This window comes from Actinoplanes sp. NPDC051513, assembly GCF_044454685.1.
In the GTDB taxonomy this organism is placed as follows: domain Bacteria; phylum Actinomycetota; class Actinomycetes; order Mycobacteriales; family Micromonosporaceae; genus Actinoplanes.
This window is the reverse complement of record NZ_JBITDW010000026.1, coordinates 56,546-114,216: the sequence shown is the minus strand read 5'-3', so window position 1 is coordinate 114,216 and position 57,671 is coordinate 56,546. Positions and strand designations below refer to the sequence as shown.

General features: G+C 70.2%; 43 protein-coding genes and 2 pseudogenes (1 of these 45 cut by a window edge). 19 read left to right on the top strand and 26 right to left on the bottom strand.

Annotation, left to right across the window (positions count from 1 at the left end; translation table 11 throughout):
- Positions 1–129 carry the beginning of an MBL fold metallo-hydrolase gene (locus ACIA5D_RS43260; protein ID WP_396036472.1) on the bottom strand. 642 nt of this gene lie to the left of the window's left edge, so the window shows 129 of its 771 coding nt (coding positions 1–129); it begins with the start codon at positions 127–129; its stop codon lies beyond the left edge, outside the window.
- Positions 130–402: 273 nt separating this feature from the next.
- Between ACIA5D_RS43260 and ACIA5D_RS43255 the strand changes: the two genes are divergently transcribed.
- Positions 403–807, top strand: coding sequence for a nuclear transport factor 2 family protein (locus tag ACIA5D_RS43255; protein WP_396036471.1), 405 nt, complete (start codon positions 403–405; stop codon positions 805–807).
- Between the two features lie 83 nt (positions 808–890).
- Here the strand turns inward: ACIA5D_RS43255 and ACIA5D_RS43250 are convergent, their stop codons facing one another.
- Together ACIA5D_RS43250 and ACIA5D_RS43245 are read right to left on the bottom strand one after the other, a co-directional pair.
- On the bottom strand, positions 891–1,364 hold the full coding sequence (locus ACIA5D_RS43250) for a hypothetical protein (protein ID WP_396036470.1): 474 nt from the start codon (positions 1,362–1,364) through the stop codon (positions 891–893).
- A gap of 120 nt (positions 1,365–1,484) precedes the next feature.
- Complete coding sequence (locus tag ACIA5D_RS43245; protein WP_396036469.1) at positions 1,485–1,817, bottom strand: methyltransferase family protein; 333 nt, start codon at positions 1,815–1,817, stop codon at positions 1,485–1,487.
- Here ACIA5D_RS43245 and ACIA5D_RS43240 point away from each other — a divergent pair.
- Positions 1,810–2,292, top strand: a complete 483-nt coding sequence (locus ACIA5D_RS43240) for a TetR/AcrR family transcriptional regulator (protein WP_396036468.1) — start codon at positions 1,810–1,812, stop codon at positions 2,290–2,292. The genes ACIA5D_RS43245 and ACIA5D_RS43240 overlap by 8 nt on opposite strands.
- An 83-nt stretch (positions 2,293–2,375) precedes the next feature.
- Entirely contained in the window at positions 2,376–2,834 is a 459-nt protein-coding gene (locus ACIA5D_RS43235; RefSeq protein WP_396036467.1) for a GNAT family N-acetyltransferase, read from the top strand.
- A gap of 73 nt (positions 2,835–2,907) precedes the next feature.
- Here the strand turns inward: ACIA5D_RS43235 and ACIA5D_RS43230 are convergent, their stop codons facing one another.
- Positions 2,908–3,756, bottom strand: coding sequence for an NAD(P)-binding domain-containing protein (locus ACIA5D_RS43230; RefSeq protein WP_396036466.1), 849 nt, complete (start codon positions 3,754–3,756; stop codon positions 2,908–2,910).
- Between the two features lie 37 nt (positions 3,757–3,793).
- On the opposite strand from ACIA5D_RS43230, the gene ACIA5D_RS43225 reads away from it, so the two are divergent.
- Positions 3,794–4,537, top strand: a complete 744-nt coding sequence (locus tag ACIA5D_RS43225; protein WP_396036465.1) for an NUDIX hydrolase — start codon at positions 3,794–3,796, stop codon at positions 4,535–4,537.
- 103 nt (positions 4,538–4,640) lie between these two features.
- Here the strand turns inward: ACIA5D_RS43225 and ACIA5D_RS43220 are convergent, their stop codons facing one another.
- Entirely contained in the window at positions 4,641–7,742 is a 3,102-nt protein-coding gene (locus ACIA5D_RS43220; RefSeq protein WP_396036464.1) for a discoidin domain-containing protein, read from the bottom strand.
- 87 nt (positions 7,743–7,829) lie between these two features.
- Here ACIA5D_RS43220 and ACIA5D_RS43215 point away from each other — a divergent pair, with 87 nt between their 5' ends.
- Together ACIA5D_RS43215 and ACIA5D_RS43210 are read left to right on the top strand one after the other, a co-directional pair.
- The gene (locus ACIA5D_RS43215; protein ID WP_396036463.1) at positions 7,830–8,798 is read left to right on the top strand and encodes an RNA polymerase subunit sigma-70; all 969 of its coding nucleotides are present in this window, start codon (positions 7,830–7,832) and stop codon (positions 8,796–8,798) included.
- A gap of 20 nt (positions 8,799–8,818) precedes the next feature.
- Complete coding sequence (locus ACIA5D_RS43210; protein ID WP_396036462.1) at positions 8,819–9,517, top strand: SDR family NAD(P)-dependent oxidoreductase; 699 nt, start codon at positions 8,819–8,821, stop codon at positions 9,515–9,517.
- A gap of 37 nt (positions 9,518–9,554) precedes the next feature.
- On the opposite strand, the gene ACIA5D_RS43205 is transcribed toward ACIA5D_RS43210, so the two are convergent.
- The 3 genes from ACIA5D_RS43205 to ACIA5D_RS43195 all read right to left on the bottom strand — a co-directional run bounded on the left by ACIA5D_RS43205 (position 9,555) and on the right by ACIA5D_RS43195 (position 12,857).
- The gene (locus ACIA5D_RS43205) at positions 9,555–10,157 is read right to left on the bottom strand and encodes a TetR/AcrR family transcriptional regulator (protein ID WP_396036461.1); all 603 of its coding nucleotides are present in this window, start codon (positions 10,155–10,157) and stop codon (positions 9,555–9,557) included.
- Positions 10,158–10,217: 60 nt separating this feature from the next.
- The gene (gene def, locus ACIA5D_RS43200) at positions 10,218–10,763 is read right to left on the bottom strand and encodes a peptide deformylase (RefSeq protein ID WP_396036460.1); all 546 of its coding nucleotides are present in this window, start codon (positions 10,761–10,763) and stop codon (positions 10,218–10,220) included.
- Positions 10,764–10,898: 135 nt separating this feature from the next.
- Complete coding sequence (locus ACIA5D_RS43195; RefSeq protein ID WP_396036459.1) at positions 10,899–12,857, bottom strand: GAF domain-containing protein; 1,959 nt, start codon at positions 12,855–12,857, stop codon at positions 10,899–10,901.
- Between the two features lie 72 nt (positions 12,858–12,929).
- Here ACIA5D_RS43195 and ACIA5D_RS43190 point away from each other — a divergent pair, with 72 nt between their 5' ends.
- Complete coding sequence (locus tag ACIA5D_RS43190) at positions 12,930–13,166, top strand: hypothetical protein (protein WP_396036458.1); 237 nt, start codon at positions 12,930–12,932, stop codon at positions 13,164–13,166.
- A 194-nt stretch (positions 13,167–13,360) separates the two neighbouring features.
- Here ACIA5D_RS43190 and ACIA5D_RS43185 read toward each other — a convergent pair whose 3' ends face one another.
- From ACIA5D_RS43185 to tkt, 4 genes are all read right to left on the bottom strand, one after another.
- Positions 13,361–13,909 (bottom strand): aldo/keto reductase, encoded by a 549-nt coding sequence (locus ACIA5D_RS43185; RefSeq protein WP_396036457.1) that lies wholly within the window; start codon positions 13,907–13,909, stop codon positions 13,361–13,363.
- A gap of 470 nt (positions 13,910–14,379) precedes the next feature.
- Positions 14,380–15,642, bottom strand: a complete 1,263-nt coding sequence (locus tag ACIA5D_RS43180) for a PP2C family protein-serine/threonine phosphatase (protein WP_396036456.1) — start codon at positions 15,640–15,642, stop codon at positions 14,380–14,382.
- Between the two features lie 185 nt (positions 15,643–15,827).
- The gene (tal, locus tag ACIA5D_RS43175) at positions 15,828–16,928 is read right to left on the bottom strand and encodes a transaldolase (protein WP_396036455.1); all 1,101 of its coding nucleotides are present in this window, start codon (positions 16,926–16,928) and stop codon (positions 15,828–15,830) included.
- A gap of 49 nt (positions 16,929–16,977) precedes the next feature.
- Positions 16,978–19,089: a transketolase gene (tkt, locus tag ACIA5D_RS43170; protein ID WP_396036454.1), complete on the bottom strand. Its 2,112-nt coding sequence runs from the start codon at positions 19,087–19,089 to the stop codon at positions 16,978–16,980.
- Between the two features lie 263 nt (positions 19,090–19,352).
- Between tkt and ACIA5D_RS43165 the strand changes: the two genes are divergently transcribed.
- The 3 genes from ACIA5D_RS43165 (at position 19,353) to ACIA5D_RS43155 (ending at position 22,223) form a co-directional block, all read left to right on the top strand.
- Positions 19,353–20,015 (top strand): HAD family hydrolase, encoded by a 663-nt coding sequence (locus tag ACIA5D_RS43165; RefSeq protein ID WP_396036453.1) that lies wholly within the window; start codon positions 19,353–19,355, stop codon positions 20,013–20,015.
- A 676-nt stretch (positions 20,016–20,691) separates the two neighbouring features.
- Complete coding sequence (locus tag ACIA5D_RS43160; protein WP_396036486.1) at positions 20,692–20,988, top strand: MerR family transcriptional regulator; 297 nt, start codon at positions 20,692–20,694, stop codon at positions 20,986–20,988.
- A gap of 401 nt (positions 20,989–21,389) precedes the next feature.
- Entirely contained in the window at positions 21,390–22,223 is an 834-nt protein-coding gene (locus tag ACIA5D_RS43155) for a helix-turn-helix transcriptional regulator (RefSeq protein WP_396036452.1), read from the top strand.
- On the opposite strand, the gene ACIA5D_RS43150 is transcribed toward ACIA5D_RS43155, so the two are convergent.
- Entirely contained in the window at positions 22,205–23,503 is a 1,299-nt protein-coding gene (locus ACIA5D_RS43150) for an integrin alpha (RefSeq protein ID WP_396036451.1), read from the bottom strand. The genes ACIA5D_RS43155 and ACIA5D_RS43150 overlap by 19 nt on opposite strands.
- 425 nt (positions 23,504–23,928) lie before the next feature.
- Here ACIA5D_RS43150 and ACIA5D_RS43145 point away from each other — a divergent pair, with 425 nt between their 5' ends.
- Together ACIA5D_RS43145 and ACIA5D_RS43140 are read left to right on the top strand one after the other, a co-directional pair.
- The gene (locus tag ACIA5D_RS43145) at positions 23,929–24,057 is read left to right on the top strand and encodes a hypothetical protein (protein ID WP_396036450.1); all 129 of its coding nucleotides are present in this window, start codon (positions 23,929–23,931) and stop codon (positions 24,055–24,057) included.
- Positions 24,058–24,486: 429 nt separating this feature from the next.
- Entirely contained in the window at positions 24,487–27,255 is a 2,769-nt protein-coding gene (locus ACIA5D_RS43140) for a LamG-like jellyroll fold domain-containing protein (protein ID WP_396036449.1), read from the top strand.
- Here the strand turns inward: ACIA5D_RS43140 and ACIA5D_RS43135 are convergent.
- From ACIA5D_RS43135 to ACIA5D_RS43115, 5 genes are all read right to left on the bottom strand, one after another.
- Positions 27,244–28,332 (bottom strand): FAD-dependent oxidoreductase, encoded by a 1,089-nt coding sequence (locus tag ACIA5D_RS43135; protein WP_396036448.1) that lies wholly within the window; start codon positions 28,330–28,332, stop codon positions 27,244–27,246. The genes ACIA5D_RS43140 and ACIA5D_RS43135 overlap by 12 nt on opposite strands.
- 14 nt (positions 28,333–28,346) lie before the next feature.
- Positions 28,347–29,561: an MFS transporter gene (locus ACIA5D_RS43130; RefSeq protein WP_396036447.1), complete on the bottom strand. Its 1,215-nt coding sequence runs from the start codon at positions 29,559–29,561 to the stop codon at positions 28,347–28,349.
- Between the two features lie 95 nt (positions 29,562–29,656).
- Positions 29,657–30,670, bottom strand: a complete 1,014-nt coding sequence (locus ACIA5D_RS43125; protein WP_396036446.1) for a glycoside hydrolase family 11 protein — start codon at positions 30,668–30,670, stop codon at positions 29,657–29,659.
- A 412-nt stretch (positions 30,671–31,082) separates the two neighbouring features.
- A complete protein-coding gene (locus tag ACIA5D_RS43120; RefSeq protein ID WP_396036445.1) occupies positions 31,083–32,453 on the bottom strand; it encodes an aldehyde dehydrogenase family protein in 1,371 nt (456 codons plus the stop codon).
- Complete coding sequence (locus ACIA5D_RS43115; RefSeq protein ID WP_396036444.1) at positions 32,450–33,319, bottom strand: fumarylacetoacetate hydrolase family protein; 870 nt, start codon at positions 33,317–33,319, stop codon at positions 32,450–32,452. Before ACIA5D_RS43115 ends, ACIA5D_RS43120 begins: the two co-directional genes overlap by 4 nt.
- Before the next feature lie 127 nt (positions 33,320–33,446).
- On the opposite strand from ACIA5D_RS43115, the gene ACIA5D_RS43110 reads away from it, so the two are divergent.
- From ACIA5D_RS43110 to ACIA5D_RS43095, 4 genes are all read left to right on the top strand, one after another.
- Positions 33,447–34,217 carry an IclR family transcriptional regulator gene (locus ACIA5D_RS43110; protein WP_396036443.1) on the top strand — a complete coding sequence of 257 codons (771 nt, stop codon included), beginning with the start codon at positions 33,447–33,449 and terminating at the stop codon, positions 34,215–34,217.
- Positions 34,218–34,521: 304 nt separating this feature from the next.
- Positions 34,522–35,952: an extracellular solute-binding protein gene (locus ACIA5D_RS43105; RefSeq protein WP_396036442.1), complete on the top strand. Its 1,431-nt coding sequence runs from the start codon at positions 34,522–34,524 to the stop codon at positions 35,950–35,952.
- Positions 35,953–35,978: 26 nt separating this feature from the next.
- A complete protein-coding gene (locus ACIA5D_RS43100; protein WP_396036441.1) occupies positions 35,979–37,949 on the top strand; it encodes an ABC transporter permease subunit in 1,971 nt (656 codons plus the stop codon).
- Between the two features lie 42 nt (positions 37,950–37,991).
- Positions 37,992–39,278, top strand: a complete 1,287-nt coding sequence (locus ACIA5D_RS43095) for a DUF222 domain-containing protein (RefSeq protein WP_396036440.1) — start codon at positions 37,992–37,994, stop codon at positions 39,276–39,278.
- A gap of 238 nt (positions 39,279–39,516) precedes the next feature.
- Here the strand turns inward: ACIA5D_RS43095 and ACIA5D_RS43090 are convergent, their stop codons facing one another.
- Entirely contained in the window at positions 39,517–41,145 is a 1,629-nt protein-coding gene (locus ACIA5D_RS43090) for a cellulase family glycosylhydrolase (protein ID WP_396036439.1), read from the bottom strand.
- A gap of 318 nt (positions 41,146–41,463) precedes the next feature.
- Positions 41,464–44,268: a LuxR C-terminal-related transcriptional regulator gene (locus tag ACIA5D_RS43085; protein WP_396036438.1), complete on the bottom strand. Its 2,805-nt coding sequence runs from the start codon at positions 44,266–44,268 to the stop codon at positions 41,464–41,466.
- A gap of 131 nt (positions 44,269–44,399) precedes the next feature.
- Here ACIA5D_RS43085 and ACIA5D_RS43080 point away from each other — a divergent pair, with 131 nt between their 5' ends.
- Together ACIA5D_RS43080 and ACIA5D_RS43075 are read left to right on the top strand one after the other, a co-directional pair.
- Complete coding sequence (locus tag ACIA5D_RS43080; protein ID WP_396036437.1) at positions 44,400–45,902, top strand: hypothetical protein; 1,503 nt, start codon at positions 44,400–44,402, stop codon at positions 45,900–45,902.
- Between the two features lie 16 nt (positions 45,903–45,918).
- Entirely contained in the window at positions 45,919–46,407 is a 489-nt protein-coding gene (locus ACIA5D_RS43075) for a pyridoxamine 5'-phosphate oxidase family protein (protein WP_396036436.1), read from the top strand.
- A 7-nt stretch (positions 46,408–46,414) separates the two neighbouring features.
- On the opposite strand, the pseudogene ACIA5D_RS43070 reads toward ACIA5D_RS43075, so the two are convergent.
- The 4 genes and pseudogenes from ACIA5D_RS43070 to ACIA5D_RS43055 all read right to left on the bottom strand — a co-directional run.
- Positions 46,415–47,116: pseudogene (locus tag ACIA5D_RS43070) on the bottom strand (Stf0 family sulfotransferase); the annotation flags it as partial.
- A 63-nt stretch (positions 47,117–47,179) separates the two neighbouring features.
- Positions 47,180–48,427: pseudogene (locus tag ACIA5D_RS43065) on the bottom strand (RNA polymerase sigma factor); the annotation flags it as partial.
- Between the two features lie 15 nt (positions 48,428–48,442).
- Positions 48,443–48,790 carry a YciI family protein gene (locus ACIA5D_RS43060; protein WP_396036435.1) on the bottom strand — a complete coding sequence of 116 codons (348 nt, stop codon included), beginning with the start codon at positions 48,788–48,790 and terminating at the stop codon, positions 48,443–48,445.
- Between the two features lie 171 nt (positions 48,791–48,961).
- The gene (locus ACIA5D_RS43055; protein WP_396036434.1) at positions 48,962–53,734 is read right to left on the bottom strand and encodes a diguanylate cyclase; all 4,773 of its coding nucleotides are present in this window, start codon (positions 53,732–53,734) and stop codon (positions 48,962–48,964) included.
- Between the two features lie 149 nt (positions 53,735–53,883).
- Here ACIA5D_RS43055 and ACIA5D_RS43050 point away from each other — a divergent pair, with 149 nt between their 5' ends.
- Positions 53,884–55,098, top strand: coding sequence for an EAL and HDOD domain-containing protein (locus ACIA5D_RS43050; RefSeq protein WP_396036433.1), 1,215 nt, complete (start codon positions 53,884–53,886; stop codon positions 55,096–55,098).
- A gap of 6 nt (positions 55,099–55,104) precedes the next feature.
- On the opposite strand, the gene ACIA5D_RS43045 is transcribed toward ACIA5D_RS43050, so the two are convergent.
- A complete protein-coding gene (locus ACIA5D_RS43045) occupies positions 55,105–56,685 on the bottom strand; it encodes an AMP-binding protein (RefSeq protein WP_396036432.1) in 1,581 nt (526 codons plus the stop codon).
- 92 nt (positions 56,686–56,777) lie between these two features.
- A complete protein-coding gene (locus tag ACIA5D_RS43040) occupies positions 56,778–57,380 on the bottom strand; it encodes a nitroreductase family protein (RefSeq protein WP_396036431.1) in 603 nt (200 codons plus the stop codon).
- Between the last annotated feature and the right edge of the window lie 291 nt (positions 57,381–57,671).

Genomic DNA, 57,671 nt, shown 5'->3' with positions numbered 1-57,671 from the left:
CGAAGAGCCGGACGGGTTGTTGGACGAGTTATCGGCGCAGCCCGCCACGGTGTTCAGCACGGCCACGCCAAGCACACCGGCGCCGGCCGTGAAGAACAGACCGCGTCGGGTCAGTCTGGCATCGATCATGCCGCATTCTCTCTCGCGGCGGCGGCGAGCGCTTTCCCGCACCTGCTGCGGCACCACCACGTTTCTCGGCACCCAGAGCGTCAGTCGGCCGCACGGTTTGAGCAACCATCGTGACCGCTCGACGTGCCAGCGCCCTGTCTGCGGCAGAACAATGCACCGGACTCAGGCGCTGCTGACCGCCGATGCCAGTCATCGAAACTGGAGCTCCCTGATAGCGGGCTCCCCAGCCGAGCCGACACCAAAGCAGCGCGACCAGGTCGATACGATCGCGCGATGGGCTCGGAAGATGAGGTTCGCGCGCTGTCGGCGGCGTGGGATCAGGCGCTTGTCGCCAACGACCCGGAACGGGTGGCGTCGTTCATGATCGACGACTGGGTCTACGTCGGCCCGGATGGCGTGACCCCCAAGTCGGACATCATCGGCTGGATTGCGTCCGGTCGTCTGCGGCACGACCGCATGACATCGGCAGGCCCGGAGCATGTGGTGCATGCCGGCGGCACCATCGCTCTGACGGCGCGCAAGACCAGCGCCGGCGCCTGGGACGGCAACCCCTACACCGCGGACGAATGGATCACCGAGGTCTACGTCCAGACAGGCAACGGTTGGCGTTGCGCGCTGAGCCAGAAGACCCCGGCCCCCTCCGGCCCTGGCCCAAGCGGACGACCAACCACGACGTAACCTGCACCGCTTTCACGACCTGCCGAGCGATGTGCGCTGCTTGGCTCAGCGTCGTCGACGATCCCGCTACCCTCAGCGTCTTGTCACCCCCGGCGAAGCCGGCGGCGCCGCAAGGCCATCACCAGGCCGATGAGGGAGATCAGCGCGGCTGCTGCCTCGGCGATCGCCGACGGTACCTTGCCGGCTGGCTGCCAGGTGTTCTCGTAGAGGTTCGGCAGCGGGCCCAATTGACCCACGTTCACGTACGTGTAGAGCGTGACCGCTACCGCCGCGCTGCCCGCCACCAGCAGGGACAGCAGCCAGGTGATGACTCTCGGCCAGATCAGCAGGAGCACCGCAACCACGATCGCGACCACCGCCTGGATCCGGAACAACGTACCCTCGGTCATCACCGAGGACTTGAAGCCGTCGTAATTGGCGGCGTAGCGCAGGTGTACAAAAGCGTCGACGCCCAGCAGCGCAGCAGCGATCAGCGCGAGCAACCGCTCGCCGACCGGGACGCCGGTGCGGGCAGTGGTGGCATGGACGGCGGGTGAGCGGGAAGCGTGATCGGTCATCGGTCCGGACTCCTTCGTGCGATCGTCCCCTCCTACTCTTAACCTCGTCCGTCCGACTCCGGTTCACAAGGCACGCCCTCGATGTTCATGATCGCTCCTGGTCGACGGGGCGCCGTGTTACTAGAGCCACCGGCGTACGCGGGACCGGTAGTCGGTGTAGGTCCGGCCGAATCGCTGGGTGAGGTACTGCTCTTCGGGGCGGATGACCAGTTGGCGCACGGCGACGATCACGAGCGGCCACAGCGCCAGAGGCCACCAGGAACTGAACAGCAGCGCCAAGCCGAGGTAGACGAGGGCCAGACCGGTGTACATCGGGTTACGGGACAGCAGGTAGGCGCCGCCGGTGAGCAGGGTGGCGACCGGGTGGTGGGGCACGATCGTGGTGCGGTGCCGGATCACGGCGGCGACACCGGCGAAGGCCGAGGCGGGGGTCGCGATCCAAACGGTGTACAAGGTCTTCGGCAGCAAGCAGGCGCTGCTCTCTGCACTGGTCGACGTCACGGTGGCCGGCGACGACGAGCCCGTGGCGCTGCCCGACCGTCAGTTCGTCGCGGAGATCCGGGCGCTGACCGACGCCCGGGCGAAGCTTGACCGCTACGCCCGGCACCTCCTTCACACACATGCCCGGCAGGCCCAGGTGATCCTCGCCCTCGCCGCCGCCGCGACCGCCGATCCCGAGGCCGCGGCAATCTGGCGCAAGAACCTCGACGATCGCCGCAACGGCATGACCAGGTTCGCCGCCGACCTGGCCTCGACCGGCCAACTGCGGCCCGACCACACCGTCGACACCGCGGCCGACGTGCTGTGGCTGGCCATGGACGTGCGCAACTACGACTGGCTCGTGCGCCAACGCGGCTGGCCGCCCGAACGCTTCCAACGCTGGTACGTCGACACCGTCGCCGCGGCGCTCCTCACCGCGCCGGGATGATGGCTGAAATCGTTGTTAATCCTTTGCCCTCGTTCTGCGGCTGAAGGAGGATACGGCGCGTGGTCCCCTCGCATACCGAACAGATGGATTTCGCAGCGTCTCGTCGCGCGGGTCCTGAGGATGCCCTAGCGGTCGCGGACGTTCTCATCCGCTCCCGCCGGGCCGCGGTCGGCGCCGTCCCTCCCGCGGTCCATTCGGATGCCGAGGTTCGGGAATGGATCAGCGCCGTCGTCATTCCCGAGCGTGAGGTGTGGCTGATGGAGGACGCCGACGGCCGGCCGCTGGCGGTGCTGGTTCTCGACGATGGCTGGGTCGACCAGCTCTATGTCGACCCAGCCGTTACCGGCAGGGGATTGGGTTCCCGCCTCATCGATCTCGCGAAGTCGCGCCGGCCCGCGGGCCTTCAGCTATGGACGTTCGCGTCGAACACCGGGGCGCAGAGGTTCTACCTTCGCCACGGCTTCAGCGTGGCCGAGACAACCGACGGGTCCGGCAACGAGGAGAAGGCGCCCGACATCCGCTTCGTCTGGCCGGCGCCGTAGTCGGCGGCCAGGGCGAGGGTGACGTCCTCGAACGACGAGTACGGCCAGAACCCGGTCGGCGCGGCCGGACCGCTCATCGCCGCAGGCCGTCGGCGATCTGGCGGGCGGTGACGTCGCGCTCGATCGTCTCGGGCTGACCGTCGGCGAGAGGCTGGTCCGCGACGTCGGCCCAGACGGCGGCGAACGCCTCGAACAGCGACGGTGTGAGCCCGGCCGCCGCTTGCGACTGGGCGATCTCACCCATCTCGGCGACGTAGCGGTGCGCCTTGGTCGCGGCCATCGCCACCTCGTACGGGGTTCCGAAGCCCTCCCCCAGGTCGGCCATGACCGGCTCGAGGACGCCGTGGGCCGACGCGGCCCGGATCGCCTGTGTCATCAGGCCCATCAATCCCTTGTAGACCGAGGCGGTCGACATCTTCACCGCGCTCGCGGCGCCGATGCCATCGCCCACGACGATGGGAGTGGCGTGTGTCCAGCTCAGGTCCGCCACCTCGATGGCGCGCGGGCCGGAAAGGTAGATCCGGGCGCCGGGCCGGACCGTAGGTGGTGGTCCCGAGATGGAGCCGTCCACGAAATCGAAGCCCGCCGCCCTGACCACCTCGGCGGCCGCGCGGGCGGTCGTCGGCGAGGTGGCGTTCAGGTCGGCGACAAGCGGGCGCGCGGCGACGCCGGGCGCCATAGCGGCCAACTCGGTGGCGGCGTCGAACGCGGCCCCGGGCGGCGTGACCACGAGGATCACGTCCGCCTCGGCCACCACGTCGGCCGGGCGCGCGGCGATGCGCAGGCCGGCCTCTTCCGCCAGGCGGGCGGTTCGGGCCGACCGGCCCGCCAGCGAGGTGACGACGTCGTGGCCGCCTTCGCGCAATGCCCACCCGAGCCCCGAACCCATGTGTCCGGCGCCAACCAAGCCGATGGTCTTCATCCGAGCAATCTAGCCGGGGTGGATTAGAGTCGTGGCGATGAGTGAGGACGTGGCGGCCGAGCGACGGGCCCGCATATATGTGCAGGTCACCGTGGACCTCGCGATTCTCACCGTGCGCGACGGCAGCCTGCAGATCCTGCTGATCCGGCGCGGCAACGAGCCCTACCAGAATCACCTCGCGCTGCCGGGCGGGTTCATCCGGGAGGGCGAAGGGTTGCGCGAGGCCGCCCACCGCGAGCTCGGTGAGGAGACCGGGCTCGACAGCGCGCTGTTGCATCTGACGGAATTGGGCGCGTACGGCGCGCCGGATCGGGATCCGCGCGGGCGGATCATCAGCGTGGCGTTTCTGGCGATCGCGCCCAACCTGCCGTCGCCCGTGGCGGGAACGGACGCCGTCGGGGCGCGGTGGATGCCCGTCGAGTCGGCGCTGGCCGATCGGACCTTTCTCGCTTTCGACCACTTCGACATAGCCACGGACGCGGTGGAGCGGGCGCGGACCATGCTGGAGCAGACGATGCTCGCGCCGGTCTTCTGCGCGCCGGAGTTCACCATGGGTGAGCTGCGCGAGGTCTACGAGGTGGTGTGGGGCATCCCGCTGGATCCCCGCAACTTCAGCCGCAAGGTGAAGAACACGCCGGACTTCGTGAAGGAGACCGGCAACAAGCGCAGCCCCGCCATCGGCCGCCCGGCGATCCTCTACACGGCCGCCTCCCCCAGCGACGCCACGCTCTACCCGGCGATGCTCCGCCACGCCCTGAAGGACGACGCGGCGGAAGGCTAGGGCTCAACGACGACGCGGCGGAAGGCCAGGGCTCAACGACGACGCGGCGGAAGGCCAGGGCTCAGGGCGCTGCCCGGAGGATGGCTCCGGGCAGCGCCCCACCTCACCCCGCGACCCGGTCGGCGTTGTAGGCCTTCGCGGTCACGTGCACGCCCCGGCAGCCGTTCAGCCGGGACGGCCAGGACACAGCCACCCGGCGTGACTCGCCGGGCAGCAACCAGAAGTAGTTGTTCTCGTATTGCGCCGGCAGAACGCGATCGCCGTTCTGGTCACGCAGCGCGAGGCGCACCAGGGCAGCGACCGACGAGCCGCGGTTGGTGACGGTTGCGGTGATCGCGTTGCCGCGGGCTTTGTCCGACGACAAACCCAATCGCGTACGGGTCATCGCGGTCAGCGCCCGCATGTCGGTGTCCTTCTCGTACCGCCAGTAGGTGTTCTCCGAGATGACACGTCCCCCTGCGTCGCGCAGCTCCAGCCGTACGAGATGAAGCGGGTGACCCGCGGGCGGCGTGAGCGAGAAGGCGGGCTTGGTCGCCGAAGGCGCGACCTCGACGCGCTGCCGCAGCGTGGTTCCCAGTTGACGGCCGGCGAGGTCGTAGTGGCGGGCTACGACCTCGCCGACCAGAGGGGAGGTGGTGTGGTTGACCGCTCGCACCCGCCAGGTCGCGGGATCGGCCTGCACGTGGCGGGGTTCACATGCCGAGCGCGAGCCGTAGTACGCGCCGTTCACGTCGAGGTCGTAGTCGTAGGTCTGCCACACCGTGCTGTACCAGGCCGGATGCGACATCCACAGCAGCAGCGCGGTGGCGTCGTCCCAGAGGTTCGCGTTCCAGGCCTCGAACATCGCCCGGTGCGACTCGTAGTTAACAAACTGGGCGCGTGCAGCGAACTGCTCCAGCGACGCCGACGCACCGAGGCGGGCGTCGATCGCCGCCTGGTAGGTATCGGTGCGCTGATTGCCGCGCGTGGACCAGTCGTGGTAGTTCCAGACCGTCGAGATCGGCCAGCCGGGCTCGTCGCCGACCAGGTTGCGCATCGTCTCCACATGCGGGATCACCGGCATGCCGATCTCGGTATGGAAGCCGAACGCCTGCGTGTCGTACGTGTTCCGGTCGTTGTAGGCGGCCGGGTCGATCCACCGGTAGGGGCCGTGCCCGCTGACGATCCAGCCCGCCGAGTTCTGGATGTAGAGGATCTCGGGGTCCTCGGTCTCGACCGCCCGCTGGAGGCCCGCGTCGACGATCGGCGGCGGGAAGGCCTCGTTCGCGCCGCACCACACGACGATGCTGGGGTGGCTGCGGAAGCGGCGGATGACCTCGCCGGCGATGTCGACGTAGCCGGGCGGGTTCGCCTGGAAGCCGCCGGCCTGCCAGAAGTCGTTCCAGACGAGGATGCCGCTCTCATCGCAGGCCGCGTAGAGCTCGTCGCGGTTGCTGCTGCCGAGCCAGTTGCGGATCATCGTGAAGTTCATGTCGCGGTGCATCGCGACGGTCTCGGCGGTGCGGTGCGCGGGGACGCGGCGCAGCAGCTCGTCCCAGCCCCAGTTGCCGCCCCGCACGAAGACGGGCACGCCGTTGACGCTGATTCGCAGCTGCCGGATCGTGTTGTCCACCGACTTCACATCGGTCCAGTCGTCACCGTTGTCCGACACCTGGATCCGGTACGCCCGCGCGTAGGCCTGCTCCCAGGCGATGGCGACCCGATCGAAAGTCGTACCGTCCCCGAGATCGACCCGCAGCCATTCCCCGTCCTGATAACGAGAAGACCAACGCGTACGGGGATTGCCGTCGACGGCGTTCGACGCGGGGTTGCCGTCGTCGCCGGACGCCGTGGCCGGCTTGTGCACGGCCAGGTCCGCCGCATCGGCGCCATGAAAAACGCTCAGGGTCCACAGCGAGATGCCCCACTCGGTCGCGCGCCGGTCGCCGACGATGCGCACGTACCGTGAGGTCTGCGGAGCGAAAGTTTCCACCTGCAGGCCGGTGTCACCGATCGGGGTTTCGTTGCTGACCGCCTTGACATCGGTGAACGGGCCGTCCGGCGCCGAAGCGATCTGGATGCGGAAATCCAGGGCGTAGGCCGTCTCCCAGGCGATCGTGACCTGGTCGAACTCCTTGTCGGCGCCGAGGTCGACCTGAATCCATTCGTTGTCCTGGTAGCGGGACGCCCACCGGGAGCCCGGGTTGCCGTCGACCGCCTGCGCGGCGGGACTGCCGTCGTCGCCCGAAGCGGTCACCGGCTGGTGCAGGGCCAGGTCGGCGCTGGTCGCGCCGTCGGCGATCGACAGCGTCCACATCGAGATGCCCCAGCTGGTCGCGCGCTGCCCGCCCTGGATCCGGACGTAGCGGGCTTTCTGCCGGTCGACGGAAACTTTCTGGATCGCGACGTTGCCGTCGAAGACCAGCGGTGGCTGCGGCGGCGGGGAGATCACGACGGGGGCATCCCAGTCGTACGAGAACTCGCGGATCCCGAATCTCGTGGCGCGCTCGTCGCTGCGCTTGCCGGCCACGCTCGCGGTCAGCGTCAGGTCGTACAGGCTGGGCTCGCCGTAGCCGTTGGGCCACCAGAGCCGGGGCTTGCGCACGGTGACCGGGTCGAAGGTGACGATCACGGATTGTCCGGGCGCGACGGTAGCCGTACGCGAAAGCCTGGTTTTCTCGAAAGTCGCCTGGACGGTGACCGTGGCCGGGGTGGCGCCGGCGTTGCGGACGGGCACGGCGATGGTGACCGTGGCGGTGTCGCGGGCCGGGACCTTGGTGGTGATGTGCGGGTCGCCGATGACCGCGACGCCGGTGCCGCGCAGGCGGACGTGATCCCAGAGGCCGGCGACGCGGTCGCGGACGGCCGGCATCCAGTCCCAGCCGGACGCGGCGAGGTAAGTGGGCGAGTCCAGGTGGAGGTGGCCGCTCTGGACGAACGTGTTGCCGTCGGGGCCCTTGTCGCCGGGGGTGCCGGGATGCGGCATGGGCGTGACCTTGACGGCGATGGTCTGAACGCCCTTGCGGAGCGCGTCCGTGATGTCGAAGGCGGCGCGGGCGAACGGGTGGGTGACGGTGCCGACCTCGATGCCGTTGACCCAAGCCGTCGCCGAGTGGTTGACGCCGTCGAACTCGAGCCAGACCTTCTGCGAGACGTCGAAGCCCTTGGGGATGCGGAGCTCGCGGCGGTACCACCAGGCGTGGCGGGAGAGGGCCTCGGCGTACATCTGAAGCCGCCGAGCCGGTGAGTCCGGGCGAGCGCGCGGATCCGTACGGGTCGAGGGGGTGCGCGCATGGTGCGTAGTGTCGGGAGCGTGGCGGACGGGACTGGATTCGCGGCGGCCGCCGGGCCGTTACGGCGGGAGATTCTTGCGCATTGCTATCGGATGCTCGGGTCGGCGGCGGATGCCGAGGCCGCCGTTCAGGAGGCGTTCCTGCGGGCGTGGCGGGGATTCGACCGCTTCGAGGGGCGGTCCTCGATGCGTACCTGGCTGCACCAGATCGCCACCAACGTATGCCTTCGCTTCCTGGAGCAGCGGGGACGCCGCTTCCTGCCCGCGACGCTGGGCGATCCCGAGCCGGACTGGCTGCCGGGGGCCCGGAGCGCGCCGGCGGAGACGCCCTGGGTGGGTCCGCTGCCGATGGATCCGGCGGAGGCGGCGGGGGCTCGGCAGCGCGTGCGGCTGGCGTTCGTCGCGGCGCTTCAGCATCTGCCGGCGCGGCAGCGGGCCGTGCTGATCCTGCGCGACGTGGCGGAGCTGCCGGCCGACGAGGTGGCGGGCATTCTCGGCACGACGACCGTGGCGGTGAACAGCGCCCTGCTGCGCGCCCGCGAGCGGATGTCGCGGGAGGCGCCGGACCCCGACGAGATGAGCGAGCCGGGCGGTCCCGAGATTCAAAAGCAGCTGCTCCGGTACGTGGAAGCGTTCGAGCAAGCCGACATCGCCGCCCTCGCCGCGGTGCTCCGCGAGGACGTCACCCTGGAGATGCCGCCGCACGCCACGTGGTTTGCCGGGCGCACGCCCGTTCTCGGGTTCCTCGGCCGGCACGTGCTGCGGGAGCCGGGGCGTTTCGTGATGCGTACGGTGACGCCGCCGGCCAACGGGCAGCCGACGTTCGCCATGTACCTGCGCGCGCCGGACGGCGGGGAGGCGCACGCCCTGCAGGTGCTCGAGCCGGATCGTGGCGGGATCCGGCACATCCACATCTTCCTTCAGCCGGAGTTGTTCCCGATGTTCGGGCAGCCGGTGAGTCTGCCCGCCGGCCGGGATCCCCATAGCTGACACGAAAGCTGGAGGGAACGATGACGGTGACGGGAAAGTCGGTAGTGGTGGTCGGCGGCGGCCGGGGCCTGGGGCGCGGTGTCGTCCTGGCGGCCCGCGAGGCCGGGGCCCGGGTCACGGCCGTGGCGCGGGAGCTGGACGAGGCGGACGGCGTTCAGGGCGACGCCACCGATGAGGGCTTCGCCGAGAAGGTGCTGGCCGAGCGCCGGCCGGACCTGCTGGTGATCACGGCGGGGGCGGTGCCCGAGATGCGGCCCTTGGCCGGGCACACCTGGGAGACCTTCTCGGCGAACTGGCACGCGGACGTGCGGATCGCCTTCACGTGGCTGCGGGCGGCGATGCGGCAGCCGCTCGCGCCCGGCTCGCTGGTCGTAGTGTTCGGCAGCGCGGCCGAGCTGCGCGGCTCGCCGTTGAGCGGCGGCTACGCGGGGGCGAAGGCCACCGTCCGCATGATCACGGGCTATGCGGCGGCCGAGGCGAAAGACCTGGGCATCGCGATGACGACCGTCCTGCCCGTGATCACGCCCGGCACCAGGATCGGCGATACCGCGATCCGGGCGTACGCGGAAAGCTCGGGTTTGACCTCGGAGCGATTCACGGCGAACTTGCCGAACGCGCCGACGGCCGCATCGATCGGCCGGAGCGTGGTCGGCCTGGCCGGCGCGGCGGTGGCGAGCGCCTACACAGCGGACCGCTCCGGGCTACGACCGCTCGATTGAGGCAAGGGCTCCCACCGGGAGGACCCGGCTGGCCCCCTTACGAAACCGCGTAGGCACGCAGCATCACGAGAGCACCGTCCAGCGCCGCCTCGAGCGGCGCGATCGAGTCCTTCGCCTGCATCACGAGCAGCCCGCCCTGCAGCGTCGCGAACGTTGCCAGCGCCAGCCGCTGCGGGTCGGCATCGGCGCGCAGCACCCCGTTGGCCCGCATCCGCCGCAGGCCGGCCACCAGCAGCTCGCACCACTGGTCGGCGTGCCCGGCGACGTCGGCCGCGAGCTGCGGGTCGGTCGGCGCGACCTCGTTGACCAGCGCCGTGATCGAGCAGTACTTGTGGGTCAGGCCCCGGTAGTGGTCGACGACCGCGTCCCGCCAGCCCTGCCATGACTCCCACGAGTCGAGGTGGTCGATCCACGGGCGTTGCGCCTCGAGAACCCGTGAGCTCTGGAAGGCCGCGATCGCCGAGACCAGGTCGCTCTTTCCGCCGGGGAAGTAGTGGAACAGCTGGCTCTTGCTGGTGGCCGTGCCGGCCCGGATCTCGTCCAGGGTCATGCCCCCGACGCCGCGCTCGAGGATCAGATCGGTCGCGGCCCGCACGATCCGGTCCCTGGTCGCGGCGCCCTTCGAGGTCAGTCCCGTCACGGTCACGACGGTACCCGTCTGGACTCAGGGGTCCAAATATCCGTGGGGTCCGAATATCCGTCAGTGCGGACTGACGCGAACCTCAGGGGCGGGCAGCCCCTCGAACCACGACGCCTCCCGCAGGGTGTCGAGGATCCGCTGCCGCCCGGCGGCGTCCTGCCGGTCGATGAACAGGATGCCGTCGAGGTGATCGGTCTCGTGCTGCATGCAGCGCGCCAGGATGCCGTCGCCGACCACCTGCACCGGGTCGCCGTGCATGGTGTACCCCTTGGCCACCACGTTCAGCCGGCGCCGGGTGTCCAGGTAGATCCCCGGGATCGACAGGCACCCCTCGAAACCGTCCTGGGTTTCCTCGTCCGGGAAGTCGAGCACCGGGTTGACCAGGTGGTCGAGCTTCTTGTCGTTGCCCGGCAGCTCGGGGGCGATCGCGAACACCCGCAGGCTCACGCCGATCTGCGGGGCCGCGAGGCCCGCACCCCGGGAAGCCTCCAGGGTCTCGTTGAGGTCTTTGACGAGGCGGTGAAGCTCGGCGTCGAAGTCGGTGACCTCGGCCGCGGGCTTGCGCAGCACCGGGTCGCCGACCTTCCGGATGTCCAGCACAGTCATGTCGACTAATCTCCATCGGGAATGGGGCTTCCGTCCACCCGAATCCGGGCTCGCCGCGCAGGATCCTTCTCATTTCGAAGCCGGCGCGACCTCATTTCGAAGCCGGCTCGACCTCATTTCGAAGCCGGCGCGACCTCATTTCGAAGCCGGCTCGACCGGCACCCGGCAGGTGATGGTCGTGCCCTCGCCGGCCGGGCTGCGCACCTCGATCGTGCCGCCCAGCGCCTCGATGCGGTCCATGAGGCCCCGCAGGCCCGAGCCGCGCGCCGGGTCCGCCCCACCCGAGCCGTCGTCGGTGACCGTCAGCACGAGCCGGTCCTGTTCCACCGCGGCGTCGACGGTGACGACCGTGGCTCCGGCGTGCTTGACCGCGTTGGTGAGCACCTCGGACACCACGTAGTAGGCGCCGATCTCCACCGGCTGCGGGAGGCGGCCGTCGAGGCGTACGTCGATCTCCACCGGCAGCGGCGAGCGGCGCCCCAGCGCTCGCAGCGCCGGCCGCAGGCCGGAATCGGACAGCACCGCGGGGTGGATGCCCCGGGACAGCTCCCGAAGCTCATCGATCACGACGAGCAGATCGGCGGCGAGGTCCGGAAGATCGTCGACCGCCGCCGTGCGCAGTCGCAGGGCGAGCGCGACCAGCCGCTGCTGGGCGCCGTCGTGCAGGTCCCGCTCGATCTGCCGGCGCGCCTCGTCGGCGGCGGCCACGATGCGCGCCCGCGAGCTGATCAGCTCGGCGCGGCTCTGCGCGTTGGCCACCGCGATCGCCACCAGGTCGGTGAACTCCGCCAGGCGGCCCTCGAGGTCGTCGGGCAGCCGCCCCTCCCCCGAGCCGACCGCGATCATCCCCCACAGCCGGCCGTTGGCGTGGATGGGCATGCCGACCGCCCAGATCAGCCCCTCGTCGGCGTACTTCTCGCCGCCCGGCAGCTCCTTGAAGTTGTGCACCCGGGCCGTCTGCCCGGTGCGGTGGATCGTCGCGGTGATCCCCTCGGGCGGGTAGCCCTCCCACACATGGCCGACCCGCACGTGCGGCCCGGTCGACCCCTCGTTGGCCAGCAGCGTCGCCGACCCGTCCAGCTCGTAGCGGATCATCCGGGCGGTGCCGCTGCCGAACTGCCGCAGCACCTCCTTGGTCACCGCCGCGAACACCAGCTCCGGCGCCGCGTCCTGGGCGATCAGCAGGGCGAGCCGGCGCAGCGACGCCTGTTCCTCGGCCAGCGCGCGCAGCTGCTGCACGGCCTGGGCGTTGCCGATGGCGAGGGCCGCGAGGTGGATGAAGTCGCCGACCCGCGCCTCGGTGCCCTCGGGGAAGGCCGGCCGGGCCGTGCCGGCGACCACCACGCCCCAGAGCCGGCCGCCGACCACGATCGGGGCGGCGAACACTACGCGTACGCCGAGCCTGGCGACCAGGGCGCCGAACGGGCCTTCCCGCAGCGCCGGGCCGGTCAGCTCGCCGGCCTCGCCCGTGGTCACCACCCGGTTCAGCAGCATGGCGTCGGTCAGCACGATCCGGTACCCGACCGGCATGTCCGCGGTCACCCCGCCGAACGAGCCGACCACGGTGACCGACTCCGGCGGCTCGTTGAGCCGGGTGACGAACGTCGAGTCGGCCCCGAGCAGGCCGGCCAGTTCGTCGGCGATCGCGCCGAACACGTCGCCGGGCGCGGCGCCACCGGCCACGAGCGTGGCGACCCGGCGCAGCGCGACCTGCTCGTTCAGCAGCTCGGCGTGGGCCCGCTCGGAGCGCACGGCGCGGCGGGTCGCAGCCGTCGCGACCGAGCCGACGATCACGGCCATCACGATGAACAGGCCCAGCAGAATGGCCGCGGAGTCGTCGAAGTCACGCAGCGGCGGCAGGAAGAACCAGTCGAACGCCTCGATCGCCGCCACCCCGACCGGCAGCGCGTAGAGGATGCCCAGCGCGCGGGCCGTCGCCAGCACGCCGGCCAGCAGGACGAGGCCGAGCGCCACGGCGGGCACCTGCGGCACGTGCATGCGCAGGAACGTGCCGACGACGGCGGTGAGCACGAAGGCGGCGACCCCCGCGACGAGCGCGAGCGCGGTCTCGGCGTACAAGGGCAGGCGGCGCACCCCACGAGGCTGCCACACGCGGATGTGGGCCCGTCCTGATGGGCAGGATCACAGCGCATTCCGTCACTGCCCGTGGCACTGTTCGATCTCATGATCGGTGCGACACCCGTCGTGGAACTGGACGATGTCACGTTCCGCCGCGACGGCAAGGAGATCCTGCACGGCGTCAGCCTCACCGTCCGTCAGGAAGAACGACCCCCCGACCTTGTCCCCGGCAAAGGCTCAGCGCGCTGCTCACCGGCCGCGACGGCGTCGTGGACGACGACAGGCCACCTGGAGCGTTGCCGTACTGCAAGCGTCTTCCCCTGAGCGGGTCAAAGCCGAACGGCCCGAATGACCCCCGAGGGCGCCGTGGACAGTGGTCGACGTCGGTCGGTGCTGCCGCGGGGTGTCAATGTCCAGGGCGTCGATGGCGGTGAGCAGTCATGTGCTGTCGGCCAATGCCGCCCTCGATGTCGAGCGCAAGCCTGCGTCGGCGCCTCATCACCGGTCGTTGCCTGTTCTTACCACCAGTAGTTGTCTTGGGCCGTGTAGTGCTCTTGCAGGGCGGTGGTCTCGGCGTCGGTGAGTGCGAGGTCCACGGCTGCGACGGCGTCGTTCAGGTGGTGCGGCTTTGTCGCGCCGACGATGGGGCAGGAGACCGCCGGTTTGGACAGCACCCAGGCCAGCGCGACCTGCGCCATCGAGACGCCGCGAGCCTCGGCGATCTTCTCGACGGCCTCGACGACCGGCTGGTCGCCGTCTCGGTCGAACGCCTTGGCCACCGCATCCGAAGAGGACCGAGGGGTCTGCTGGCCCCAGGGTCGGGCCGCCCGGCCTTTGGCCAGTGGTGAATACGGGGTCAGGCCGACGCCTTGGTCGAGGCACATCGGGATCATGTCCCGTTCTTCCTCGCGTTTGAGCACACTGTATTGGTCTTGCATGGCCGAGAACGCCGTCCAGCCGTTCACGATCGCGGCGTGCTGCATCTTCGCGAACTGCCATGCCCACATCGACGACGCGCCGAGGTAACGCACTTTGCCGGCGCGTACCAGGTCGTTGAGTGCCGCCATGGTTTCTTCGACCGGGGTTTCGGCGTCGAAGCGGTGGATGTAGTAGACGTCGATGTAGTCGGGTGCCGAGGCGTCGCAGTGAGGCGTCGGCTTGTTCGAGGATGGCTTTGCGGGACAGACCGCTGCCGCCGAGGCTGATGAGTTATGGGACTTCGGCGGATCGCACAGCGCGGTCCTCTACCGGCTGCGGCGCTATCGGCATTGATCCGGTGCCCTGCGCACCCCCGGTGATGGCCTGGCTCGGCGTCCGGGGGCCGGGTAAAGAAGTGGCGACCCGTCGTGCCCTGCGCTGCCATCGACGGCTCAGCGTCCTGGCCGGCAGCGGTCGGCGCGCTGGCCTGGACGGTTGTTGGGCCCGCCGTACCGGTCGGCCAGCAACAGCCCGACTGCCGACGAGGTCCGCGCGATGGTCACACGTCGGCCATCCAGGTCGACGTAGCTGACGGTGGTGATCGGGTGCGACCGCGTCGTCATTGGTGGCCGGGTGTGCTGGCGCGGTGGGGGTCGGCGCCGGCGGTGGTGTCGCGGGTGTCGCCGTGGCCGCCGTGCCAGTCGAGGACGAGCAGGCACGCGTCGTCGGGGAGGGCGGGTCCGGCGGCTTCGAGGACGAGGTCGGTTAGGGTGCGGACGACTTCGCGGGGGTGCAGACCGCTGAGGTGCTGCAGTCGTGCGGGTAGGTCGAGTGCGGCGGCGTCTCGTTCGAGCATGCCGTCGGTGAGCAGCACCAGACGGTCGCCGGGCCGCAACCGGATCTGGGTGGCCCGGTAAGGCTGGTGGCGTAGTACGCCGAAGGGCCGGTTGACGGTGAGCGCCACCTGGTGCGCGGTTGCGTCGCGGATCAGCAGCGGGGCGGGGTGTCCGGCGTTGACGACGGCGAGGATTCCGGTGCGCAGCTCGAGCCGGCCGATAAGTCCGGTGACGAAGAGGGAGCTTTGCGGGGCGTTGTCGATGAGTGCCTGGTTCGCGGTGTCCGCCTGTTCGAGCAGGGTGGCGCCGCGGCGGCGGGCGTTGCGCAGGCCGCTGACGCACAGCGTCGCGGCGAGCGCGCTGTGTACACCGTGGCCGACGGCGTCGGTGATGCTCAGATGCAGCAGGTCACGGGCCAGGCTGTAGTCGAAGGTGTCGCCGCCGATGCTGGCTGCCGGTTCCAGCCAGGCCGCCAGGGTGAATGAGTCGGCTTCGCAGGTGAACGAGGCCGGCAGCAGTCGCCGTTGGATCTCCGCGGCGAGGGTGAACGGCGTCGTTCGTTGGCCCCATTCGAACAGGTCGGTGTGCCGCCGGTTGGCGATCACCACGAAGGCCAGGGTGTGTGCTGCCCGCGACACCTTCTCCAGGGCCGCGTCTGTTGGGGCGGCGGGCAGCGCGATCTCCAGCAGTCCGATGGCTTCACCGCGCTGGGTTACCGGCGCCCGTACCACGAACTGGTCACCGACCTGTTCGACCAGCACCTGCTGGGCGCGCAGCGCCTGCTCTTGTGGGCCGCCGTCGAAGGGCGCCACCATGGCGACCTCCTCGTCCTGCTGACGCGCGCCGGGCACGTCACCGATCGGGACGTGGACCAGGCGTACCAGGGCACGGCCGCTCATGTCCGCCACGAGAAACGACACCCACGACGCGTCGACGCCGGCCCCGATGCTGCGGGTCACCGCCTTTACGGCGTCGACCGGGGCGGCTTTCTCCACCGCGCGCAGCACGTCGTCGAGGTCGACACCGTTCTTCCCGTTCTCGCTCACGCGGCGCAGCATAGACGCGACAGGGCGTGAGCCCGACAGGCGAGAGCCACGAGCGTCCTTGGGTACTCGGGCCGGTTTCCAGACCTTGCGGACCGAGAACCGCATGGCGTCCACCCAGAACCATCCGGTGACCGGAAGGCGCGGTCGGCGGAGTGATCACCTGCTGTGTTGCTCGGTGTGCTGGCTCAGTTCTTGTCTTCCAGCTCTGAGCGGACCGATTCGGTGAGTTCGTTCCAGGAGTCGACGAATTTCTGGATGCCTTCGTCCTCGATGACTGTGAACACGTCGTCGAGGTCGACACCGGCATCGGCTACGGCTTTCATGACCGCAGCCGCCTCGGCGTATGTCTGCTGAACAGGCGTCCCAGGCATGCCGTGGTCCGCGTAGGCCTTCAGCGTCTTCTCCGGCATGGTGTTCACCGTGCCCGGCGCGATGAGGCCGCTGACGTAGAGAGTGTCCGGAAGGTCGGGGTTCTTCACGCCGGTCGAAGCCCACAGCGGGCGCTGCGGCTGGGCACCGTGCTCCTGCAGCGTGCACCATCGGTCGGAGGAGAAGACCTCCTCGTAGGCCTGGTAGGCCAGCTGCGCATTGGCGAGCCCGGCCTTGCCTTTGAGGGACGGGTCGGCGCCGGCCTTGTCCAGGCGCTTGTCGATCTCGGTGTCCACGCGGGAGACGAAGAACGACGCGACCGACTCGATCCCGCTCAGCGATCCGCCGTCCTGCATCCGTTGCTCCAAGCCGGATAGGTAGGCGTCCATGACTGCCCGGTACCGCTCGGGGCTGAAGATCAGCGTGACGTTGACGCTGATGCCCTGGGCGATAGACGTGGTGATCGCGGTCAGGCCTTCCTGTGTTGCCGGAATCTTGATGAACAGGTTGGGTCGGTCTACCAGCCACCACAGGTGCGCGGCCTCCGCCGCCGTGGCGTCGGTGTCACGCGCCACCGCCGGAGACACCTCGAGGGATACCCGGCCGTCGCGACCGGTGCGCTGCGCCACCGGGGCGAGCAGATCGCAGGCGTCGCGGACGTCGGCTGCGGTGATGGTCCGCAGTGCCTCCTCGACACTGACTTTGCGCACGGCCATCGCGTGCACCTGATCGTCATAGGCGTCAGAGCCGCTGATCGCGGCGGCGAAGATGGTCGGGTTCGTGGTGACTCCGACGACCGAGTACTCGTCGACCAGCGCCTGCAGGTTGCCGCTGCGGATGCGGTCACGGGACAGGTCGTCAAGCCAGACGGCCACCCCAGCCTCCGACAGCTCGGCCAGTTTCTCGTTCTGCGCCATGACAGGGCCTTTCGGATTCGTAGATGCGGACGTGGGCAGTCTCGGCGGGTCAGCGGTCGCCGGTGGGGCTGCTGAGATGACCGACGCTGTCCGGGCCGGTGGGTGCGACCACCGGCGCGTCGACGGCGGCCAGACTGTCGCGGGCGGCCTTGATCACGGCGTTGGTGGTGAGGCCGAATTGCTCGTACAGCACGGTGTAGGCGGCGCTCGCACCGTAGTGGTCGAGCCCGACGATCCGGCCGGCATCGCCGACGAACTCCCGCCAGCCCATCGACACCCCGGCCTCGACGCTGACCCGTGCCCGCACCGAAGGCGGTAGGACCTGCTCGCGGTAGCTACGGTCCTGAGCGGCGAACCACTCCCAGCACGGCAGGGACACCACCCGGGTGGGGATCCCGTCGGCCTCCAGCATCTCGCGGGCGGCGACGGCGATCTGCACCTCCGAGCCGGTGCCCATGAGAATCAGCCGGGGGCTGCCGCCGGACGCTTCGGCCAGCACATACCCACCTCGGGCCACCCCTTCGGCCGACTCGAACTGCGTGCGGTCGAGGACGGGCAGGTTTTGCCGGGACAGCGCGAGCCCGGCCGGGCGGTCGTTGTGCTGGAGGATGGTGCGCCACGCGACCGCGGTCTCGTTGGCGTCGGCCGGGCGTACGAGGTCCAGGCCGGGGATGGCGCGCAGCGCCGCGTAGTGCTCGACTGGCTGGTGGGTGGGGCCGTCCTCGCCCAGCCCGATCGAGTCGTGCGTCCACACGTACGTGACCGGCAGCTGCATGATCGCGGCCAGCCGGACGGCGCCGCGCATGTAGTCGGAGAAGGTCAGGAACGTCCCGCCGTAGACGCGGGTGCCGCCGTGCAGCGCGATACCGTTCATGATCGCGGCCATGGCGTGCTCGCGGACGCCGAAGTGCAGCGTGCGCCCGTACGGGCCGCCGCTCCACATCTTGGTCTGCCGGTCGGTGGGCAGGAACGAGGCCTCGCCCTTGACCGCGGTGTTGTTGCTCTCCGCCAGGTCGGCTGACCCGCCCCACAACTCCGGCAGGACCGGGTAGAGGGCAGCCAGGACTTCACCGGAGGCCTTACGGGTGGCCACCCCCTTCGGGTCGGCATCCCAGGTGGGTAGCCTGTCGGACCAGCCCTCGGGCAGGGTGCGGGTGGACGTCCGCTCGAGCAGCGCGGCGCCGTCCGGGTTGTCGGCACGCCACGCATTGAAGCGCTGCTGCCACTGTGCGTGCGCTTGCTTGCCGCGGCCGGCGATCTGACGGGCGTGCTCGAGCACCTCCGGGGCGACGTCGAAGGTTTTGTCCGGTTCGAAACCAAGGATCTGCTTGGTGGCGCGGACCTCGTCCTCACCGAGCGCCGAGCCGTGCGCGGCACCGGTGTTCTGCTTGTTCGGCGCCGGCCAGCCGATGATCGTCCGCAGCACGATCAACGACGGGCGGCCGGTCTCCGCCTTGGCCGCGGCCAGCGCCCGGTCCACCGCGACCAGGTCCTCACCGTCGTGCACGTGCTGCACGTGCCAGCTGTAGGCCTCGTAGCGCTTGCCGACGTCCTCGGTGAAGGCGATCTGCGTGTCGTCCTCGATGGAGATTCGGTTCGCGTCGTACACCAGGATGAGGTTGCCCAGCTCCTGCGTGCCGGCCAGCGACGACGCCTCACTGCTGACACCCTCCTCCAGATCGCCGTCGGACGCGAACGCCCAGACGGTGTGGTCGAACACGCTCGCACCAGTGGGGGCGTCGGGGTCGAGCAGCCCGCGCTCGCGGCGGGCGGCCATGGCCATGCCGACGGCGTTGCCGACGCCCTGGCCCAGCGGGCCGGTCGTCGTCTCCACGCCCGGGGTGTGGTTGACCTCAGGGTGCCCGGGGGTCAGCGAACCCCAGGTCCGCAGCGCCTGTAGGTCGGAGAGCTCCAGGCCATAGCCGGAGAGGAAGAGCTGGATGTAGAGGGTGAGGCTCGAATGTCCCATCGACAGCACGAAACGATCACGACCCGCCCACTGCGGGTCGCCCGGGTCGTGGCACAGCCACTTCTGGAACAACAGGTAGGCGGTGGGTGCCAGACTCATCGCCGTACCAGGGTGCCCGTTGCCGACCTTCTGGACCGCATCCATGGCCAGCACCCGCACGGTGTCGATCGCCCGGCGATCCACGTCTCCCATCCCCTCCGGGAGGGTCGGACTCGGCTGGACCGGGTTGCCCGTCGGCGCATCACTCGCGGCCTCGGCGGGGGCTTCAGGACGGGTACTCCTCGTTGCGGCGGCGGAATCCGCTTCATCGGCGGTCATCGGTAGCGGTGCTCCCTCGAGGTAGGCGATGCACGCGCACCGCGTAGACGAAATCGCCTCGACTTCATGCCTACCCCGCGTACCGATGTGAACACCTTGCGCCGCATGAAAACCTCGGTGCGGGGCATGCAGCAACCATGGCAGACACGGCGATCTTCGACGTCGACGGCACTCTCGTAGACACCAACTACCAGCACGCCCTGGCATGGTCGCGCGCGTTCCGCCGCTACGGCATCACCCGGCCCATGTGGCGCATCCACCGCGGGATCGGGATGGGCGGCGACACGTTCGTGCCCGAGATCGGCGGCCACGACGTCGAACAGGCGTACGGCGAGGACCTGCGCCAAGCTTGGGTGCAGGAGTTCGACCAGCTCATCGGGGAGGTCCAGCCGTTCGAGGGCGCGCACGAACTGCTGGCCGAGGTCAAGGAGCGCGGGTTCCGCCTGGTTTTGGCCAGCTCCGGCAAAACCCAGCACGTCGAGACGTTCCTCGACCTCATCAACGCCAAATCCCTCGCCGACGCCTGGACCACCTCCGACGACGTCGCCAAAAGCAAACCCGAACCCGACATCGTCGCCACGGCGCTGGCCAAGGTCCACGGCGCCAGCGGCATCATGGTCGGCGACTCGATCTACGACGCCCAAGCCGCAGCCAAGCTCAAAATCCCCGTAATCGGCGTCCGCACCGGAGGCTTCTCCGTCGGAGAACTGCAAGAAGCCGGCGTCCTGCAAGTCTTCGACTCACTGATCGCCTTCCGCCACGCCCTCGACGGCACCCCCCTGGCGCGCGCCAGGCACTGAGGCCCACCTCCGGGACGATCATCGATTCCAGCCCGAAGCTGCGGACGGCCGCCGAGAAAATCTATGCCCAAAGAGCTAGACATCCTGGGTGGTCTTGGCTAACGTTGCGGGGGTTGAGAGCACAGATCGCTGAAGACGCAGACGATCAGACCGAGCGTTAAGCAGGGCCCGAATCTGTTCGTGGCTCGCTCGGCACAGCGGTGAAAGACATGTCACCGCCGCATTGAGCAAGGGTAAGTGGAAGGCCCTGACGTAAGTCCATGTCAGGGCGCTTGAGGCGGGGCCGAGGCTGGTTCGGGGTTCCGCCTGGGAAGATTGTTCGTCGTACGTGTACGAGGCCATGAAGTCGCGTGGGCCTTCGTCACCGGCGGACAGCAAGCAACACGTTCAGATGTGTGGAAGCAGAGGAAAGGGAGGGCCGAACACCGTTGGATCGCCCACCGCCAGTTATTGATTTCAGCGCTGGGGTGGACACCGCAGTTTCCATCGAACGAGAGGTGGTCTCCGGTCACGCTTATGCGATCCTCGCACCCGACACCGTCAGCGACGGTGGGTGTGGATACGAGAACCCGACGTTCCAGTCGGTAGATGGTGTTTTTTGACCCGTAACCCTGGGCCCCGGCGCTTTCGCGCCGGGGCCCTCGTCATGGAGGTGTATGTGGCCCAACCCGATGACATGTTCGGTGACGACGACTTTCCCGCGTACACGATGGGGCGTGCCGCGGAGATCGTAGGCGCCTCGCCGGACTTTCTGCGCCGTCTCGACGAGGCGAAGCTGTTCACTCCGTTCCGTTCAGCCGGCGGGCACCGCCGCTACTCCCGCTACCAGTTGCGGCTGGCCGCACGGGCCCGCCAGATGGTCGACGATGGGACCGCTCTGGAAGCTGCCTGCCGGATCATCATCCTCGAAGACCAACTCGACGAAGCCCTTCACCACAACGAACGGCACCAGCGGCGAACAGGCGCCGCCTGAGCTCAGCCGACCTGGCTAATATGGCGCCGCAGGCGTTCGACGTGGATCAGCCCGTAGACGGCGACGGGCTCTACGGGCTGCGGGAAACTCTCGCCGCGCACGCGAGCCGGCTCGGTGCCGATGACGACAGCCCCGCTGGGGGCTCGCCGACTGGCGGGCGGCGGTCCGGCGTGGGCGAGCGGCGTGCGCTCGGCCGTGTTGGGCCTGGACATCGTACGCCGGTTCACGGCCTCCGCCGGTGGCGAGATTCGCATCGGAAGCAGCCGGGGCCTGGGCGGCGCCCGGATCGCGATGACGCTCCAGCCGGACGACCCAAGCGAACCTGTCAGCCGGTTTCCGCGGATGCCCGGCCGTCGCCGACGTGTGACCCCGCCGCGACCCCGTGCCGCTACGGTCGGCGTATGCCGCAGCTGCTGGACCGCCTGACCGGCCCGCACGAGCGGCACCTGCTGGCCGGATCCGGCTATGTGCTGGGCGGCTTCCATTGCCCACCCGGCGCGGCGCGCTGGCGCGAGCCCAACTGGATCGGCGAGCGACCGCACGTCGTGCTGCCGTCCACCGCAGTGCGGATCGGCGCCGGCACGGCGCCCGACGAGGTGCGCACGGTCAACGAGGTGGTCGTGTATGACCGGGACACCACCTACCGGCGTGGGCTGGTCAGCGCGGAAGGCGACCGGTGCACGTTCGTCGCAGTCGACGACGAGCTGGCCGACGAGCTCGGCCTGGAGACCGGCGCCGGGGTACGGCACGCGCCATGTGCGCCGGAGCCGTACCTGCGGGTGCACCGCGCCCGGGCCGCGCTGCGCCGGCCCGACCCCGACCTGCTGGCCGCCGACGAGGCGGTGCTCGCAGTGCTCGGCCACGCCGCGCGGCAGCTGCGTCAGCGCCGCCGCGCCGACCGGGGCGCGGCGGCCACGGTCGACGCGGTGAAGGGCCTGCTGGCCGGTGCCCCGACGCGGGTCTGGACGCTGGCTGAGCTCGGCGCCGCGGTGCACTACTCGCCGTACTTCCTGGCCCGTACGTTTCACCGGCACACCGGCTACCCGATCGCCCGCTACCGGCGGCTGCTGTGCCTGCGGCAGTCACTGCCCCGGGTGCTGCGGACCGGCGCCGACCTGTCCCGGATCGCCGCGGAGCACGGGTTCAGCAGCCACAGCCACTACACCCGGGCGTTCCGGGCCACATTCGGCTGCACGCCCTCGCAGGCGCGCGGAGCTCAGGTGCCGATCACGTAGACGGTGTCGCCGCCGGCGGCCGAGACCAGCAGGTCGACCCGACCGTCACGGTCGACGTCGCCGATGCCGACGGCGTCGTAGCCGAGCAGCTCGTTCGCGACCGAGCTGCGCAGGTCGCGTAGGACCCGGCCGGTGCGCCCGGAGTAGACGACCAGCCGCCCGGCCTGGGATGCGCCGGCGCTGCTGGAGTAGGACCCGACCGCGATGTCGTCGCGGCCGTCGCGGTCCACGTCACCGGCCGACCGGCCCGGTCCGGCGCCGTCGTTGGGTTGGTCGCCGCGGAACAGGTGCAGCCGCTCGCCGGTGCGGCCGGAGAACACGTACGCCTGCCCGGCCGGTAGCGCGCACTGGTCAGTGGCGTCCTCGGCGCAGAAGTCGCCGATGTAGATGTCAGGGACGCGGTCCCCGTCGACCCGGCCGGCGGTGGCGACGAAGAACCAGCCGAAGTCGAACGACTTCTGGTCCCCTGCCAGGATGAACCGCGTGGTGCCGCGCCGGCCGTCGTATACATAGGCCTGGCCGCGGTCGCCCGGGCCGGCATCCTTCGCGCCGATGATGTAGTCGGCGCGGTGGTCGCCGGTGACGTCGCCCAGCCCGGCGGCGCCCCAGCCGAGCGCGTCGCCGGCCTCCGCGCCGTCGTGGGTGCGCAGGACCTTGCCGGTGCGGCCGGAGACGACGTACGCCTTGCCGGCGTCCGCGCCGGCCGGCCCGTCGTGGCAGGGCGCGCCGACGAGCAGGTCGGCCCGCCCATCGCGGTCCACATCGCCGGCCGCGCCGACGGCGGCCCCGAATTGGTCGCCGTACGTCTCGCCGTCGACCTTCAGCAGCTCGCGGCCGGTCCGCCCGGAGTAGACATAGATCCGGCCCGGTCGCGGGGTGCCGAAGCAGGCCAGCCGGGACTCGCCGGTGGCGCCGACGACGATGTCCGGTACGCCGTCGCGGTTGACGTCACCGGCGTCGGCCACCGCATATCCGTGCACGTCGTCGGGTGCGCCGGTGAAGCGATAGAGCAGCTTGCCGGTACGGCCGGAGCGCACGTCGGTGTGGCCGTTGACCCGGCCCTGCTCGTCGGTGTGCCGGGCGGCGCCGATGATCGCCTCCTGCACGCCGTCGCGGTCGATGTCGCCGAGCTGGCTGACCGCCCAGCCGAACCGCTCGTTCGGCTGGTCGCCGCGCCAAGTGTGGATGGCGTCGGGCTCGGCCGACGCCGCGTGAGCGGGGGTGGCTGCGCCGATCGTCGCGAGCGCTGTCGCCACGACGAGGAGAGTTAGAGGTCGCATGGTCGCGAGGCTATGGCCGCTCCGGGCCGAACCGCTGTCACGATCGTGCCCACTTCCCCGGCCCGCGATCGGGCACCTTTGCGGCTCCGAGACGATTCACCGGGCCCATCAAACGCGTAGCACTCGGCCGGGTCCCTCGCTCGGGAGGGCAGCGCCGGCGTCCGCGCATATGTCATGGACGTCGACAGGTTCGAGGCCGCATCATCGTCCAGTGACCGGCGCCGATCGTGACCTGTTGGCATCCTTTGGCCCGAACGAACGCGCGCTACTGGCCTGGGTGGCCCCGCAACTGGACGCCGCCGCGATCGAGAAGATCGCCGCGGCCGACTACGGCGTCGACGTGCCGGAGTATCGTCGGGCGCTGACCGAGTTGGTGCACAGCCCCTGGCTGCCCGACGACCTCGTAGGGAACCCCGGCGGCCCTCATGACCCGCTGCCTGGTGGACAATCCCGCAGTCGTCGATCCGCGGCTGACCGCGCTGGGCAGAGCCCTCGACGGCGACACCGCCACCCCGATCGACAACCTCCGCGCGCTGTTCACCGCCGCGACGTAGCGCGAGTGCGGTGGTCGCGCTGGGCGGCCAGGTCCGAGGCCCTCCGAGCTGAGCCACGAGACTGCTCGCTCCGCCGCGGCGTCGGCTTCGACCCGGCTGGCATAGGCAGCGCCCGGCCGGAGGGAAGCCCCAAGCTACGGGTCTTTCCGGCCGGGGTCACGCTGCCGGCCAGGCTGTGCACGCCGCTCGCGATTTCCAGCATGCTGTAGGCATGACCGAGGTGCCGAGAGATCGTTCCGCCCCGACCGGCGATGTCGAGCTTCACGGATCCTTTCGGCCACAGGTGGTCCGTCGGCGCCAGGTCACCCCTCCGCCGAAGCTGATCGGGCCGCCATCCGCGTGGGCTCCAGCGATTGACATGGCTCAATACGCGTCCTAACGTGCTAGGAAAACGTTTTCCTTAGCGCGGTTGCGGACGGGGGTACGGGCATGCGACGCGACATCCGACGGGTCACCAGTGTGGTCGGGCTACTGATCATGGCGACGGGAACCGCGCAGGCCCGCATCGGGCCGGCACCGGACGAACGGCCACCGATGGTGCTCGCCGTCGACCTGTCGAAACCGATCAAGCCAGTCGATCACGCCGCCTCCGGGTCCCTCTACGGCATCGCCGACGAAGGGTGGCCCGCCGACCACTGGATCGCCGGGGTCAAGCCGAAGATGTTCACCCAGCCGCCGCCGGGCGCCACCCACCGGCCCAACGGAGAGCCCGCCCCGGTCGGCGACACGCTGAACGTGTGGCCGGTCGCCGCGCGCAACGGCGCCACCGTCACCATCCGGCTGCCCGACATCTTCCCCAGCTTCCCGTACGTGTGGCAGGGCGACGACTACTGGTACAGCCAGGTCGAGCGGATGGTCCGGGCCCGTCTCGCCTCCGGCGCGGACAACATCTACGGGTACGAGATCTGGAACGAGCCGCAGTGGACGTGGAACCCCGCCTGGGGTGACTTCAACGAGATGTGGGCGAGGACCTACCGGTTGATCCGGTCGCTCGACCCCGGCACGCCGATCATCGGCCCCAGCTACGACCGGGACTACGAGGTCGGCCTGCGCCCGTTCCTGACCGCCGCGGTCGCCTCCGGCACCGTGCCGGACATCGTCTCCTGGCACGAGCTGGGCCCGATGACCGGCATGCAGGTGGAGACCCACGTCCAGCAGTACCGGGCGTTGGAGAAGGAGCTCGGCGTGGGTCCGCTGCCGATCAGCATCAACGAGTACGGCTCACCACGCGACGCCGGCGTGCCCGGCTGGCTCACCCGCTTCGTCGCCAAGCTGGAGCGGGCCAAGGTGGACACCGCCGACCTCGCGTTCTGGCACAAACCGGGCCGCCTCGCCGACCTGCTGGTGCCGAAGGGCGGCGGCTCCGGCCCGGCGTACCAGGCCGATCCGACCGGCAACTACTGGCTCTACAAGTGGTACGGCGACATGACCGGCGACATGGTCACCGTCACCCCACCGGCGCCGACCGCGCGCTACATCGAGGTGGGCACGCCGGTCCCGGCCGAGTCGACCCGCATCGCGGGCCGCGAGGGCACCGCCATCCCACTCAACGGTGACGCGCCCAACCGGTACGTCTCGATGCCGGCCGGCGTCCTGAAGGGCGTCAGTGACTTCACCATCGCCGCCTGGGTCGATCTGCAGTCCGTCTCGGACTGGGCCCGCATCTTCGACTTCGGCACCGGCACCGCCGTGAACATGTTCCTCACCCCGCGGGCGGGCGGCGCCGGCCTGCGCTTCTCGATCAACGCGGGCGGCGTCGAGCAGCAGATCAACGGGACCGCGCCGCTGCCGACCGGCTGGACGCACGTCGCGGTGACCAAATCGGGCTCCACCGGCACGCTCTACGTGAACGGCGAGCCGGTCGGCGCCAACGCGAGCATGACGCTCGGCCCGTCCGACCTGAACGGCGGCGACACCCCGAACAATTGGATCGGCAAGTCGCAGTACGCCGACCCGCTGCTGGACGCGACCGTCGACGACTTCACCATCTACGACCACGCGCTCTCGGGCACGCAACTGCAGGCGCTGATGACCGCGCCGGGCGCCGGCAACGTGTTGTCGTACCACTTCGACGAGGCGCCCGGGATCGCTGTGCCGGACGCATCCGGCAACAGCCGGGACGGGACGGTCACCACTGGTGTCACGGGCGTCGAGCAACTACCCGCGCCGGACGGCTTCGCCGGCGTGGACCGGCGCACCCGGACCGCCCGGGTTGTCTTCGGCGGCGGCTCGGGCGACCTGCAGTTGAAGGTCGGCGGCCTCGGCTTCCGCGGTCGTGCGAGCGTCCAGGTCTACGCCACCGAGTGGACCGGCACGGACGGGGTCTCTCCCGGCCCGGTACCGGTCTTCGGCGGCACCTACCCCGTGCACGACGGCGCCATCTCCGTACCGGTGCAGGACATGGACGAGACGGCCGCGTACCTCGCGGTCATCCGGCCGGCGGCCGGTTCCACCCCCTCCTTCCCCCGCTACGAGGCTGCCGGTGGCCGGACTCGCACCAGCCCGCTCGCGTCCGAGAACGCGTACGGCGCCGGCGGCGAATTCACCTTCACCGTCAGCGCGCCCAAGGCGGGCGCCTACGAGCTAGCCGTCCGCTACACCGGCGGCGGCGTCCAGGGCACTGTGGCGGGCAAGGCAGTCGCTTTCCCCTCGACCGGCGGCTTCGCGACCGTGCGGACCACGGCGGTGCTCCGGCGCGGCGTCAACACCGTCAAGATCAAGATCCATGGAGGTACGTTCGGGCTCGACTACCTCGAAGCGACACCGTTCCGTGAACGGGTGCAGGCGGAGAGCGGCCAATGGACGGATGCCAACCTCGTCCGGATCAACATGGACGAAAGCAACTTCTTCGCCCCGTACGTGTCAGGCAACGCCTACGTAGCGGACTTCACGAAACCCACCAGCACGCTGCACCTGCCGATCACCGTGCCGGCCGCCGGCCGATACCGGCTGAAGATCGGCTACTCGACCGCCGGGACCGAGGAGGAACGGCGGGCGCAGACCAAGGCCGGCCAACTGGTACGGGTAGGCGACGGCCCGTGGCAGCCGGTCTCCTTCGACCCGACCCAGTTCCGCGAACTCATCCGCCAGACCACCCTCACCGTGAACCTGCCGGCCGGGACGTCCACACTCACCTTCACCAAGGCGGACCTGCCCGGCACGGTCGATCTGGACTACGTGGACGTCCTACTCGACTGAGCCGTTGCCCGCGGTGTTCTGACTGGTTCGTTCGGCGCCGGGACCGGCGTTGGCGGGTGTGGAACCGTCGACGCAGGCCCGGGCCAACATCTCGCCCAGCAGCGGGGCGAACTTCATCAGATTCTCCCCGTACGTAGCGAGCACCCGGCCACGACGTACGAACTGCAGGCCGTCGCCGAGATCCGGGTTGTGCGTGCAGTACACCTGGCCGATCGGACGTGGCTCGACGAACGGCAGGTGCTCGGCGACATAGCCGGTCACCGCCGCCAGCGACGCCTGTTCCGCGGCCTGCCGCCCACTCCCCCACGTCACCAGCACCGCATCGATGTCACCGCCGACCGCCCAGCGGCCCGGCCCGGCCACATGCTGGTATGTCCCCAGCAACCCGGGCGCCGGCTCGGTGATCCAGCACTGGAGCGGCGCCGGCGCCTCCGGGCGAATCGGGAAGCTGAACCGCAGATGGTGTTCCAGCGCCGACGGAGTGTCGATGCCGACGCCGGCGGCCAGCGCGGAAGTGCCGGCGCCCGCGCAGATCACGACGGCGTCGAAAGTGTCCGAATCGGTGCCGGACCTGACCCGTACACCCGGCCCGGTCTCTTCGACGGCATCGACGTGAACCTGTCGAAGACGGTCACCGACCGCGTCGACCAGGAACGCGCGGATCCGGTCCACCCGGATGACACCGCCGGACGGGTCGATCAATGCCGGACCGGCAAAGGCACGAGCCGGCAGACGCAGCAACGGGGATCCCGCCTCCACCATCTCGTGGGCCGCGCCGGCCGCGGCCATCGCGTCCGCCCACCTCCCGACCTCAGCGCCACTGACCACAGTGCCGACCTCGTCGACGAGAGCGGCGCCGGCCCGCTCGCTCCACCCGGCGAACAACGCCCGAGACTGCCCAGCCAGCACCACCATGTCGGGGTAGGCATGCGCCAGACGAAAAATCCGGGTATCACCGGCTGAACGCTCACCCATCGGTTCGCCGGCTTCGTAACACCGGACGTCAACTCCTTGCCGAAGCAACGCGACGGTCGCCGACAGGCCGACGACCCCTCCACCGATCACTGCCACCTTCATAGCGGCCGACGCTATCAGCGCCGGTCAGCGGCAGGAGCCAGCCAACTGCATTCGTGGTGGGCGCCGACCCGCCGGGCCATCGGCCACCAGATCACGTGCTGGAGCAGGGACAGGGCCAGCGTGAAGGGAAGCAGAGTCCAGACCCCCGCGCCCTGCGCGATCGCGCCGGCGAGCCAGGGGAACGACGAGCCGCCGACGACCGATCCCGCATTCATGATGCCGATCGAGGTGGCGACCAGACGCGCGGTGGTGAGCCGCGGCGCCAGGGCCATCGCGGTGGGGAAGATCGGCCCGAGGAAGAAGCCGAGCAGGACCAGACCCGCCGTGGCGGCAGCCTTGCCCGGCAGGAGCCAGGTCAGCGCGGTGACGAGGGTGACGCCGGCGAGGCAGATGTTCATCAGTCCGGCGGCGGTGAGGCCGAGCCGGGTGACGATCGGGCTGAGCAGGAACCGGCCCGCGGTGAGCCCGAACCAGTAACCGCTGACCGCGTACCCGGCGAGCACGTCGGTCTGCCCCCGCGCCTCGACGAGGTAGCCGAACGCCCAGTTCCCCACGCCCAGCTCGAGCCCCACGTAGACGGCGAGCAGCGCGGCGCCGAGCAGTACGCCCGGCTGCCGCAGCGCGAGGCGGGCCAGGCCGCCCGGCGGCGGTGACTCCGGCTTCGCGGTGGCCGGCTCCGACCCGGCACGCGGATAGACGATCAGGAAGCCGGCCGTGAGCGGGATGGCCACCGCCGCGAGCAGCAACATGACCGTAGGCCAGGAAGCGCCGGCGACGATCCAGGCGGCCAGGGGAGGACCGAGCAGCGCCCCGACACCGAAGAACCCGTGCAGCCGGTTGAGCAGCGTGGTCGCGTTGGGCAAGGCGGACAGGTACGCGTTGAGCACGGACTCCAGGACCCCGACCGCGTAGCCGGAGGCGATCTGGAGCACGACGAACGCCGCGAACGCCGGGCGAGTGGCCGCGTACAGGGCGGCAAGCACGTACACGCCGCCGCCTGTCGCCACCGCGATCCGGGTGCCGAATCGGTGGATCAGCCCGCCGGCGGTGACCCCGGCCAGAACAAACCCGGCCGCACTGGCAAAGAAGGTCAGGCCGAGCGTTGCCCGGGAGACGGCATAGTCGTCCATCTGCGCGGCCAGCAACACCCCGTTGACGCCGGCGTTCACGCCGACGAGCACGAAGGCGGCATATGCCAGGACGACCGGCGCCCTCCATGGTTGTCGCATCACGGCTCCCCAACACTCACACCGCCGCCGAAGGGGGTTGCGGCGCGGCAGCCGGGGCCGCCGCGCCGCGCGCGAGGTTTGTCAGGTCTGCGGCGTCAGCCGGCGCTGCAGGAGACAGTTGGCCAGGTCCATGTGCCGTTTGCCGCGATCGTGACGCCGAAGTTGTTGCCGCTGCCGTTCGGCTTGCCGACCATCACGTACTGGCTTGGCCAGCTGGCGCTGACGTTCCAGGTGGAGCTGACCGTCTCCGGCGCCGGGAGGTTCATCGTCACGGTCCAGTTGCTGGAACCGGACACCGCGACGTTGAGGTTGTACCGGTCGCTCCACTTCTGTCCGGCGGAAAGGGTGGCCGTGCAGCCACCGCCACCGCCACCACCACCGCCACCACCACCGCCGCCAGCGCCTTCGCTGACCGTGATGTTGGAGCTGACGTTGCTCTGGTAGCCCTCGGTGGCGAGGATCTGGTAGTTCGAGGTGCCCATCTGCAGGCCGGCCTGCCGCCAGGCGTTGAAGTGGTTCGCAACCGTGATGGTGCCGCCGGTGCGGTGCTGCTGGCGGACGCTCCAGTACTGGTAGAACGTCGCGGTGCCCTGGATGGAGGGCTGGTTGACCCGCTGGGTGCGGTAGAGATCGTAGGTGCTGCCATCACTCGTGACCGAGCCCAGTCGGGTGGCTCCCGAGCTCGGGTTGTAGGAGCCGAAGTTGTCGACGATGTAGTACTCGACGAGCGGGTTGGTCATCCAGCCGTACAGGGCCAGGTAGCAGTTGCCGCCGCAGTTGAAGGAGCCGGAGTAGTTGACCGTGTGGCTGGTGGAGCCCGGGTTCCAGCCCTTGCCGACGACGGAGTTGTTGATGCTGCTCATCTGGACGCTGTAGTTGCCGCCGGCGCCCAGGTTCATGGTGACGTTGCCGTTGTCTTTCCAGTACGAGTAGAAGTAGCCGTTGTGGGTGCCGGTCGAGTTGGAAGTGATCGTGCGGTCGGCCTCGGCATGGGCGACGCCGGCGACGGCCACCGAGGCCACGGCCATGGCCACGGTGCTGGCCAGGCCGAGGAACAGCCGCGTGCGGCGGCGCCCACGGCGGCTCGGTTGAGCTGCTGTGCGGTTCATCGGTACGTCCTTTCCGGAGGACTCGGGGGACATGCGGACAGCACGACACTGCCTGCGAGAGCCGAAGACCTGAGCGACGGCAAGGCACATCGGCGTCGCACCCGCAGATAGGGATTCGCTGGGGCGTCGGTCGACCGGCCGGGGAGAGCCGGGTCGCGGCGGACCTCATCGATGACGGTCGAACCATCCGTGACGACATCATGGTCCGGAGATTGTGAGCATGTCAACAATTACCGGAAGCTCGCGGAAGTTTCTTCCGTTGACGTTGCAGGTGACCGGCTCGACCAATGTCCTCGTGGTAACCAGATAAGAAAGGGTCGGCCGGGCGCCGATCAAGCCGCCCTCTGTGCCTGATGCCCCGTGTCGAAATCTCCAGTTTCCGAAACTTCCGGAGGCCGTGCTGGCGTCGCGGCTACGGCGTGAGCGTCACTGTGACGGTCCGCGTGTAGAAGTCGCGGGCCGCGGTGCCCTGCTCGCGCGGGCCGTAGCTCGACCCCTTCTGACCGCCGAACGGGGCGTGGAAGTCCACGCCGGTGGTCGGGGCGTTGACCTTCACCATGCCCACGTCCAACTGGTTCGCCAGGGTCAGCGCCGCTCCGAGATTCTGGGTGTAGACGCCCGCGACCAGACCGTGCCGCACCTCGTTGGCCACCCGCACCGCGGCGTCGGCGGACTCCGCGGGCAGTACGACGCACACCGGCCCGAAGTACTCCTCATTCCGCAGGTCGTCACCGGCCGGCACGTTCGTCAGCAACGTCGGGGGCTGGAACCACCCATCGCCGTCGAGCGGCCGAGCGCCGGTCAGCACCCGGGCACCGTCCGCACTGGCGCGCCGCACCGCCGCCCGGATCGCCTCGCGCGGCCGCGACTCGATCAGCGGACCGACCACCGTCGCCGGATCCGCCGGATCACCCACCGGCAGCGCCTCGACGGCCGCGGCCAGCCGCTCGGCGAACGGCGCGGGATCGCCGACCACGATCACCCGGCTGGTGGCGGTGCACTTCTGTCCGGCATAGCCCATCGCCGCCGCGGCGATCGCCGTCGCGGCCGCGTCCTGGTCGGCATCGGGTAGCACGATGGCGGCGTTCTGGCCGCCCATCTCGCATTGCACCGGGATGCCACGCTCAACTGCCCGTCGAGCAACCGCCTGCCCCGCGGCCACCGAGCCGGTGAACGAGACGGCATCGGTCGCATCGACGATCGCCTCGCCGGTTCCGGCGAGGCCGGTCAGCACCGTCAGCACGCCGTCCGGGAGCGCTCCGGCGAACAGTTCGGCCAGCCGCAGCGCCACCGCGGAAGACTGTGGCGCGGGCTTGAGGAGGACGGCGTTTCCGAAAGCGAGGGCCGGCGCAGCCTTCCAGAGCGGTATCGCCACCGGGAAGTTCCACGGAGTGATCAGCCCGACGACGCCATGCGGACGACGCCGGGTGTGCAACAGCGACACACCGTCGGCCGGCGGGTACACCTCGCCCTCGGGATGCAGGGCCTGCTGCGCGAAGTAGCGCAGGATCGCCACGCCGCGGCCGATCTCGGCTCCCGCCTCGCTGACCGGCTTGCCGACCTCGCGGACCACCAGTTCGGTCAGCTCATCGGCGGCAGCTGCAACAGCCTCGGCGCAGGCATGCAGAGCGGCCGCCCGCGCGTGCACCGGCCCCCGGGCCCAACCGGCGGCCGCGCCCCGGGCGACGCCTGCCGCCGCCGCCACCTTCTCCGGCGAAGTGTCGGGAACGCGTACGACCAAGTCCGACGGCGCTTGCGGGGAGCGGCTCTCGATCGTTGTCATGGTTGTTCCTTCCCACCGGTGGCATCGCCGATCGCGACGACGGGGTTGGTCAGCGTCCCGAGTGCCGGGGACGATATCTCGATCGTGTCACCGGGTCGCGCGGTGAAATCGGCGTCCGGTACGACGCCGGTGCCGGTCAGCAGCACCACACCGGCTGGAAAGCTCAGCGCCCGGAACAACCAGCCGGCCAGGTCCTCGAAGCTGCGGGCCATCGCCGACGTCGAGGTCGTTCCGGCGTACGCCTCGCGGCCGTCACGCAGCACCCGCAACCCGATCGGGAACGGACCCGGGTCGACGGCCCAGCTCGGCACGATCGCCGGCCCCACCGCACAGGAGCGGTCGTAGATTTTCGCCTGCGGCAGGTAGAGCGGGTTCTCGCCCTCGATCGATCGGCTGCTCATGTCGTTGGCCAGTGTGTAGCCGAACACGTCCCGGGCCGCGTTGAGCACCAGGCCGACCTCGGCCTCGGGTACATCCCAGCCGGAGTCGGCGCGGATCCCGACGGCGTCGCGGTCGCCAACTACCCGCCACGGGCTGGACTTGAAGAAGATTTCGGGGCGGTCGCTGTCGTAGACATCGTCGTAGAGGGAACCGTGCCCGGACTCCTCTTTTCTTCCGTCGCGGCTGCGCAGGTACGTCACCCCGGCCGCCCACACCTCCTGCAGGTCGACTGGTGGAAGCGCCTCCTCGCCGGGCATGCCGCCGCGGGCTTCGCGGGCAGCGGCCTCGACCACAGCCCGGGCCTGGTCGAGCGGCAAGGCGAGCAGGTCGGCGAGGGTACTGTCGAGCTCGCCCCATTCGCCGTCCTGGCACACCGCCCAGCGCGACGCGTTGCCGGCCCGCAGGTGGTGAAGGGAGATCGGCATTTGACCATCCTAAGTCTGTGGAACTGTGGCTGTTTCTGATGTGTCGAGACCGCCGCTACCCTGTTCAGGTGCTGTTCCGTGTGAAGATCGCTGACACGGGCCCGGCATTTCGAAGGGACCTATCGACATGCCCCGTGTGGTACCGGCGGTCATCCGCGCGCTCGACATCCTCGAGCTGTTTCTGGAACGCCCCCAACTGTCGGCCCGCGAGGTGGCCGAGCGGCTGGACCTACCCCGCACCACCGTCCATGAGCTGCTGGTCACGCTCGTGGCTCGCTCGTACCTGATCTCCGTCCCGGGGCAGCCGGTGCAGTACCGGCTCGGTATGCCCGTGTTCCAGCTCGGCGCGGCGTTCGCCGGCCGGCTCGACCTGGTCCGCGAGGGACAGAGCGTCGCGCGGGACGTGGCCGCCGCGTGCGACGAGGCGGTCCACGTGGCCGTGCTCGACGGCGCCGACGTCGTCTACCTCGTCAAGGTCGACAGCACGCACCCCGTACGGATGGTCTCCGGGGTCGGGCTGCGGCTCCCGGCCCACTGCACAGCGGTCGGCAAGATACTGCTGTCGAGCCTCGATCAGCCGAGCCTGGACGCCGTCCTGACGAAGGGCGCCCTGCCGGGCATGACGCCGGACAGCGTTACCGACCCGGACGCCTTGCGGGCACATCTCGAACGCGTCCGGGCCGAGGGCGTCGCGGTCGACATCGGCGAGTCCGACAGCGCCATGCGCTGCGTCGCCGCGGCGATCCGCGACCATTCCGGCGCCACCATCGCCGCCATGAGCGTCTCCGCGCCGATCATTCGCTGGACCTCGCAGGCGCAGGTGGAGTGGGCAAAGCTGGTTCGCGAGGGCGCGGCCACGCTGTCGGCCCGCATGGGGTACTCGGCTCAGCCTCGATAGCCGGCCAGCCGTTCGCGGCCGGACACCGCATCGAAACATTGACACCTCTCACGGTGTTCATCTACCGTCGCGTCCACACACCATACGGTATATCGAACTCAGTCCGAGATTTCGAACGGCGACGTCAGCGCCGCTCCCCCGGCCCGGTTGCCGACCGCATCACGCTCGTGGCGCTGCCCAGCGTGCGGAACAACGCGAAATCTCTCGTTTCGAATATTTGACCGAGCGGATCGGCGGTCCGGCCGCGTTCGAGGCGGTGACGTCCGGGCCTCGCCGGTGAGGGAGATGAAGGAGGCGAACGGCGATGAAGGAAAGCCCGTCGTGGTCCCGGCGCGACTTCTTGGGGATGGGGGTGGGGGTGCTCGGCGCAGCCGGTCTGGCCGCGTGCGGGGGCACTTCCGACTCGGCCCCCAAGGCGCAGGCGGAGGTACCGAAGGAGCTGGTCGATGCCGCGGCGTCGGTGAAGGGCTCCTCGATGGGGGTGCTGTCGCAGAAGCTGTACTCGACAGCGGCCAATGAGCAGCTCGACGGATCGATCAAGAAGTTCGCCGACGCCACCGGGACGAAGATCGAGAACAGCCTGGTCCAGGCCGACGCCGGCGATGTGGTGGCCAAGATCGACGCCGAGGTCAAGGGCGGCGTGGCGCGCGACCTGGCGTTCATGACCGACTCGCGGTTCGTCGCGCAGTTCCACGCGCTGGGCGATCTGGAGGACGTGACGGACGTCGTCACGGCGCTGACGGCCAAGTACGGCGAGCCCTGCGCGGAGGCCAAGAACTTCTGCGTCTTCGACGGCAAGTGGTTCGCGATCCCGTACCACTTCATCGGGATCGGGTCGTTCCTGCGCAAGGACTGGATGCAGGAGAAGGGCATCACTCCCAAGGACGTCTACACCTGGGAGGAGCTGCGGGACCTGTGCCTGACGATCTCCGATCCGAAGAAGCGCCGGTTCGGCTGGGGCATGACGGTGAACCGTTCCGGCGACGGCAACGGCATGATCGAGGCCCTGATCAACTCGTACGGCGGGGCGATCGCCACCAACGACGGCAAGAAGGTCACGTTCGACTCGCCCGAGACGGTGCAGGCGGTGACCTTCCTCGGCGACATCTATACCAACCCCAAGTACAAGCCGATGCTGCCGCCGGGTGTGGCCAGCTGGACCGACACCAGCAACAACGAGAACTGGCTCGCCGGGGTCCTCGGCTACACCCGCAACAGCTTCAGCGTCTATGCGGATTCCAAGACCAAGAAGAATCCCGTGTACGGCAACACGCACGTCTTCTCGGACTGCATCGGGCCGGCGACGGACAAGTCCCTGCTGCTCGGCCAGTCCCAGGGTTTCGTCGTCTTCAAGGGCGCCAAGAACCCCGCGCTCGCCAAGCTCCTGGCGCAGTACCTGGTCAGCGCGCCCGCGCTGGTCGGGGTGGCGAAGGAGGCGCCCGGCCTGGTGATGCCCGCCTGGGAGAAGGTCTGGGACGCCGACCCGTTCTTCACCAGCGGTGACCCGGCCTTTCCCATGGTGCGCACCATGTCCCAGCAGTCGCTGCCGCTGTCCACCAAGAACGGCCTGGCCTTCCCCCAGAAGGCCAGCGCCGGCCAGCAGGCCGTCGTCGCGGCCTACGTCCTCACCGACATGATGCAGAGTGTCATTCAGGGAACAGCGGCCGCACAGGCCGTGACGGCGGCCCACACGAAGATGGTGCAGATCTTCGCCCAGCAGGGGCTGCCGCAGTGAGATCGGTTCGTCCAGCGCCGGCCCCGGTGACGCGGGCATCCCCGCCACCGGGGCCCGGCTCCCTCACGACGACCCAGCGGCGGCTGGGTCGCGACTGGCGGCTGGCGGCACTGTTTCTGGCGCCCACGGCTGTGCTGGTCGGTGCGCTCGTGCTCGTGCCGATCGCCAGGTCGATCGTCACCAGCACCACGGAGCGGCACGGGCAGGACAACGTGTTCGTCGGCCTGGCCAACTACATCGCCCTCGCGGGCGACGACCAGTTCCGTACGGGTGTGGTGAACTCGTTCGTCTTCACCGCGTACGCCGAGGTGTTCAAGGTCGTTCTGGGGTTGGCCGCGGCCCTGCTGCTGCACCGCCTGCGGCGTGGGCGGGCCCTGCTGACCGGCCTTCTCCTGGTGCCGTGGGTGGTGCCGACGGTGGTGACGGCGTTCAGCTGGCGCTCGCTGCTCGACCCGATCTTCGGCAGCGTCAACACCCTGCTGACCGCGTCGGGGATCGGGCCGCTGCTGGCTTCGGCGCATCTTGTCGACAGCTGGCCCGCAGGTTGGCTGTCCGACGCGTCGCTGGCCATGCCGTCCGTGATCCTCGTCAACGTGTGGAAGGGGGTGCCGTTCTTCACCATCTGTTTCCTCGCGGGGCTGAAGGCCATCCCGGCGGACCAGTACGAGGCGGCGACCATCGACGGCGCCTCGGCGTGGCGACGGTTCGTCCACGTGACGCTGCCCGGACTGCGCCATGTGATCACCGTGACGGTGACCCTGTCGTCGATCTGGACGTTCAACAACTTCGACCTCATCTGGTTGCTGACGCAGGGTGGCCCGGGCAACGTGACCGCACCGTACGTGCTGGTCGCCTATTCGAAGGCCATCCTGCAGTTGCAGTACGGCGCGGGAGCGGCGGTCACGCTCGTCATGCTGCCGGTCATCGCAGCGCTGGTGTTCTTCCTGGTCCGCACGTTGCGCGCGGACACGGGAAACAAGCCACCCCGATGGACCGGCCCGTCGCGCACGGTGCTGCCATGGGTGATCACCGCGGTGGCCACCGGTCTGCTGGCCTGGGCGTCGCCACAGATCTTCTGGAAGGCGGCGGTGGTCCTCGGGGTGATCCTGCTGATCGCGGCGGCGGTCGGCCGAGTGGTCTCGGGGCTGCAGGCCCGGGGAGGTCGCCGTACGTCGTCGCTGGTGTCGGGCCTGGGGTCCGGTGTCGCACTGGCCGGGTTGCTCGCCTTCGTGCTGGGCCCGATGTACTGGATCGCCGTCACGGCCTTCAAGTCCGAGGGTCAGGTCGTCATGCGCGAACACGACCTGTGGCCGACGCCGTGGACCTTGGAGCAGTTCGGCGCCCTGTTCACCAACCAGCCGTTCGGGCGCTGGTATCTCAACACCGTGCTGGTCTCGGCGGCGTCCACCGCGGTGGCACTGGTCTGTGCCGTCCTGGGGGGTTATGCGCTGGCCCGGCTGCGGTTCCGCGGGGCGCAGGGTTTCACCGTCACGGTGCTGCTCACCTACGTGATGCCGGGTGCGCTGCTGTTCATCCCGCTGTACCAGCTGCTCATCGGGGTGCGGCTCACCGACTCGATGTGGTCGCTGGTGCTGACGTACCCGACCTTCACTCTCCCGTTCGCCACCTGGCTGCTGGCGGGTTACTTCGCGTCGATCCCCGCCGAGCTGGAGGAAGCCGCGCTGGTCGACGGTTGCACCCGCGTCCAGGCGTTCCGCCGGGTGGTGCTGCCCCTCGCCAAGCCGGGGCTGCTGGCGGTCGCGCTGTTCACTCTGACCAATGCCTGGAACGAGTTCCTCTTCGCCTTCGTGTTCATCACGAAGGACGAGTACAAGACGCTCCCGGTAGGGATGCAGTCGATGATCGCCGGGGACGTCGTGCCGCAGGGCCAGCTCGCCGCGGCGTCGCTGCTCGTCAGCATTCCCGTGGTGGTCATGTACGCCTTCGGACAACGCTTCCTGTCCGAGGGGCTCACCGCAGGCGCGGTGAAGGGCTGACCGGATCATCGCGCACCGAAAGTGTCGTACGTGTGTTCGATAATGACCCCTGTGTTGGCAGAGCTGGAGCAGGTGGGTGAGGACGCGGCGAAGCTCGCCGCGGCCCCGGTGTGGCCGCTCTCCGACGACGAGCTCACCAACCTGCTCCGGGCGGCGCATCGACTGGAACAGACCGCTCTGGTCTTGCAAGCGCGGCTGGTGTGGCAGGCCGACACCCGCGGCTTGCCCGCAGCGCAGGGCCACCGTTCCGCGGCCCGGTGGCTACGCGCCCGGCTGATGCTGGATCCGCAGCCGGCGCGCGAACTCGCCGCGGCCGCCACGGCCCTGCGCCGGCCGGTGATCGAGCAGGCGGTACTGGACGGCCGCACCGATCTGCGCCAAGCCGCAGTGATCGCAGCGACCGTCGACGCCATCCCCGCCGACCTCGACGGTCCTGACGGCCTCGCCGCCGACGAGGTCTCCCGGACCGTCAGCCGAGCCGAGCACACGATGATCGAGATGGCCGGCCGGATGCCCGCCTACCAGCTGCGCCGGGTCGGCGAGCGAATCCTCGCGCATGTCGCCCCGCACCTGGCCGACCGGGCCGACGAAGCCGCCCTGGCCCGGCAGGAAGCCCGCGCCCATCGGCAGCGCGGGCTGACTCTGTCGTTGCCGGTCGACGGTCTCGTGCGGCTCTCCGGCGTCCTCGGCGCCGAAGACGCCGCCATCGTGCACGCCACCCTGCACCCGATGTGCCGCCCTCTGGCCGGTGATGACCGGTCAGCCGCGCAACGCCGCGCCGACGCGCTGGTCGAGGTGTGCCGGCTGGCGCTGCGCACCGAACAGCTGCCCGACGACGGTGGTGAACCACCCCAGCTGGCGGTCACCGTTGCCTTCCAGCCCCTCACCCGCACCCTGGGCACGGCCGCTACCGACACCGGCCAGCGCTTGTCGGCCGCGACCGTGCGCCGACTGGCCTGCGACGCCCGGATCCTGCCGGTCGTGCTCGGCGGCGCCGGCCAGATCCTCGACACCGGCCGTGCCCGCCGGCTCGCTACCGGACCGCTACGCCGTGCCCTGCAGATCCGCGACCGCGGCTGCGCCTTCCCCGACTGCGACCGCCCACCACGCTGGACCGACGCCCACCACATCACCCCCTGGACCGCCGGCGGCACGACCACCCTCGACAACCTCGTCCTGCTCTGCCGCCACCACCACCGCCTCATCCACCACCCCGGTGCCGGCTGGCAGATCCGCCTCAGCGCCGACCGGCATCCCGATTTCATCCCGCCATCCGCCCTCGACCCTCTGCAGCGACCCCGCCGCAACCTCTACCACCCACGCCAATAGCACCCAACACCCAGCACCCAGCACCCAGCACCCATCGCCCTTAGGCGACCAAGGCTGGGCCAGTCAGCGCTGGGCCAGTCAGCGCTGGGCCAGTCAGCGCTGGGCCAGTCAGCGCTGAGTCAGTCAACGCTGGGCCAGTCAACGCTGGGCCAGTCAACGCTGGGCCAGTCAACGCTGCTCGGCAGGTGAAACGTGCGACGGGCCGGGCCGCTGAACGGCGCCGGCCCGTCGAAGTGGGTCAGTTGCAGGTGGCGCCGTTGAGCTTGAAGCCGGTGGGAGCGGCGGCGTTGCCGGTGTGGCTGGCCTGATATCCGATGGTGGCCGAGCCTCCCGCCGCGAGAGCGCCGTTGTAGCTGGCGTTGGTCGCGGTCACCGTGCCGCTGGCCGGGGAGTAGGTGGCGCTCCAGCCGGAGGTGATCGCCTGTCCGGTGGCCAGGGTGAAGGTCAGGGTCCAGCCGTTGATGGCGGCCGTGCCGGTGTTGGTGATGGTGATGTTGTTGACCAGGCCGGTGTTCCACGCGCTGACCGCGTTGCTGATCCGGCAGGTGCCGGTGCCGCCGGGGCTGGTCGTCGGTGCGGTGGTCGGCGGCGTGGTCGGCGCGGTGGTGGGCGGCGTGGTCGGCGGCGTGGTGGGTGCGGTGGTCGGCGGCGTGGTGGGTTGGCTGCTGCCGGCGGCGGTGATGATGGCGCTGATGATGCCCTGCTGGGTCACCGTCGCGGAGCTGCGGTTGAACAGGCCGAAGCCGTACTGCCCGTTGTAGCCGTTGTCCCAGTAGGCGGTGGCGGCGCCGTACTTCTTGGCGGTGGACACCAGGGCACGCGCGAAGTTCGTCCGATACGTGTTGTTCGCGGAATCGAAGGACGTCTTGTCGATAGCGCCGTACTCACCGACGAACACCGGATATCCGCGTACGACGAACGCGTCGTACATCTTCTTCAGCATGGTGTCCATGTAGTCTTCCTGTCCCCAGGTCGACTTCTTTGCCGGATTGGTCGCGGCCGATCCCCACTGCGTGATGTTGCCGTCCTCCTGGCCCGTGAAGTCCCACGGGTCGTAGTAGTGGACGGAGATCATGATCCGCTGCTCGCCACTGGGGATGGAGGTGGACCGATACTGGTCGGTGGGCAGCACGAAGCCGTAGTTGCCCGCGGTGTACTCGATGTTGGTGTTCCAGCCGGGCACGAGGAGCCACCGCGAAGCGTTGGTGCCGCCGGTTCGCCGTACGGTGTCCACGAAGATCTGGTTGTAGGCGTTGATGTTCGAATAGCACGCCGAGGTCGGATTGCCGTACTGCCCGTCGAACTCCTCGTTCATGGATTCGAAGATCAGGTGCTCGTTGTAGCTCTGGAACTTCGTCGCTACCTGCTGCCAGACCTTCTGGTACTTGTCCTTGATCGTCGTCTGGTCGGATGAATCGCAGATCAGCCAGGAGCCGGTGACGGATTTGTACCCGTCGCCGTGCATGTTGATCAGGACGTAGAGGCCCTGGTTGTAGGCGTAGTTGACGACTTCGGCGATTCTGGTCAGCCAGGCGGAGTTGACCGTGTAGTTGGGGCCGGCCCCGATGTTTCCCAGGTAGGAGACCGGAATCCGGATCGTCTTGAAGCCCGATGCCTTCACCCGGTCGATGAGGGCCTGCGTGATGACCGGGTTGCCCCACGCCGTTTCGCTGGGGATTCCGTTGGCGTTGGCCTCCAGCTGGTTTCCCAGATTCCAGCCGGCGCCCATGTCGGCCACCAGCTGAGGAGCGGTCAGCTGGGCCGCGACGTCGGCCGATGCCGGCCTCGTCACGCCGTACACGGCTCCGGCGAAGGCCAGGGCGGCGGCAAGGAATGCGAGCCCGGCCCTCCTGACTGTCGAACTCATAGAACTTCCTCTCGTACGGTCTCGAGCGCTGGAACCGGCGGTGTCTCCGGTCCGCGCCCGGCGAAGAATGTCGCCACGGGAGCGCTCCCACCGCCATCGAAGCGCTTCGATGGCCACCCGGTCAAGAGCTTGGCGCATCCGGGATCTCACCGTGCCCTCGGGCAGGGCGGTGAGCGTGGCGATCTCAGCTCCGGCCACAGCGTCGGCCACCACGCCGACCTTCGCAGAGCGGTTCGCGTCGAGCTGCGGGTCGTCGGGGTACATCACCTGTGGGGCCGCGGCGTTGAGGTGAGGCGGGCGCCGCCAACCCAAGACCGATCAATGACGGGCGTCGGGAACACGCCGGTCGGCTGACAGCCCGCGGTCGATCGCGGTGGCCGCGAGTTGGGCACGGTTGGTGGTGTCGAGTTTGGTGAAGATGTGTGAGAGGTGCGTCTTCACCGTGCCGCGGCTCATCAGGAGACGGGCGCCGATTTGCGGGTTGGTCATGCCCTCGGCGACGAGGCGGACGACCTCGAGTTCGGTCGGCGTGAGGCTGGACCAGCCGGTGGCCGGGCGGCCCCGGCGGCCGCGGGCCCGGCGGGCGTACTCGACGCCCTGGTCGAGGGTGAGTCGCGCGCCCTCGGCCGCCGCCCGGTCGAACGTGGTCGCCCCGAGCGCTCGGCGCAGGTTGGCGATGGTGCTGTCGTACGCGCGCTGCAGGTCGGCTCTGCGAGGAAGGCCGGTGTTCGTGCGGGCCGACTCGGCCGCATGCAGGATGCGCACGTCGTCGGGGCCCGGCTGGATGGCCGCACCGACGCGGGCGAGCGCTTCAAGGCTGTCGAGTTGGGCGGCGCGCAGACGATGGTCGACCCGGATGGTCAACGCCGCGTGGTGGAGTTCGACGGCCCGGGTGAGACCGTCCCGGGTGCGACCGTCCCGGGTGCGACCGTCTCGGGTGAGACCGTCTCGGGTGAGACCGTCCGGGTCGGCGGCGGCGAGTTCGGCCTGTGCGGCGTACGCCTCCGCCAGCGGGCCCGGCATTCGCAGGCGTCGAGCGACCTCCACCGCGCGGTCGAGCGTCGCCACCGCCTCGTCGGGACGGCCGGCGGCGGCAAGGGCCGCACCGAGCCGGGGCAGGGCCCGGCCGGCGAGCCACGTCGCGGCGCCCCGGTCGGTGGAGCCGGCGGCGCGACGCAGCGAGTCCACGGCGGCCGGTGGGTCGTCCCGGCGCATCGACAGCGCTGCCATGGCGTGGTCGAGACCGGGGATGAACACCTCGTCCTCGGCGCCCTCGACCAGGCGCAGCACCGGGTCGATCGCTTCGGTCGCGCCGGCCAGGTCGCCGGTCAGCGCCTTGATCTGAGCGAGCACCGAGCGGGCCATCCCGACCCGCAGGTAGTCGCCGAGGGGTTCGGCGACCCGCAGCGCCTCCGTGGCGAGATCCAGCGCGCGGACCGGGTCGCCGCCGGCCAGGGCGCCATCTGCCTGGTATGTCAGCAGCGTGGAGAGCACCCCTCGGTGGTGTTGCAGACACTGCCGGACGGACTCGTCCACGATCGATTCGGCTTCGTCATGGGAGTCTCGTAGGTGCAGGATGATCGCCTGCAGCGCCCGTGCGCCGCCGAGCACGAAGGTGTTCCCGCCCGCCTGCGCCGCGGCGTGCGCCTGCTCGCACAGCTGCCAGGCCTCGTCGAAGTCGGTGTAGAACGAGCCGACCGCCAGCAGGTTCAAGCACAGCGCGCGCAGTTCTTCATCGCCGGCGTCGGTCGCCAGCTCGAGCGCTCGCGAGGCGGCGTCCCGCTCGACATCGAGCGGGCCGGCCGTGTCGGCGACGAGGGCCAGGCCGGTCATGAGGCGTGCCTGAAGCCGGGAGCGTTCCGCTGGTACGAGGTCGATCGCCCGATGCAGGAAGCCGATCCCCTCCCGGCCGCGCCGATCGAGGTGCCACAGCCAGGCCAGTGACGCCGCCAGTTGCCGGCCGGCCCGGGGGTCCTCGGCCGCGAGGCCCCATTCCAACGCCGCGCGCAGGTTGTCGTACTCGAGCACCAGCGCCCGCCGCCAACCGTCGGCGTCGGCCTCCCGGCCCGCCTCCGCCGCCTCGACGAACCGCAGGAACCAGGCGAGGTGCCGCTCGCGCAGCGCGGTGTCCTCCTCCGCCTCGACCAGGCGGGCCGCGGCGAAGGCACGGATCGTCTCCAGCAGCCGGTAGCGCGACTCGTCGGCCCGGACGTCGGCCACCACCAGCGACTTGTCCACCAGGCGGCCGAGCGCCGGCAGGACCTCGGCAGCGGTCACCGTTCCCCCGGCGCAGAGCGCCCGCGCCGCGGAAAGCCCGAAGGCACCGGCGAACACGGCGAGCCGCCGAAGCACGATGCGGTCGGTCTCGTCCAGCAGCGCGTGACTCCAGTCGATGGATCCGAAGAGTGTGCGCTGGCGGCGCTGCGCTCCACGCGGACCACGGACGAGCAGCGCGAACCGGTCGTCCAGACCCACCTCCACCTGCTGGGGTGTCAGGGTTCGTACCCACGCCGCGGCCAGTTCCAGCGCCAGCGGTATCCCGTCCAGGTGCGCCGCGATCGAGCGGATGGCCGCCTCGTTGGCCGCGTCGAGCGCGAACGAGGGCTGCACGAGGCGGGCGCGGTCGACGAACAGCGACAGCGCATCGTCGTCGGACAGGGGCGGAACCCCCAGCACCACCTCACCCGGTATGCCCAGCGGCTCGCGGCTGGTGACCAGGAAAGTGATCTGTGGGCAGCCGTGCAGCACGGCCTCCACGGTGCTCGCGACCCCGTCCAGCAGGTGTTCGGCGTTGTCGAGGCACAGCAGTGACCGCCAAGGCGCCAGATGCGTACGGAGGGCGTGCACACGCCCGCCGACGACCGGTGCGCCGACGGCCTCGGCGATGGTCTCCGCCACCGCGGTGCTGTCACTCGTCGTGGCGAGGTCAACCCACCAGACGCCGTCGGGGCGCCGATCGGACTGACCGGCGGCGACGTGCGCCGCCAGCCTCGTCTTGCCCGCACCTCCCGGCCCGGTCAGGGTCACCAGCCGGTGGCGTTCCAGCAGCCCGGCCGCGGCCTCGATCTCCGTGTGACGCCCGACGAACGACGTCAACGGCATCACGAGATTGTTGCCACGCATGGCTTCACCATGCCAGGCCCGGCTGTCGGCCACTCTCCCCCTCCGGCATCGGCCACTTGGCAGATGTTCCGCGACCGCGTTACGGAGAGGCTTCGATGCAGGAACCGATCTCACCCGAGGATGTGCCGATCATGCCAAAGCAAGCGGACGGACCGCTCACCGTCTCCACCCGCAACCCCCGCTATTTCACCCCGGCCTCGGGCCCCAGCGCCGGCCTCGCGGTCTACCTGACCGGGTCGCACATCTGGAACAACCTGCACGACGGCATGGGGCCCGGCCTCGACGGCCCCGGCGAGCCGGAGCGGATGGACTATCACGCCTACCTGCGGTTCCTTACCGAACGCGGGCACAACTTCATCCGGCTCTGGCGCTGGGAACAGGTCCGGTCCCAGGCAGCGGGCGGAAACTACCACCTGAACATGACGCCGCAGCCGTGGGTGCGAACCGGGCCGGGCACCGCGAAGGACGGCAAGCCCCGGTTCGACCTGGAACACCTCGACGACGGCTTCTTCCAGCGGCTCCGCGAACGGGTCACGGCGGCCGGAGAGGCGGGCATCTACGTGGGCGTGATGCTGTTCGACGGCTGGGCACTGCACCTCAGCCCGCCGCCGGACCACATCGAGGGCCATCCCTTCCACGCCGGCAACAACGTCAACGGCGTCTCCGCGAGCTCCATCAACGACCTGCAGGTCCTGCCACTCGACCCGCGCGTCGAGGCAATGCAGGAGGCGTACGTCCGGAAGGTCGTCGACACCCTCCACGACCTGCCCAACGTGCTGTGGGAGGTGGCCAACGAATCGTCCGGCGGAGGTACGGTGACCGATGAGTTCGCGACGTTCCTGGGCATGGACAAGGCACCGTCGTGGGGCGACTCGACCGATTGGCAATACTGGGTCATCGACGTGGTCAAGCGGCACGAAGCGGCACGCGGGTACGACTCGCACCCGATCGGCATGACCATGCAGTTCCCGGTGGCCGAGCAGACCAAGGTGAACGACCCGCTGCTGGGCAGCCGCGCCGAATGGATCTCGCCAGGCTACGACGATGACATCTTCGCCAACGGCGGCCACCCGATGGCGCCCGGCTCCCCACCGTCGCGCTGGTACGTGGATCCGCCGGTCGCCGATGGCGCCAAAGTGGTCATCAGCGACACCGACCACTACGCACCGGGTCAGGGCGACGCGCTCTGGGCGTGGAAGTCATTCCTGCGGGGCCACCATCCCATCCTCATGGACTACGGCCTCATCGCCGGTCTCGAACCCGCCGGCGAGTCGCCCGCCGAGACCGGCGTGCCGCCATTCGCACACTACGAGCCCGCGCGCTGGGCGATGGGCGACACCCGCCGGTACGCGGAACGCATGGGACTGATCGACATGCAGCCGCGGCGCGACCTCGCCTCTACCGGGTATGCCCTGGCCAACCCCGGCTCCGAATACCTCGTGCTGGAGCCGGACGGCGGCGGCCGGACGTTCACCGTCGACCTGCCAACCGGCTCCTACCAGGTCGAATGGTTCGATGTCACCACCCGCGAAGCAACTGCGGGTGACGTGCTGAGCATCGAGGCGGAGGGCACGGCCGAGTTCTCCTCGCCGTTCCCGCCCGGCCCCGCCGTGCTGTATCTGAACCGCGCCTGACGGACGGAGTTTCGAGATGACATCTGATGACCTCGCCACACATGCGCGGGCACTGCTCGACACCAACGGTTTCCTGACCCTGGCCACGGTCGACCCGGACGGACGGCCCTGGACCTCCCCGGTCTATTTCGCCGCGGCGGGCCTGCGCGAGTTCTACTGGAGCTCGGAGACCGGCGCCGTGCACTCACGCAACCTCACCGAGCGCCCGCACGTGAGCGTCGTGGTGTACGACTCGAGCGTCCGCCCCTACTACGGCCGGGCCCTGTACGCGGTCGGGTCAGCGTGCGAGCTGGCAGGCGACGACCTCGAGCGCGGACTCGAGGTCTACCCCGGGCCCGCGGACCGGGGCGGCACGGCGCTGACCCGCAACGACGTGACCGGATCCTCCCCGTACCGCCTCTACCGGGCGACCGCGACCGATGTGTGGGTTCTGTGCCCGCGCGAGCCGAGACAGCCCTGCCCGCTGCACGGCCTCGCCAAAGACCACCGAACCCGCATCGAATGACAACGGTTCAGCGAGACTTGAATCTCGTTATCCAGTCCGCGTTGAGCTGATCGGCCTGTCGACGGTGCCCGACCACCAGTTGGCGATCCGGCGGAACATGCAGACCGAGATAGTCGAGCACCTTTTGCGCGGTGCGGGGCGGATCCGCCGCCAACTCCTCGTACGTCACCTCGCAAGGCACGATGCGGTGAGCGGCGAACCAGGCCGTCCAGTCCCCCTCGAATCTCTCGATCGTGGCGACCAGCCGACCGATCAGCTCTTCGTCGTAATGAGGATCCTGACCTCCGGGAGCGACGGCTTCGCCCGGATGCCAGAAATGGGTTTGCAATGACTTCGCCCACGACACCGCCTGGGCCACGACGTCCCGTCGCCGCAGGTGAACGAATTTGAGCCGACCCAACTGGGCGCTCAACAGGTCTACATCCGTCGCCGCCGGCATCGCTGCGGCGGCGGCAAGGCCACCAATCAGTTCCGGCAACGTCTCAGCCATGACCCGCCCGCCGAAGACACCGTTCGCAGTCTTGCCGGCGGTCAGCGCCGCTCGAACGAAAGCTTCGTCGATCCGCCCATCACGCGGCCGGGCTATACGCCATTCGTCGGCGTACTCGTTCAAGCTCTTGCGATTGAAGTAGGAGGCCGGATGGCCGGCAACCCCGGACGAGTCCAGCAGACCGCACAGCAAAGTACTTCCCGAGCGGGGCGTCGCGCAGATCAGGTACGAGTCGAAATCCGGTCGTGTCACAGTGGAAGGTCTTGTCACAGTGGAAGACGGTAACCGGGTCGCGGTCTCGCGCAGGCGGCGCTGCAGAAACGCGCGTTCCGGCCCGTTGCCGGCGAGATCGAGCGCCTGCCGGTACGCGTCCGCCGCCTCCGCCGTGTGGCCCAGCCGGCGCAGCAGGTCACCGCGGGCCGCGGGAAGCAGGTGATATCCGGTCAGCCGCCGGTCCACCGCCAAGGTGTCCAGCAGCGCGAGCCCGGCCGCGGGACCGTCGACCATGGCGACCGCCACCGCCCGGTTGAGCTCGACCAGCGGCGAGGGCGCCACCGAAAGCAGGACGTCGTACAGGGCGACGATCTGCGGCCAATCGGTGGTCGCGACGGTCGCCGCCTCGTCGTGCACGGCCGCGATGGCGGCCTGCAACGCGTACGGACCGGGTTGGCCTCCGGTCAGCGCTTCGACCACGAGCCGGCGCCCCTCCTCGATCTTGCCGGCGTCCCACCGCGAGCGGTCCTGGTCGTCGAGCAGCACCAGGTCGCCGCGGACATCCACCCGCGCGTCACGGCGGGCGTCGATGAGCAGCATGAGGGCGAGCAGGCCGGCTGTCTCCCGCTGCCGGGGCATGAGGCGGTGCAGGATCCGGGCCAGCCGCACCGCTTCGTCGGCCAGGTCAGGGCGCATCAGGGCGGGGCCGCTGGTCGCGGCGTACCCCTCGGTGAAGATCAGATAGATCACCCGGAGCACCGCCGGCAGCCGTTCCGGCAGCTCATGGGTCCGCGGCACGCGGAACGGGATCCGCGCCTCGCGGATCTTGCGCTTCGCGCGCACCAGTCGCTGCGCCATCGTGGCGTTCGGGGTGAGGAAAGCGCGGGCGACCTCCGGCGTGCTCAGGCCACCGAGGCAGTTCAACGTCAGCGCGGACTGCGCCTCCAGCGTCAGCGCCGGGTGGCAGCAGGTGAAGAAGAGGTACAGCCGCTCGTCCGGCACGTCATCCGGGTCGGCGGGCTCCGGCGGTGGCGGCTCGTACCGGTCCGCCTCGACCTGCAGCAGGGCCAGCTTGGCCGCCAGCGCCTTGTCCCGGCGCAACAGGTCGACCGCCCGGTGGCGGGCCGTGGTCAGCAGCCACGCCGCCGGGCGGTTGGGCACCCCGTCGCGCGGCCACCGCTGCAACGCCGCGGCGACGGCGTCCGCGGCGACCTCCTCGGCCAGATCGAGGTCACCGAGGGTGCGTACCAGCGTCGCCAGCAGGCGTCCCCACTCTTCGCGGAAGACCGCCTCGACCGAATCGGCCGCCGTACCCATCGGTGACCCCTGACCTCAGCTGAACTCCATGATCGGCCGCACCTCGACCGACCCGTACTTCGCGCCCGGGCACTTCGCCGCCCAGTCGATCGCCGCGTCCAGGTCGGGCACGTCGATCAGGTAGTAGCCGCCCAGGACCTCGCGGGTCTCGGCGAACGGCCCGTCGGTGACCACGCGCTCGCCGTCCTTGACCCGTACGGTGGTGGCCGTCTTGCTGTCCTGCAGGGCTTCCCCGCCCGTGCTGGCCTTGGCCTCGTTGATCGCGTTGCTGTACGCCCAGTACTCGTTCATCACCTTCTCGGCCTCGGCCGGGTCGGGCGCGGCGGTGGTTTCCTCGCTGTAGATCAGCAACAGGTAACGCATGATGGTCTCCCTCACGTCGGGTGGCCGCCGATCGGCCGCTTACACCGGGACGACGATCGGGCACGGCGTTATCGACAGCTCCTGCGAGAAATCTTCTACCGGATCTGCGCCGGCCGCGGGACCCGTTCGGTCCGAAGCCGACGCCGAAGTCGTCAAACTCGCCGGCGCGGATCAGCCGAAAGACAACAGCCCGACCCCGCCGAACTGGACCTGATTGCGGCCCGCGTCCTTCGCGCGGTAGAGGCCGGCGTCGGCGTCGGCGGTCAGATCGCCGGCCGTGCGGCCGGCCGACGGCACCTCGCAGCTCACGCCGATGCTGACGGTGACCACGCCGGATGATGCCGCCGGGTGGGGTTGTCCGAGCGCGTGCACCGCCCGCTGGATGCGTTCGGCGATCTCGGTCGCCCGGTCCGGTCCCGCGCCGGGCATGACCACGGTGAACTCCTCCCCGCCGTAGCGGGCGACGAAGCCGTCCTGACGCGCCGCCGCGACGATGGTCCGGGCGGTCAGGCGCAGGCAGCTGTCGCCCGCGGCGTGCCCGAGCCGGTCGTTGTAGAGCTTGAAATGGTCGATGTCGATCATCGCGACGGCGAGCGGCTCGGCCCGGCCGGCGGCGGCCTGCCAGGCGGTTCCGAGCTCGGCGTCGAGCTTGCGGCGGTTCGGGATGCCGGTCAGCGGGTCGGTGTCGCTGAGGATCTCCAGCCGGCTGTTGGCCAGGCGCAGCTGTTCGGTACGTTCGGCGACCTTCTGCTCCAGCGAGGCGTAGAGCGCGGCGTTCTCGATCGACACCATCAGCTGGCCGGCGATGATCCGGACCGCGTCGAGCCGGTCCTCGGTGAACGTTCCGCGCCACAGCCGGTTCTCCAGCAACAGCATCGCGCGCGGCCGGCCGTGCGACTGGACGGTGACGGCCAGGGCTGCGCAGAGGTCCTGACCGTCGAAGTACGGGTCCTGCGCGAACCGCGGATCGTCGACCGCGTTGTCGAGAACCAGCGGCTCACGGGTCCGCTCGGCGTACCGGACGATCGTCAGCGGCACCCGGTCGGCGGTGATCGCCGCCCGGCCGTCGGTCCAGTCGCCGTCCCGTTCGTCGCGGGTCAGCAGGTGGACGGTGGTCGCGCCGGTCAGGGTGGTCAGGATCTCCACGACGCGGTGGCGCAGCTGGTCGAGGTTCGTCTCCGAGCTGAGCGCCCGGGACGCCTTGACCACCGCCATCAGGTCGACCGCCTCCGACGCGAAGGTGGCGGAGGCGCCGATGCTGGCCGCCTGGGCCAGGGCCCGCCGCTCGCGGAGGAACGGGAACTCGCGTTCCTGGGCGACGACCTTGGCCGTCGCGCCCCAGTCGCGCCAACGGTCCTGGGCGTCCCGCAAGAGCCGGTGCCCGACGTACTCCATCCCGATGTCCAGGTGGAAGCGGGCCGCGCGCTCCGCCACGTACGCGTGCAGCCAGGGACGACGCCGGCGGGCGACTTCCCGCAGCGCCGCGTCGAACCGCGCCCCGGCGGCCGGGTCGCCGGCCGTCCAGGCCCGCTCGGCGTCGAGCAGCAGAACCATCGGCCGGAAGTTGGCCGGGGAGTCGTCGGCCCGGGCGCCGAGCCATTCGCGGATCGTGTCCGCCTCGTCCAGCCGCTTCTCGGCCAGCATGGCCAGCCCGCGTACGAGCTCGGCGGTGGCCGTGAAGTAGTTCCCCGCGATGAAGGGCAACGTGGCCGGAATGCCCTCGGCCTCCGAAGCCAGCCCGGCGGCGTCGCCGAACAGCAACGCCGCCAGCGCCCGCGTGGTGTGCCGGTAGGCGGCGGCCATGGGGTTGCCGGCCTGCTCATCGGCGGTGACCGTGGCGGGGCCGTCGACCAGCGCCCGGTACAGGGTCGCGAACTCCGCCATGATGGCCGCGTTCTGGTCGTTGGCGACCTTCGCGGTGAAGGCGGTCGCCCGGGCCAGCTCGGCCTGGAACGCCGGCAGGGTGGGGGCGCAGTCGAGCAGCGCCGGCACCGTGGTGTGCGAGGTGAAGCACGCGAACGCCAGGTCTCCGCCGTGCACCAGCCGCTCGTGTGCCCGCCGGGCCGCCTCGACGCTGTGCTCGACCGGCTCCGACCAGTGCACGGCGCTGACCGAGGCCAGGAAGCCCGCGATGGCGCCCTCGGCGTCCCACCCGCGCGCCTCGCCGACCGCTTCGAGGTGCCGGAGCACGTGGTAGCCGGTCCGGTAGTCGTCGCGGAACCGGACCGCGGCGATGCCCGAGTGGGCGAGCGGGACGATCAGGGCGGCGGCCGGCCCGTGCTCGGTCCAGATCCGCCGGGCCGCGCTGATCAGCCAGACCATCGCCGGCTGGTCGCTGAAGAATGCGGGCGGCATCATCCGGGCGATCAGACGGCATGCGGCGACCGTCTCCGGCCGCGAGGCATCCGGCCGCGCGGCGTCGTCGCCGGGCAGTTCCGCGGCCCAGGCGGCGAGCTCGGTGAGCCGAGCGCGGATCTGCCGGCGCAGGTCGTCCGCGGCGGGCACGCTCACGCCGAGCCGCCGGAGCAGGCCCAGGCCGAGATCCAGGGCGTCGGTCGCCCGCCCGCGAACGGTCAGGCTCTCGATCTGTACGCCGGCCGGCTCGGCCAGCGCGACCGGATCGAGCCGTTCGGCCAGGCCGGCGTAGAGGACGTCGGCCTCCGGGAGCCGGCCGAGGCTGTACAGCGCCCGGTGGCGGTCGATCAGCAACCGGCTCAGCAGATCCGCATCGGCCTCGGTGCAGAGCGGGATCGCGGCGGTCAGGTACTGCTCGGCCACCGCATAGTTGATGATGCGCAGGGCGGCCGAGGTGGCTCGCAGCAGCTCGGCGACCTCCCGGCGCTCGACCGGGTCGGCCACCAGGCCGGCCGCCGGCAGGTACTGCTGGGCGGCCACCGCGGCGTACGGGCCGACGAGGCGCCGGGCGAGGACGAGGTGGAACAGCCGCCGGCCCCGGGCCGGGATCAGCCGGTACGCGGCCTGCTGGACGCGGTCGTGCCGGAACCGGACGTCCCGGTCGGCGCCCTCGGCGTCCAGCACCACCAGCCCGTCCTCGAGGGCCGGCGCCAGCAGCTCGGTCACCTGGTGGGCGGGCACGCCGAGGGCGATCGCGAGCAGCTCCGGACCGGTCTGGCCGCCCAGCGCGGCCATCACCGTCAGCAGCCGCCGCGACCGGCGGGGAAGCCGGGCGAGCCGGGCGATCAGCAGGTCGCCGATGTCCCGGTCGCCGACCCAGTTGCGGACGGCCCGGGTGTCCCAGCGCCAGCCGTCGTCGGAAGGTGCCAGGATGCCGTCCAGCCGCAGGCCGTTGATCAGTTCCACGGTGTCGAACGGGTTGCCGGCCGTCCGCGGCGCGATCGCGTCCGCCAGCTCGGCGGCCCGGTGCGCCGGCATCCGCAGCGTCTCGGCCAGGAGCACGGAAAGGTCGTCCGGCGGCAGGTTCTCGAGGTGCAGCCCGATCGGCGCGGGCTCGAGGCGCTGCCAGCGGGACAGCACCGCGGCGAGCGGGTGGGCCGCGTCGACCTCCTCCTCGCGGTACGCGCCGATCAGCAGCAGCCCGGGCAGCTGATCGTCGGTCAGCAGCGTCTCCAGGAACGCGATCGGGGTCGCCGCCGCCCACTGAAGGTCGTCGACGACCATCACGAGCGGCCGGGTCGGCGAGACCGCGACCCGGGTCAGCGCCAGCACGCCCTGGAACAGCCGGCCCTGCACCTCGGCCTGGTCACCCTGCGGTTGCTCGGGCGCCACGTCCAGCAGCGTGCCGAGCTCCGGGATCAGGCCGGCGACCAGCCCGGCGTTGGTGCCCAGCGCGGGAACGAGGGTTCCGCGCAGCCGGGCCAGATCGGCCTCGCTCTCGCCGAGCAGAAGCCGGACCAGCGCCCGGTACGCCCCGGCGACCGCGTCCGACGAGGGGTCCTGCCGGTACTGGTCGAACTTGCCGGTGACGAACCAGCCGCCGGCCGCGGTGACCACCTGCCGCAGCTCGTTGATCAGCACGGTCTTGCCGACCCCGGACGGGCCGCTGACCAGCAGGCCGCGTACGCGTCCGGCCAGGGCCTCGTCGAAGGCCTGGCGGAGCTGGGTGATCTCGGCGTCGCGCCCGACCGGGCGCGAGGGCGGTACCAGCCGCGGCGGGAAGTCGAAGGCGCCCAGCTCGAGCGACTCGTCGCCGGCGTGGGCCAGGTCGTGGGCGCAGCCGTCGGCGCTCTGGTAGCGGCGGTCCGGCTCCTTCTCCAGCAGCCGGTCGATGATCTTCGCCAGCGTCGGCGGGACGGCCGGGTTCAGCGCGGTGACCGGCTCGGGGCGCCGGGCCAGGTGCTCGTGCAACAGCTGGAGCGGGTCGGTGCTGGTGAACGGCGGGCGGCCGGTCGCCATCTCGTACAGGGTGGCGCCGAACGCGTACAGGTCGGAGCGCCGGTCCACCGCCCGGCCGGTGCGGCCGGTCTGCTCGGGCGCGAGATACGCGAGCGTACCCACCACCTGGTTCTGGTGGATGAACCCGGGCCGCTCCTCGGCGGCCGTGGTGGCGAGCTCGAAGTCGATGAGCACCGGGCCGCCCGCGGTCAGCAGGACGTTGGCCGGGTTGATGTCCTTGTGGACCACGCCGCTCGCGTGGACAGCCGCGATGATCCGGGCGAGCCGGACCGCGATCTCGAGGATCTCGGCGGCCGGCTGACGGCCCGCGCGCAGCCGCTCGGCGAGGGTACGGTCTCCCTCGTCGATCAGGTGCAGGTGGGTGTCGGCGGACGGCTGCTCGGCGAGCCGCGACACGCCCTCGACGCCGGCCAGGCGTCGCAGGATGTCGTGCTCCCGCCGGCAGCGCTCGGCGGCGTCGGCGCCCCTGAGCTCCTTACGGATCAGGCGCTGGTGCTCACCCGAGCCGCGTACCCGTGCGATCCGGGTACGAGCGGTCTCGTAGAGCACCTCGAAATCAGCCTCCGGCATCGACGAGGCACCTCCTCACAGGCGAAGGCTCCTATCGGCAGGCGAGGCCCGGAATTGAGACGCCGCCCGGCCGGACATGAGAGCACCGACTGCCCGGACCGAACCTCGGGAAGCCTTAGGCCGGCCTCTTTCCGACCGATGGAGCAGGCATGACCCAGCGCCCGCCAGCGGCCGACGGGACGCCTTTCGTCCACGTCGCCCGCCAGCCGATCTTCGACTCGACCGGCGATGTCGTGGCGTACGAGCTCCTGTTCCGGGGCCGGATGGACGCCGTCGACGCGCAGAGCCGCGACTCGTACGCCACCAGTCAGGTCATGGTGAACACGTTCACCGAGTTCGGCGTCGACGAGGTGGTCGGCGACCGCATCTGCTTCATCAACCTGACCGCCGAGTTCCTGGTCGGGGAGCTGCCGTTGCCGTTCCCGCCCGACCAGATGGTGCTCGAGGTGCTGGAGACGGTCGCCGTCGACGACGAGGTCGTCAAGGGGGTGGCGGCGCTGGTGGAGGCCGGCTACCGGATCGCTCTCGACGACTTCGTCTGGGGCTCCGGGCACGAGCGGCTGCTGCCGTACGCGTCGTATGTGAAACTTGATCTGCTCAGCGCCGATCTCGACCACCTGGACCAGATCGTCGAGGCCTGCCGGGCCTGGCCGGAGATCCAGATCGTCGCCGAGGGCATCGAGACCCCCGACCTTCTCAAGCTGTGCGACAGCTACGGCTTCGAGCTGCGCCAGGGGTACGTGCTGAGCCGGCCGCAGACCCTCACCACGGTCTCCCTGTCGCCGTCCCGCCTGCGCCAGCTCGAGCTGATCGGGGTGCTGAGCGCGCCGGAGACGGACATCGAACGCGTACGCGAGATCGTCACCGGCGACCCGGCGCTCACCATCCGGGTCCTGCGCGCCAGCAACTCGGCCATGGTCTCCCCGCAGGCCCGGATCTCGTCGATCCGCCAGGCCATCGTCATGCTGGGCCTCGATCAGATCCGGCAGTGGGCGATGCTGATGGCGGTGGCCGACGCCGCCGACGCCACCGAGGCGCAGATGATCGAGGTGCTCACCCACGCCCGGCTCTGCGTCAACCTGGCCCCGACCTTCGGCGTCGACCCGGACGCCGCGTTCGTGGCCGGCCTCATCGCCGCGGTGGCGCCGATCCTCGGCATGAGCCCCGCCATGCTCGCCCACCACCTGCCGCTGGAGACCGAGATCGCCAACGCGCTCAGCCGCGGCGTCGGCCGGTTCGGCCAGCTCCTGCGCACCGTCGAGGTCTACCAGCGCGGCGACCTGGCCGAGCTGGCCGCCACCTACACCGGCGCCGACCTCACCGGCAAGATGATCGAGGCGATGCGCTGGGCGCGCATCTCCTAGCTCGCGTCAGTCGGTGGGCAGCTCGCGCCGCAGCACCTTGCCGGTGGCGTTGCGTGGGAGGGCGTCCAGGAACACCACGTCGCGCGGCACCTTGAAGCGGGCCAGGCTCGCCCGCACGTAGTCCTTGATCACCTGGGGATCGCGGGCCGAGGAGTCGGTCGACACGACGAACGCGCGCAGCCGCTGGCCGAAATCCGGGTCGTCCACGCCGATCACGGCGGCCTCGACCACGTCGTCGCGCTCGGCGAGCAGATTCTCCACCTCCACGGGATACACGTTCTCCCCGCCGGAGATGACCATGTCGTCGTCGCGGCCGTCGATGAAGAGCAGGCCCTCGTCGTCGAAGTGGCCCTGGTCGCCGGTGGCCATGTGACCGTCGATGACCTCCTTGCTCTGGCCGTCCGTATAGCCCTCGAACGGGATGCCGGTCCGCACGAAAACCCGCCCGTGTGCCCCGGCCTGAGTGATCCGGCGGCCGCTCACATCAAAGAGAGCGACGTGTACGGTGACCGGCGGCTTGCCGACAGTCCCGGGCGCCCGCCGCGACTCGGCCGGTTGGGCCACCGACGCGACGGCGACCTCGGTCGACCCGTACACGTTGTAGATCACCTCGCCGAACGCCTCGTGGAACCGGGTCGTCAGCTCGGGCGCCAGCGCGGACCCGGCCACGAACACGGTCTTCAGCGACGACGTGTCGTACTTGCCGATGATCTCCGGGCCCAGGGCGAGGATCCGGGTGAGCATGGTGGGCACCGCGACCAGCATCTGCGCCCGGTGCTCGGCGATCGCCCGCAGGATGCTCTCGGCGTCCAGGCGGCGCAGGAGCACGGCGTGGTTGGCCAGCGACAGCCCGACGGTCCAGGCGCCGAAGCCGGTGCTGTGGAACAGCGGCGACGCGAACACTGCCGCGCCCTGCCGCGGGAACGGGATCCGGTCCGCGATCAGGGCGCTGGCCAGCGGCGACACCTTCGTGCGCGGCGCGCCCTTGGGCAAACCGGTGGTGCCGCTGGTGAGGATGATGAAACCGCCCGGCCGGTCGGGCAGTGGCAGCGGGGTGACCGGATGCGCCGCGATCAGCTCGTCGATGGACGTGCCGGCGGCGGAACCCCAGGTGACGAAGCGGGGGATGTCGTCCGGCAGGCCTTCGGTCAGGTCGGCGAACTCGCTGTCGTACAACACCACCCGGACCTTCTCCCGGGCCACCACCTCGGCGAACTGCTGCTTCGCGAGGCCGGTGTTCATCAGCGCCAGACGCAACGTGGCCCGGGCGGTTCCGCTGATCGCCAGCAACAGGCCGCGGTGGTCGCGGGCCAGGACCCCGACCACCGACCGGTCCGGCAGGCCGAGCTTCTTCAGGGCATGCGCCAGGGCGTTGGACTGTTCGTCGAGCTCCCGGTAGGTCAGGGTGCCACGTTCGTCGGTCACCGCCGGGGCGTCCGGGTGCTCGCCGGCCGCTTTCATGATCAGGGCGGCCTGCGGGCCGAGCCGGGCGTTGTTGGCGGCCGCGCGAAGCAGCCGGCGCGGGCGCAGCAGATTGACGATGCCGATCTGGTGCATCCGCAGGACGGCGCGTAGATGCTCGATCATGGTCGGAGCCCTTGTTCGAGGGTCGGCGGTCGAGTGCGATCTGGCGTGACCGTAAAGGAGCGAGCTCGGTCACGGCAAGGAGTGGGGACCCGTCATGAGCGCGGTTGCCACCTGCCTCGATGCACCACGTCGTCCTTGGGACGTCGCCGGCCGCTCAGATCGCGGGGCGGCTCCTGGCTGTAGCCGATCGAGATCGCCCCGATCGGGTTGTACTGCGCAGGCACCCCGAACGCGGTGCGGAACGCGTCGATCCGGTCGGCGGGAAGGCCGAAGAAGCAGGCGCCCAGGCCGGAATCCACCGCGGTCAGCAGCATCAGCAACGAGGCGAAGCCGGTATCGATGTCCCAATACGGCGCCGGCCACCACGCATCGGAACGATCCGCGTGACCCTTGTCCGCCTGGGCGTACCGGTCGAGGTAGACGTCCTTGTTCGCGAGCGGAACGATCAGCAGCGGCGCCTGGACGTTCGCGGCGAACCATCGCTCCGGTTCCTCGGCGGGGCGGGCGGCGGTGCGGAAAAGCTCGATGTCGGCGGCGGTGTCGAGCACCAGAAAGCCCCAGCCCTGCGAGAACCCGGCGGACGGCGCTCGCAGGCCGTTGTCGATGATGCGCTCGACGACCTCCACCGGAACCGGCCGGTCGGGATCGTAATGACGAACCATGCGGCGGCGCCGGACCACGTCCTGAAACTCCATCGCGGCAACGTACCCGAATCTCCGCGACACCGGGGCCGGCGCCGAGCCGCTCGGCTGGAGAGCATCTGGGGTCGCGGTCGTCGGCCTGTGGACAACGTCCGGAGATTGTCGTACCCGGCTGTTCTACTCGTCCCCACCCAGTGCCGGGGGCGGGGGAGGTCTGCGGGCCGCCAGGTGATCCAAAAATCTTGCGCTGATCGCTGGCTGGGCGGGCGCTCGCCATCGCCGGGGGGCCGTGGGTGGGTGCGGCGAGTGCGCACGACCCCCCGGCCATGGCGCGCCCAGCCCAGG

Coding starts and splice junctions, on each gene's coding strand:
- ACIA5D_RS43060 (WP_396036435.1), bottom strand. CDS start 48,790: ATGCGTTACCTGTTGCTGATCTACAGCGAGGAAACCACCGCCGCGCCC.
- tkt (WP_396036454.1), bottom strand. CDS start 19,089: ATGGGAGACGTGGATCGCCGGGCGATCGACACCGTGCGGGTGCTGGCC.
- ACIA5D_RS43235 (WP_396036467.1), top strand. CDS start 2,376: ATGGATTTCGCAGCGTCTCGTCGCGCGGGTCCTGAGGATGCCCTAGCG.
- ACIA5D_RS43055 (WP_396036434.1), bottom strand. CDS start 53,734: ATGCCGGAGGCTGATTTCGAGGTGCTCTACGAGACCGCTCGTACCCGG.
- ACIA5D_RS43165 (WP_396036453.1), top strand. CDS start 19,353: ATGGCAGACACGGCGATCTTCGACGTCGACGGCACTCTCGTAGACACC.
- ACIA5D_RS43150 (WP_396036451.1), bottom strand. CDS start 23,503: ATGCGACCTCTAACTCTCCTCGTCGTGGCGACAGCGCTCGCGACGATC.
- ACIA5D_RS43210 (WP_396036462.1), top strand. CDS start 8,819: ATGACGGTGACGGGAAAGTCGGTAGTGGTGGTCGGCGGCGGCCGGGGC.
- ACIA5D_RS43230 (WP_396036466.1), bottom strand. CDS start 3,756: ATGAAGACCATCGGCTTGGTTGGCGCCGGACACATGGGTTCGGGGCTC.
- ACIA5D_RS43110 (WP_396036443.1), top strand. CDS start 33,447: ATGCCCCGTGTGGTACCGGCGGTCATCCGCGCGCTCGACATCCTCGAG.
- ACIA5D_RS43095 (WP_396036440.1), top strand. CDS start 37,992: ATGACCCCTGTGTTGGCAGAGCTGGAGCAGGTGGGTGAGGACGCGGCG.
- ACIA5D_RS43145 (WP_396036450.1), top strand. CDS start 23,929: ATGACCCGCTGCCTGGTGGACAATCCCGCAGTCGTCGATCCGCGGCTG.
- ACIA5D_RS43125 (WP_396036446.1), bottom strand. CDS start 30,670: ATGAACCGCACAGCAGCTCAACCGAGCCGCCGTGGGCGCCGCCGCACG.
- ACIA5D_RS43105 (WP_396036442.1), top strand. CDS start 34,522: ATGAAGGAAAGCCCGTCGTGGTCCCGGCGCGACTTCTTGGGGATGGGG.
- ACIA5D_RS43115 (WP_396036444.1), bottom strand. CDS start 33,319: ATGCCGATCTCCCTTCACCACCTGCGGGCCGGCAACGCGTCGCGCTGG.
- ACIA5D_RS43155 (WP_396036452.1), top strand. CDS start 21,390: ATGCCGCAGCTGCTGGACCGCCTGACCGGCCCGCACGAGCGGCACCTG.
- ACIA5D_RS43140 (WP_396036449.1), top strand. CDS start 24,487: ATGCGACGCGACATCCGACGGGTCACCAGTGTGGTCGGGCTACTGATC.
- ACIA5D_RS43090 (WP_396036439.1), bottom strand. CDS start 41,145: ATGAGTTCGACAGTCAGGAGGGCCGGGCTCGCATTCCTTGCCGCCGCC.
- ACIA5D_RS43185 (WP_396036457.1), bottom strand. CDS start 13,909: ATGGCGGCACTCAACGACCTGGTACGCGCCGGCAAAGTGCGTTACCTC.
- ACIA5D_RS43080 (WP_396036437.1), top strand. CDS start 44,400: ATGCCAAAGCAAGCGGACGGACCGCTCACCGTCTCCACCCGCAACCCC.
- ACIA5D_RS43040 (WP_396036431.1), bottom strand. CDS start 57,380: ATGGAGTTTCAGGACGTGGTCCGGCGCCGCCGCATGGTTCGTCATTAC.
- ACIA5D_RS43050 (WP_396036433.1), top strand. CDS start 53,884: ATGACCCAGCGCCCGCCAGCGGCCGACGGGACGCCTTTCGTCCACGTC.
- ACIA5D_RS43130 (WP_396036447.1), bottom strand. CDS start 29,561: ATGCGACAACCATGGAGGGCGCCGGTCGTCCTGGCATATGCCGCCTTC.
- ACIA5D_RS43220 (WP_396036464.1), bottom strand. CDS start 7,742: ATGTACGCCGAGGCCCTCTCCCGCCACGCCTGGTGGTACCGCCGCGAG.
- ACIA5D_RS43225 (WP_396036465.1), top strand. CDS start 3,794: ATGAGTGAGGACGTGGCGGCCGAGCGACGGGCCCGCATATATGTGCAG.
- ACIA5D_RS43250 (WP_396036470.1), bottom strand. CDS start 1,364: ATGACCGATCACGCTTCCCGCTCACCCGCCGTCCATGCCACCACTGCC.
- ACIA5D_RS43075 (WP_396036436.1), top strand. CDS start 45,919: ATGACATCTGATGACCTCGCCACACATGCGCGGGCACTGCTCGACACC.
- ACIA5D_RS43120 (WP_396036445.1), bottom strand. CDS start 32,453: ATGACAACGATCGAGAGCCGCTCCCCGCAAGCGCCGTCGGACTTGGTC.
- ACIA5D_RS43135 (WP_396036448.1), bottom strand. CDS start 28,332: ATGAAGGTGGCAGTGATCGGTGGAGGGGTCGTCGGCCTGTCGGCGACC.
- ACIA5D_RS43085 (WP_396036438.1), bottom strand. CDS start 44,268: ATGCGTGGCAACAATCTCGTGATGCCGTTGACGTCGTTCGTCGGGCGT.
- tal (WP_396036455.1), bottom strand. CDS start 16,928: ATGGCGCAGAACGAGAAACTGGCCGAGCTGTCGGAGGCTGGGGTGGCC.
- def (WP_396036460.1), bottom strand. CDS start 10,763: ATGACTGTGCTGGACATCCGGAAGGTCGGCGACCCGGTGCTGCGCAAG.
- ACIA5D_RS43045 (WP_396036432.1), bottom strand. CDS start 56,685: ATGATCGAGCATCTACGCGCCGTCCTGCGGATGCACCAGATCGGCATC.
- ACIA5D_RS43255 (WP_396036471.1), top strand. CDS start 403: ATGGGCTCGGAAGATGAGGTTCGCGCGCTGTCGGCGGCGTGGGATCAG.
- ACIA5D_RS43160 (WP_396036486.1), top strand. CDS start 20,692: ATGTTCGGTGACGACGACTTTCCCGCGTACACGATGGGGCGTGCCGCG.